The organism is Aporhodopirellula aestuarii (genome assembly GCF_023701485.1).
Classification (GTDB): domain Bacteria; phylum Planctomycetota; class Planctomycetia; order Pirellulales; family Pirellulaceae; genus Rhodopirellula; species Rhodopirellula aestuarii.
The window spans coordinates 57,672-115,342 of record NZ_JAMQBK010000046.1 but is presented as its reverse complement, the minus strand read 5'-3'; the positions used below and the strand labels follow the sequence as shown (position 1 = coordinate 115,342).

Annotated in this window: 45 protein-coding genes (2 of these 45 cut by a window edge); 29 read left to right on the top strand and 16 right to left on the bottom strand. The window is 57.6% G+C overall.

All coding sequences use genetic code 11. The annotated features are described in order from the left end of the window. Positions 1-253 carry the end of a tetratricopeptide repeat protein gene (locus tag NB063_RS17780; protein ID WP_250930096.1) on the top strand. Its footprint begins 416 nt before the window's first position, so 253 of the gene's 669 nt are visible here — the last part of the coding sequence; the start codon falls outside the window, past its left edge; it ends in the stop codon at positions 251-253. Between the two features lie 89 nt (positions 254-342). Next, positions 343-558, top strand: a complete 216-nt coding sequence (locus tag NB063_RS17775; protein WP_250930095.1) for a hypothetical protein — start codon at positions 343-345, stop codon at positions 556-558. A 234-nt stretch (positions 559-792) separates the two neighbouring features. On the opposite strand, the gene NB063_RS17770 is transcribed toward NB063_RS17775, so the two are convergent. The 3 genes from NB063_RS17770 to NB063_RS17760 all read right to left on the bottom strand — a co-directional run bounded on the left by NB063_RS17770 (position 793) and on the right by NB063_RS17760 (position 5,849). Then, complete coding sequence (locus NB063_RS17770; RefSeq protein ID WP_250930094.1) at positions 793-3,312, bottom strand: glycogen/starch/alpha-glucan phosphorylase; 2,520 nt, start codon at positions 3,310-3,312, stop codon at positions 793-795. A gap of 385 nt (positions 3,313-3,697) precedes the next feature. Then, positions 3,698-4,744, bottom strand: a complete 1,047-nt coding sequence (locus NB063_RS17765; protein WP_250930093.1) for an exonuclease domain-containing protein — start codon at positions 4,742-4,744, stop codon at positions 3,698-3,700. Next, the gene (locus NB063_RS17760; RefSeq protein WP_407652653.1) at positions 4,725-5,849 is read right to left on the bottom strand and encodes a TIGR01212 family radical SAM protein; all 1,125 of its coding nucleotides are present in this window, start codon (positions 5,847-5,849) and stop codon (positions 4,725-4,727) included. The genes NB063_RS17765 and NB063_RS17760 overlap by 20 nt, the downstream gene beginning before the upstream one ends. A gap of 218 nt (positions 5,850-6,067) precedes the next feature. Between NB063_RS17760 and NB063_RS17755 the strand changes: the two genes are divergently transcribed. Together NB063_RS17755 and NB063_RS17750 are read left to right on the top strand one after the other, a co-directional pair. After that, positions 6,068-6,799 carry a phosphatase PAP2 family protein gene (locus NB063_RS17755; protein ID WP_250930091.1) on the top strand — a complete coding sequence of 244 codons (732 nt, stop codon included), beginning with the start codon at positions 6,068-6,070 and terminating at the stop codon, positions 6,797-6,799. 2 nt (positions 6,800-6,801) lie between these two features. After that, positions 6,802-7,701 (top strand): diacylglycerol/lipid kinase family protein, encoded by a 900-nt coding sequence (locus tag NB063_RS17750; RefSeq protein ID WP_261367429.1) that lies wholly within the window; start codon positions 6,802-6,804, stop codon positions 7,699-7,701. On the opposite strand, the gene NB063_RS17745 is transcribed toward NB063_RS17750, so the two are convergent. From NB063_RS17745 to metG, 3 genes are all read right to left on the bottom strand, one after another. Then, positions 7,691-8,728 (bottom strand): galactitol-1-phosphate 5-dehydrogenase, encoded by a 1,038-nt coding sequence (locus tag NB063_RS17745; RefSeq protein ID WP_250930089.1) that lies wholly within the window; start codon positions 8,726-8,728, stop codon positions 7,691-7,693. The two genes, NB063_RS17750 and NB063_RS17745, sit on opposite strands and share 11 nt — an antisense overlap. A gap of 26 nt (positions 8,729-8,754) precedes the next feature. Then, positions 8,755-10,458: a glycosyltransferase family protein gene (locus NB063_RS17740; RefSeq protein ID WP_250930088.1), complete on the bottom strand. Its 1,704-nt coding sequence runs from the start codon at positions 10,456-10,458 to the stop codon at positions 8,755-8,757. Between the two features lie 218 nt (positions 10,459-10,676). Then, the gene (gene metG, locus NB063_RS17735; protein ID WP_250930087.1) at positions 10,677-12,722 is read right to left on the bottom strand and encodes a methionine--tRNA ligase; all 2,046 of its coding nucleotides are present in this window, start codon (positions 12,720-12,722) and stop codon (positions 10,677-10,679) included. 41 nt (positions 12,723-12,763) lie between these two features. Between metG and NB063_RS17730 the strand changes: the two genes are divergently transcribed. The 7 genes from NB063_RS17730 to NB063_RS17700 all read left to right on the top strand — a co-directional run bounded on the left by NB063_RS17730 (position 12,764) and on the right by NB063_RS17700 (position 21,776). After that, complete coding sequence (locus tag NB063_RS17730) at positions 12,764-12,922, top strand: hypothetical protein (protein ID WP_250930086.1); 159 nt, start codon at positions 12,764-12,766, stop codon at positions 12,920-12,922. An 87-nt stretch (positions 12,923-13,009) separates the two neighbouring features. Next, positions 13,010-14,515, top strand: coding sequence for a hypothetical protein (locus tag NB063_RS17725; RefSeq protein ID WP_250930085.1), 1,506 nt, complete (start codon positions 13,010-13,012; stop codon positions 14,513-14,515). A 79-nt stretch (positions 14,516-14,594) separates the two neighbouring features. After that, complete coding sequence (locus tag NB063_RS17720) at positions 14,595-16,058, top strand: tyrosine-protein kinase family protein (protein ID WP_250930084.1); 1,464 nt, start codon at positions 14,595-14,597, stop codon at positions 16,056-16,058. Positions 16,059-16,113: 55 nt separating this feature from the next. After that, complete coding sequence (locus NB063_RS17715) at positions 16,114-18,501, top strand: ribonuclease R family protein (protein ID WP_250930083.1); 2,388 nt, start codon at positions 16,114-16,116, stop codon at positions 18,499-18,501. Positions 18,502-18,678: 177 nt separating this feature from the next. Continuing rightward, positions 18,679-19,836 (top strand): SpoIIE family protein phosphatase, encoded by a 1,158-nt coding sequence (locus NB063_RS17710; RefSeq protein ID WP_250930082.1) that lies wholly within the window; start codon positions 18,679-18,681, stop codon positions 19,834-19,836. Positions 19,837-19,965: 129 nt separating this feature from the next. Then, on the top strand, positions 19,966-20,295 hold the full coding sequence (locus NB063_RS17705; RefSeq protein WP_250930081.1) for a hypothetical protein: 330 nt from the start codon (positions 19,966-19,968) through the stop codon (positions 20,293-20,295). Between the two features lie 122 nt (positions 20,296-20,417). Continuing rightward, complete coding sequence (locus NB063_RS17700; protein WP_250930080.1) at positions 20,418-21,776, top strand: acyltransferase family protein; 1,359 nt, start codon at positions 20,418-20,420, stop codon at positions 21,774-21,776. 574 nt (positions 21,777-22,350) lie between these two features. Here NB063_RS17700 and NB063_RS17695 read toward each other — a convergent pair. Both NB063_RS17695 and pepT read right to left on the bottom strand, forming a co-directional pair. After that, positions 22,351-23,130 (bottom strand): DUF4332 domain-containing protein, encoded by a 780-nt coding sequence (locus tag NB063_RS17695; protein WP_250930079.1) that lies wholly within the window; start codon positions 23,128-23,130, stop codon positions 22,351-22,353. Positions 23,131-23,208: 78 nt separating this feature from the next. After that, positions 23,209-24,474, bottom strand: coding sequence for a peptidase T (gene pepT, locus NB063_RS17690; RefSeq protein WP_250930078.1), 1,266 nt, complete (start codon positions 24,472-24,474; stop codon positions 23,209-23,211). 271 nt (positions 24,475-24,745) lie between these two features. Here pepT and NB063_RS17685 point away from each other — a divergent pair, with 271 nt between their 5' ends. The 8 genes from NB063_RS17685 (at position 24,746) to NB063_RS17650 (ending at position 34,198) form a co-directional block, all read left to right on the top strand. Continuing rightward, on the top strand, positions 24,746-25,846 hold the full coding sequence (locus NB063_RS17685) for an ROK family protein (RefSeq protein WP_250930077.1): 1,101 nt from the start codon (positions 24,746-24,748) through the stop codon (positions 25,844-25,846). After that, positions 25,846-26,307 (top strand): RidA family protein, encoded by a 462-nt coding sequence (locus NB063_RS17680; protein ID WP_250930076.1) that lies wholly within the window; start codon positions 25,846-25,848, stop codon positions 26,305-26,307. The genes NB063_RS17685 and NB063_RS17680 overlap by 1 nt, the downstream gene beginning before the upstream one ends. 133 nt (positions 26,308-26,440) lie before the next feature. After that, on the top strand, positions 26,441-27,238 hold the full coding sequence (locus tag NB063_RS17675) for a 3-keto-disaccharide hydrolase (RefSeq protein WP_250930075.1): 798 nt from the start codon (positions 26,441-26,443) through the stop codon (positions 27,236-27,238). Between the two features lie 87 nt (positions 27,239-27,325). Further along, a complete protein-coding gene (locus NB063_RS17670) occupies positions 27,326-28,336 on the top strand; it encodes a stage II sporulation protein M (RefSeq protein ID WP_250930074.1) in 1,011 nt (336 codons plus the stop codon). A 6-nt stretch (positions 28,337-28,342) separates the two neighbouring features. Continuing rightward, positions 28,343-30,361 carry a hypothetical protein gene (locus tag NB063_RS17665; protein ID WP_250930073.1) on the top strand — a complete coding sequence of 673 codons (2,019 nt, stop codon included), beginning with the start codon at positions 28,343-28,345 and terminating at the stop codon, positions 30,359-30,361. Further along, a complete protein-coding gene (locus NB063_RS17660; protein ID WP_250930072.1) occupies positions 30,358-31,914 on the top strand; it encodes a hypothetical protein in 1,557 nt (518 codons plus the stop codon). Before NB063_RS17665 ends, NB063_RS17660 begins: the two co-directional genes overlap by 4 nt. Before the next feature lie 76 nt (positions 31,915-31,990). Then, positions 31,991-33,076 (top strand): SAM-dependent methyltransferase, encoded by a 1,086-nt coding sequence (locus NB063_RS17655; protein WP_250930071.1) that lies wholly within the window; start codon positions 31,991-31,993, stop codon positions 33,074-33,076. Between the two features lie 75 nt (positions 33,077-33,151). Beyond that, a complete protein-coding gene (locus NB063_RS17650; RefSeq protein WP_250930070.1) occupies positions 33,152-34,198 on the top strand; it encodes an AAA family ATPase in 1,047 nt (348 codons plus the stop codon). A gap of 31 nt (positions 34,199-34,229) precedes the next feature. Here NB063_RS17650 and NB063_RS17645 read toward each other — a convergent pair whose 3' ends face one another. Continuing rightward, on the bottom strand, positions 34,230-35,105 hold the full coding sequence (locus NB063_RS17645) for a formyltransferase family protein (RefSeq protein ID WP_250930069.1): 876 nt from the start codon (positions 35,103-35,105) through the stop codon (positions 34,230-34,232). A gap of 165 nt (positions 35,106-35,270) precedes the next feature. Between NB063_RS17645 and NB063_RS17640 the strand changes: the two genes are divergently transcribed. Further along, a complete protein-coding gene (locus NB063_RS17640) occupies positions 35,271-35,780 on the top strand; it encodes a YkgJ family cysteine cluster protein (RefSeq protein ID WP_250930068.1) in 510 nt (169 codons plus the stop codon). 190 nt (positions 35,781-35,970) lie between these two features. On the opposite strand, the gene NB063_RS17635 is transcribed toward NB063_RS17640, so the two are convergent. Both NB063_RS17635 and NB063_RS17630 read right to left on the bottom strand, forming a co-directional pair. After that, entirely contained in the window at positions 35,971-39,252 is a 3,282-nt protein-coding gene (locus NB063_RS17635) for a hybrid sensor histidine kinase/response regulator (RefSeq protein WP_250930067.1), read from the bottom strand. Positions 39,253-39,452: 200 nt separating this feature from the next. Next, the gene (locus NB063_RS17630; protein ID WP_250930066.1) at positions 39,453-42,650 is read right to left on the bottom strand and encodes a RecQ family ATP-dependent DNA helicase; all 3,198 of its coding nucleotides are present in this window, start codon (positions 42,648-42,650) and stop codon (positions 39,453-39,455) included. Positions 42,651-42,991: 341 nt separating this feature from the next. Here NB063_RS17630 and NB063_RS17625 point away from each other — a divergent pair, with 341 nt between their 5' ends. From NB063_RS17625 to NB063_RS17610, 4 genes are all read left to right on the top strand, one after another. Further along, on the top strand, positions 42,992-43,720 hold the full coding sequence (locus tag NB063_RS17625; protein WP_250930065.1) for a methyltransferase: 729 nt from the start codon (positions 42,992-42,994) through the stop codon (positions 43,718-43,720). Further along, positions 43,717-43,872, top strand: coding sequence for a hypothetical protein (locus tag NB063_RS17620; protein ID WP_250930064.1), 156 nt, complete (start codon positions 43,717-43,719; stop codon positions 43,870-43,872). The genes NB063_RS17625 and NB063_RS17620 overlap by 4 nt, the downstream gene beginning before the upstream one ends. Before the next feature lie 78 nt (positions 43,873-43,950). Then, on the top strand, positions 43,951-44,343 hold the full coding sequence (locus NB063_RS17615; RefSeq protein WP_250930063.1) for a hypothetical protein: 393 nt from the start codon (positions 43,951-43,953) through the stop codon (positions 44,341-44,343). 93 nt (positions 44,344-44,436) lie between these two features. Next, positions 44,437-45,600 carry an ATP-grasp domain-containing protein gene (locus NB063_RS17610; protein ID WP_250930062.1) on the top strand — a complete coding sequence of 388 codons (1,164 nt, stop codon included), beginning with the start codon at positions 44,437-44,439 and terminating at the stop codon, positions 45,598-45,600. Between the two features lie 51 nt (positions 45,601-45,651). On the opposite strand, the gene NB063_RS17605 is transcribed toward NB063_RS17610, so the two are convergent. From NB063_RS17605 to NB063_RS17585, 5 genes are all read right to left on the bottom strand, one after another. Beyond that, positions 45,652-46,212: a hypothetical protein gene (locus NB063_RS17605; RefSeq protein WP_250930061.1), complete on the bottom strand. Its 561-nt coding sequence runs from the start codon at positions 46,210-46,212 to the stop codon at positions 45,652-45,654. A 57-nt stretch (positions 46,213-46,269) separates the two neighbouring features. Next, entirely contained in the window at positions 46,270-47,577 is a 1,308-nt protein-coding gene (locus NB063_RS17600; RefSeq protein WP_250930060.1) for a vWA domain-containing protein, read from the bottom strand. A gap of 100 nt (positions 47,578-47,677) precedes the next feature. Beyond that, complete coding sequence (locus tag NB063_RS17595; protein ID WP_250930059.1) at positions 47,678-48,151, bottom strand: TadE/TadG family type IV pilus assembly protein; 474 nt, start codon at positions 48,149-48,151, stop codon at positions 47,678-47,680. A 7-nt stretch (positions 48,152-48,158) separates the two neighbouring features. After that, positions 48,159-48,677, bottom strand: coding sequence for a TadE family protein (locus NB063_RS17590; protein ID WP_250930058.1), 519 nt, complete (start codon positions 48,675-48,677; stop codon positions 48,159-48,161). 326 nt (positions 48,678-49,003) lie between these two features. Further along, the gene (locus NB063_RS17585; protein WP_250930057.1) at positions 49,004-50,257 is read right to left on the bottom strand and encodes a cell surface protein; all 1,254 of its coding nucleotides are present in this window, start codon (positions 50,255-50,257) and stop codon (positions 49,004-49,006) included. Positions 50,258-50,421: 164 nt separating this feature from the next. On the opposite strand from NB063_RS17585, the gene NB063_RS17580 reads away from it, so the two are divergent. The 5 genes from NB063_RS17580 to NB063_RS17560 all read left to right on the top strand — a co-directional run. Further along, the gene (locus NB063_RS17580; protein ID WP_250930056.1) at positions 50,422-51,615 is read left to right on the top strand and encodes a glycosyltransferase family 2 protein; all 1,194 of its coding nucleotides are present in this window, start codon (positions 50,422-50,424) and stop codon (positions 51,613-51,615) included. 390 nt (positions 51,616-52,005) lie between these two features. Continuing rightward, positions 52,006-53,547 (top strand): SMI1/KNR4 family protein, encoded by a 1,542-nt coding sequence (locus NB063_RS17575; RefSeq protein WP_250930055.1) that lies wholly within the window; start codon positions 52,006-52,008, stop codon positions 53,545-53,547. Between the two features lie 38 nt (positions 53,548-53,585). Beyond that, entirely contained in the window at positions 53,586-54,326 is a 741-nt protein-coding gene (gene cysC / locus NB063_RS17570) for an adenylyl-sulfate kinase (protein WP_250930054.1), read from the top strand. Between the two features lie 347 nt (positions 54,327-54,673). Further along, positions 54,674-54,943, top strand: a complete 270-nt coding sequence (gene rpsO, locus NB063_RS17565; RefSeq protein ID WP_250930053.1) for a 30S ribosomal protein S15 — start codon at positions 54,674-54,676, stop codon at positions 54,941-54,943. A gap of 528 nt (positions 54,944-55,471) precedes the next feature. Next, a protein-coding gene (locus tag NB063_RS17560) for a polyribonucleotide nucleotidyltransferase (protein ID WP_250930052.1) crosses the window boundary here: on the top strand, positions 55,472-57,671 show its 5' portion. The gene runs 50 nt beyond the window's last position; the window shows 2,200 of its 2,250 coding nt (coding positions 1-2,200); its start codon is at positions 55,472-55,474; its stop codon lies beyond the right edge, outside the window.

The following is a 57,671-nucleotide window of genomic DNA, read 5'->3' as shown; positions in this document are numbered from 1 at the left end:
TCACCAACTGGCGATCTGCTGGCACGGATTAGAAGATTTCGTTCGTGCTGAGCGGGCATATCAAAACTGCCTTTGGCATTGTCGTTTCCATTACCTCGCTTGGCAAAGTTTGGCCAAGATCCGGTATCTCAATGGGAACTTGGAAAAGGCACTTCAGGCGCTCGATTATTGCTTGGACATCAATCCGGATCTTGAGACGGCTAGGATGCAACGTCGGCAGATACGTCGTCGGATGCGTCAAAGCGACGTCTGAATTCGAATGCGTCTGCCCCAGAACACCGAGATTGCGTTTTGACTACGGATGAGTTCTTCGTTAGCTGTTTAGCTCTCACCCTTTCTGTCGTGGCCACTGCCATCGCTCTCGGGCCCTGGGACGCTCCCTACAAAATCCGTTCGTTTGCCAATATTGAAAATCGGTTTGGCAAACCTGCTGCGAGGGTGGTGTGGATCATGATCGCGATCGTATCCGGCTCCTGCGCCGCGGCGATCATGACGGGCTTGCGACCCGCATACGCGGCGCCCGTGGTGAGAGATCAGGAAGTAACAGGCAACAGGTGAGATTGTCCTGTCACCAGTGTCCCGTGCGGCGTCGATTGTATTACTGAAGGATTTCAAATGTAGCGGAACGGCGCGAACCGTCCGGTGACTTGGGACCGGACGGCTTGCGCCGTTCCGCTAAAACAATCAACGTCCCGTGGCCGCCTGATATTCGGCCTGAGAGATATCGAGCCCGAGGATATGGGGCCTGCTGACAGTGTCTTCAGGCCCGTCAAACTCTGACGATGCCCTTGCTCAGTTGGTCGGCGGTAATGCCCGTACGTCCCAGATGTCTTGGGCGTACTGCTGGATCGTGCGATCGCTGCTAAACCAACCGCTGCCGGCGGTGTTGAGGATGCTCATTTTGTTCCAATGCGCCGGGTCTTGGTACGCCTTCGCCACTTCGTTTTGGGCGTCGATGTAGCTTCGCAAGTCGGCGATCGTGACCCATGGATCATGAGAGCTTCGCAGGCCACCGGTCAGCAAGTCGAACAGGCCAGGATTGGTCGGGTTAAATCGACCGCTTTCGAGCAAGTTCATCAGGCTGGCAATCTCGGCGTCCGCTGAGATGATCTCGTTGGGCCGGTAGTCCTTCTTGGTTTCAACCACTTCAGCTGCGTCCAACCCGAACAGGAAGAAGTTTTCTTCTCCGGCGTTGTCGCGGATCTCAATGTTGGCTCCGTCGAGTGTTCCGATGGTGAGGGCACCGTTCATCATGAACTTCATGTTCCCGGTTCCCGATGCTTCTTTACCCGCCGTCGAAATTTGCTCGGACAACTCGGTTGCCGGGCAGATCACTTCCATCGACGAAACGCGATAGTTGGGGAAGAACACCAGACGCAGAAGGTCCTTGCATTTCGGATCGGCGTTGACCACCGACGCGACGTCGTTGATCAATTTGACGATCAATTTGGCGACGTGATATCCCGGTGCCGCCTTCCCGCCGATCAGGACACAGCGTGGTACCATGCCTGCGGTTTCGCCTCGTTGGATGCGATCGTAGAGATGGATCACGTTCAGGACGTTGAGCAGTTGGCGTTTGTATTCGTGGATCCGTTTGACTTGCACGTCAAACATGAACGACGTGTCGAACTGAACGTCGGTGTTTTTGGCGACCAGATCGGTCAAGCGTTTCTTGTTTTCGAGTTTGATATCGATCCAGCGTTCTTGGAACGAGGCGTCCGTGGCGTATGGGGCCAGTTCGCTGATCTTGCTGAGGTCGGTTTGCCATCCTTCGCCGATGGTTTCGTTGAGCAAGCCACGCAGGCCTGGGTTGCAGTGCGAGAGCCAACGACGCTGAGTCACACCATTGGTTTTGTTGTTGAACTTGCGCGGCCACATTTCGCTGAAGTTCTTGAACAAACCGCTTTCGAGCAACTGCGTGTGCAATCCGGCCACGCCGTTGACAGAAAAACTGCCGACGATGGCGAGATAGGCCATGCGGATGTGTGGGTTGTCCCCTTCTTCGATGAGCGACATCTCGCGACGCATTTCGATGTTGCCAGGCCATTGTTGGTCGACGAGTTTCAGGAATCTCGCGTTGATTTCGTAGATGATTTCGAGCAAGCGTGGCAATAACCGGCTGAACAGTCCCACGGACCATCGCTCGAGAGCTTCGGGCAGGAGCGTGTGGTTGGTATACGCCATGCATCGCGTTGTCACTTTCCAGGCAGCGTCCCAGTCCATGCCGTGTTCGTCCATCAGCAGCCGCATCAACTCGGGGACCGCACACGCGGGGTGCGTATCGTTGAGTTGGAAGCAGTTCTTTTGCCCAAAGTCGGAGAAGTCTTCTCCGTACTTTTCGACCCATCGATGGATCACATCCTGCAGTGATGCCGAGACCAGGAAGTACTGTTGTTTGAGGCGGAGTTCTTTTCCGTTTTCGCTGGCGTCGTTCGGGTACAACACCATCGAAATTTGTTCGGCGTCGGTCTTGGCTGCGACGGCTTCGGGATAACTACCCGCGTTGAACTCAGCGAGATCGAACACGTCAGTCGTCGATGCTTTCCAAAGACGCAGGGTGTTGACGGTGTCGTTTTGGTATCCCGGGATTGGCATGTCAAACGGAACCGCGAGCACGTCGCGTGTTTCGACCAATCGTTTCTTGAGTGTACCGTCCGCATCGTGATACGTTTCCGGGCGGCCGTAGAAGCGAATTCGTCGAGTGTGTTCGTCGCGTTTGATTTCCCAAGGGTTGCCGTCGGCGAGCCAGTGATCGGGATCTTCGACTTGACGGCCGTCCTCGATGTGTTGGTGGAACATCCCGTATTCGTACCGAATCCCATATCCGATGACCGGGAGTTGCAGGTTGGCGCAACTGTCGAGGAAACATGCCGCGAGTCGTCCCAAGCCGCCGTTGCCCAACCCGGCGTCGAGTTCACGATCCGCGATCGTTTCGAGTTGCATTCCGTAGTTGTGCAACGCTTCACGAACTTCGTCGTCCAAATTGAGGTTTTGGATCGCGTTGGTCAATGATCGGCCGATCAGAAACTCCAGGGACAGGTAGTAAACCTTGCGATCGTCACTCGCATTCATCCGCTTCCAGGTTTTCTGCCATGTCGGTACCAAGCGATCTCGCACCGTGATCGCCAAGGCACGATACAGGTATTGCTGGTCAGACTCGCTCTCCGCTGGCGTCTCAACATCGGCGAGCCCGAGGGTGATGTTCAGGTGACGCTGGAGGTCCGCAGGAAGGTCGAGCAATCCGAGTGACCGCATTGCATTTTTCGACGATTGCTGCTTCGAGGAAGGGGAGTCAGTAAGGGTGTTGGACATGAACTTGGTTCTTTCAATGAGAAAGTGGCGGGGCCATCGTTGACGAGTTTGGACCTCTTGCTCGATACCGAAAGTCCATACCAAGACTTAGCGGTTTCGATGGCGAAGTATAAAGGTTCAGCTTTGTTAGGCCAATCTTGATTGGGCATCACTAACGTGGCTTGTCGCAAACGATACTGAAGTACTGCCAGACGAATTTGCCGTGTTTTGCTCGATGTAAATTGAGAAAACCGCACGTTTCGCAAGGATTGGTGCATCCACCCGGCCTGATGGTTGTGGCCGAATGTTTGCTTCGGATCAAGCAATTGCGAGCAAAAAATAGACGCCCCGTCCCCGTTTTGCCCTCAAAAGGTGCTGAAGGCAGGTTTCGTACCATTGAGGTTCGCTAAGTCATGTCCGTGATCATGCGCAAAAACTCTTCTTCAGACACGATTCGTACATCGACCCCGTCCGCAATGAGACCGCGGGCTTTCTCCTCTTTGGTGCTCTGCGAGCGGCCCGAACGCAACGTTCTCGGGTCGACCTCGCCCACCACTAGCAGATTTGTTCGGCGAGAAACGCTGCTGACACACCTGCCTCCGCTGCATATTGTCAGCTTTTCAGCGTCTTCGCGAGCGATGCGTGTCAGCGTTCCCGTGAACACGACGCTTTGCCCGGCAAGCGGTCGGATGAACTCGGCGCGGACAAAAAGGCGTTGGAGGTCAACGCCTCCTGCGGACACCAAGACTTCCACCCCAGAAGTCCCTTGATCAGCACGCATTGCACCAGACGACATGGCGGAGGAGGACACGGCCGCGGAAGACATTGCGGCAGAGGACGCTGCGGTCGACCTCCTCCGGGACGGTCGTCGAGAGGTGGTGGGGCCCGATTTCCCCCACTCGCCGGCGATCCCTCTGGTCAGTTTGAGTTTTTCTTCGAGTTGCTCGAGTGACGTCGCTCCCACCTCTTCGGCGGCCGCGAGGGCGATCTTGGCGCAGGCGATCGAATCTTCGAGCGCGTCATGGTGCTTGAATCGAACGCCCAACCAATCGGATAACGGTTTGAGTCCGAAACGCGGTTGTCGTGGCCACGTTCGCCGCGCGATGGCCCGCGTGCAGCTGTACTGCATCTCAGGGATCGGGTGGCCGTGCGTATGCAAGCACGCCATCAGCACGCCGAGATCGAAACTCGCGTTGTGGGCGATCAAGCAATCGTCGGCGAGTGTGTCCGAAATCACTGGCCACAATTCGCCGAACTCGGGTTCATCATGCACCATCTCCGGTGTGATGCCATGAATCTGGATGTTCTGGGGGCTGATGTAAAAAGGTCGGGGGCGGATCAGCCAGCAGGCTTGGTTGACAATTTCCCCGCCCCGTACGCGAACGGCAGCCAGCTGACACGCACTGTCGCTTCGCCGCGTTGCGGTTTCAAAATCAATCGCGGTGAAGTCCACCTGCCACCCCTCTCTGCAATTTCAAAACCGGCAGACGTCCGCGAACCTCGATTCGATCTCGGATCGAAGTCGGCGTCTGGTCGGTGGGACGTTCACGCCGCTCCGGTGCGATCTCCGGTGCAACATAGTGTACTCCTTGACGGGTGCCTCGCCGTTCGAACTCGCTGTTGATTTCGTCTCGGATCGCGGATTTCTGGAGGCACCATTTCGGCTCGATCAGGTATTTGGGGGGTGCGTCGCCGCTGACGCGTTCGACGACCGTCGTCGGGGGGATTCGTTCGAGGAAATCCACGACGGTTTGAATGTACTCTTGACGCTCCATCATCTTCAACTTGCCCGCCAGGACCTCATCGCCCAAAGGGGTGCCGTGGACGCAGTAGAGGTTGTGCAATTTGATCGAGTCCAGACCGAGAACACCGACTTCGCGGGCGGTTTGCATCATCATTTCGCGATCTTCGCCGGGAATACCGAGAATCACGTGGCCGCTGCATTCGAAACCACGTCCGCGAGCCCGGTCCATCGCGTTGACCATGTCGGCGTGAGTGTGGGCACGATTCATCCACCGCAACGACTCGTCGTGGATCGTTTGCATTCCAAACTCGAGCGACACCGATCGCTGTTTCGAGATCCTTTCGAGCAATTCCAAGACGGGTTCGGGCGCACAGTCGGGACGAGTCCCGATCGCCAGCCCCAGGACACGGGGATCGGCGTTCATCGCGAGATCATAGATCTCTTCGAGTTGGTCGATGGGGGCGTACGTGTTCGTCGCCGGTTGAAAATAGGCGATGAAACCATGGACGCGGTCGTAGCGACGAATGACGCTCTCGATCCCGGTCCGCAATTGTTCGCTGACCCGTTCCAGCCGCACGCGACGCGAGGGGCTGAACGAGCGGTTGTCGCAGAAGTTGCATCCGCCGGTGGTCACGGCGCCGTCGACGTTGGGGCACGTGAATCCCGCGTCGATACTGACCCGCTGGACGCGGCCGCCGAATTTTCGTCGCAACGCTCGTCCGAAAGCGTTGAGATGCAAACCCTCACGCTGCCAATCCAGCGATCCGTCGTCAAGATCGGGTTGCTGGGTGGGGTCGAGATCGGACTTCGGCATGAAAAACTCGGGCGGAGGCGAAACGCTCAGTGAATCGTACACGATATCATGCCGCGTCCGATCGGCAAGGCGATGCGGTCGGGTGGGCGGGATGTTGATCGGAGGGGGCGATTGCATCCTCGCGGGACCTCCTACGCAGCTTGACAGATCGCGGGCGGTTGACGATCCGCAATGAGTGTGTCGGCGACCGGCACACGGATTGCAGATTCTACCGCGACATGGAATCAATCAATCAAGATCATTCGCCGTCGATGCTCGTTCGCGCCATTTGGTTTGTCCGTGGACGCGAGCCGATCGTGCTGTTGGGTTTGCTAACGGTCGTGCTGGTGAGTTGGGGTTTTGTCGAGCTAGCAGGAGAAGTACTCGAAGGGGATACGGACACGTTTGATCGTTGGGCGGTCAAAAACCTGCGTCAGAGCGAAAATCTTGGAAGTCCGATCGGTCCGGCTTGGCTCGCCGAGGCTGGGCGTGATCTGACAGGACTCGGTGGAATCCCGGTGTTATTGATCGCTATCGTGGCGTCGGCTGGTTTCTTGGCGATCAATCATTCGTACAGATTGCTCGGCGTGTTGTTGGTTTCTACTCTCGGTGGTATCGGGGTGAGTTTGGTGCTCAAGGGATGGTTCTCGCGTCCACGTCCCGACATCGTTCCCCATCTTTCGCATGTTTACACGAGCAGTTTTCCGAGCGGACACTCGATGATGTCCGCGGTCGTTTATTTGACGTTGGCGGCGTTGATCGCGCCGGTGCTCAGGCATTTTTGGATTCGTGTCTATGTGATCTCCGTCGCCGTCTTGTTGACGTTCTTAGTCGGAGTCAGTCGCGTCTACATGGGCGTGCATTACCCAACGGATGTGTTCGCGGGGTGGGCCGCCGGTTTGGTTTGGGCGTTGCTGTGTTGGTTGATCGCGCGTGCGATCCCGGTTCGGAAAATTGAAACGCAGAAGTGATCATGGCAATGTTCGTGATTTGGAACGGGGGTTCGGGGAAGGCTGCGCAAATGGACGCATTGCGTTCGCAACTGCGAGGGCATCACGCGACCTATTTGGAACTGACTCGCGATGTGGATGTGACCGCGGCGCTGCGTGATTTTGTTGATCGCGGTGGCGACCACGTGATCGCGGCAGGGGGCGACGGGACCGTGCACACCGTCGTCAATGAACTGATGCAATTTGATCCGGGCGAACGCCCGCAGATGTCGATCGTGCCTTTGGGGACAGCCAACGATTTCGCGGGAACGCTCACGATTCCCGAGGAAATTGAAGAAGCCGCTCGCTTGTTTCTCGATGGCGAAGCGGTTCCGGTGGACGTGGTCCAGATTCGCGGTGAAGGTATCGAGCGATTCTATTCCAACGTGGCCGCCGGCGGGAATTGTGTTCGCGTGTCGGAAGAATTAACCGATGAGGTTAAGGCGAGGTGGGGTGCGTTTTGTTACGTGCGCGGTGCCGTCGGTGTGCTCGCCGATATGGAGAGTTATCGCTTGGATGCCGAAATCGACGGCGAGTCGTTCGAGCAGCTCGATTCTTGGGCGGTGTTGATCGCCAACGGCAAAACCAACGCGGGACGCATCGAGGTCGCCCCGCTAGCCTCTCCCTCGGACGGCATGTTTGATGTCGTAATCATTCGCGACGGTGGATTGATGGACATGGTCGAAATTGTCTCCGGGAACCTGCTCGGCAAGTTCCTCGAGTGCGATCAGGTCATCTTTCGCAAAGCAAAACGGATCCGGTTGCAGTCCGATCCGCCGATGCGATTCACGCTCGACGGGGAAGTGATTGACAAGGAACCGATCGAATTCGAGGTCGTCCCGGCAGCGATCAAGATGTTTGTCGGCCCCGACTTCACGCGTTAGGGCAGATCACCACTTTCATTTGCTCGGCATCGCCGGCGTACAGGCGTTCGAACCATTGGGGGCCGTCAGCGAGGGCGATCTTTGCCGTGATCAACGGCTCGACGTTGATGATGCCACGGTTCATCAGATCGATGCATTGTGGGTATTCGCCGTTGCAACCGCAGGTTCCCTGTAGCCGAATCTCGCGGGTCACGACCGACTGCAGCGGCAGTTCGATCTTTGGCGAGATGTTTCCAACAAGAGTGACGGCACCGCCTTTGCGAACCGATTCGATCGCCGTGGTCACCGTCGGGGTGGCGCCCACGACTTCGAAAGCGACATCCGCACCGCGACCGCCAGTCAATTCGCGGATCGTTTTGGGAACATCGACTTGATCACCGCGGAGCGTGTCGGTGGCTCCGAGTTTCTTCGCGGTTTCGAGGCGTTTGTCGTTTAAGTCAACCGCGATCACGCGAGTAGCACCCGCGGCCTTGGCCGCCTGCAAGGTCAGCAGTCCGATCATGCCGGCGCCCACAACGACCGCCGTATCGCCCAATCGGATCGGTGTGACTGCGGCGGCATGAACGGCGACACTGACCGCTTCCACCAACGCGGCGTGTTCGAATGGCAGCGAATCAGGCAATTGATACACGATCCGGCGTGGCACCGAGATCCGTTCTGCAAACGCGCCGTGGCGACGATAGTCGCCGCACGAAACGCCCAAGACGAGTCGATTGTCGCACAGGTTTTGGTGGCCATCGTTGCAGAAGTGGCAATGGCCGCACGACACCATCGAATCAAACGTGACGCGGCTGCCGTTGGGCAAGTCGGTGACGTTCTCGCCGGTGGCGACCACGATCCCGGCGGCTTCATGTCCCATCACGAGCGGTGGAATCCGGCGGCCGGTACTGCCGTCGTATCCATGAATGTCGCTGCCGCAAATGCCACACGCTTCAACCTGTACCAAGACGTCGTCAGGGCCGACGGCGGGCTCATCGACGTCCGTGCATTGCATCTTTTTGTATTCGGTCAGCAACAAAGCTTTCATGGTGGGTCTCGATGGGGGGAGGCGATTTATTCGGATACCAGCGTTGCGACGGGATGCCCTTCAACGCGGCAGGGATAAAACGGGTGCGAGCTAGCTACTAAATCGATCATCCTGGCGTCGGTGGTCGGATTTAGATTGTCTGGGGAATCACTCGTTTGATTGGCCTGCTGAGAAGTCAACGATTGATACGCGTTGGTGAGTATCGAGCACTGGACGTCAGGTCGATACCGGGACGCAATCGTTTCGCGGTTGGATTCTATCAAGTCCGCAGGAGCTTCCGCGACAATCGATTCGATCAATCGGGCGTTCAGCTTTTTAACCTGCTCGCCAAAAGCGGCGTCCTCTGCGATGCGGCGGATGGTGTTGATTTGCTCGGACGGTAGCAGACGTGCGAAATCCACCGCGTCGACGCATCCCCCGGTCTGTTTGACGAGGCGTTCCTGAGGCCGAAATGGTTCGGGCAGTAACGCCCAGGCTTCCCCGTACGCTTGTTTCCATTGGCGGTCTACTTTAGCGATCCAGTCGGCGTCACCGGGAATCCACACGCCGTCGTACAAGTCCGGTTGGTGCACTCCTTCGGCCGAAAAATCGGAGGTCACCGACGGCAGGTTTCTCGCGACCACTTTCCGCGATGCCAGCCAAGGTTCCAAAAACGCCATGCCGAATCCTTCGGCGACGCTAGTCGATAAAACGCAGTGGCAGGCCGAAAGATTGTCCGCGTAAGTGATCCGTTCGTCGTGAGCGGCATCAAAGATGATGTCGGGAACGTAAGTCTTCGCGAGCGTGTGCCATCTTTCGTAAGATTCGGATTCCAGCTCCGTGTCCGGTTTGAGCGTCAGCGCGCCGACGTATCCTTTCGGCAATAGCTGGCAGAGCAGCACGAACTCGCCGACATTCTTTCTGCGGATGCCACGGACGGGGTACAAGACCCAGCGGCTTGACGCATCGACGGAGAACACCTCTGCAACTTTAGCCATCGCCGTTTCACGGTCGGACATCTCACCGGGCGGCAACCGTACGCTGTTGGGGATCGTCGTGACTCGCGAAGCGTCGATGCCCCGCGCCTGCAGCACTTCTGCGTCACCCTTGGTCAAGCAAGCGTAGGCGATGTTCGGATGCGTCGGGTACAAGATCGCATCCAGTGTTGACGAACGGGTGGCTCCGGTTTGCTGAATCAAGTGATGGACGTTCTCGGGGCGTTGGTCTTCGGCAAAGTCGTGAATTTGCAAAAGCAGCCGCCAGCCCGCGTTCGCCAGATGCGTGATCGCAAACGGCGCGGCGGCATTCTTACCGAGGCTGTGATTGTGCCAATGGATGACCGAGTCTTCTGGTTTCAGTCCCGCGCTGCGCAGCGTCGCGTCGACTAGTTCAAAGAGACGCTGTCCAGCGACCGAACCGTGGGTTGCCTGCGTTCTTTGAAACCCCTTGATTCGCTCAAAAGAGGACGCGTTTAATTGTGTGTCCCCATTTTGCGATTGTGAGGGTTCTCGCAAGGCGTCCGTCCCGACTGCGTCGTAGTCGAGTTCAGGGATTTGGATCGCGTCGGCGTGAGCGAGAGTGGATTTGCGGATTCCGGAGACCCGTTTGCCCGACAGCAGCACGATCTTGCCGATCGATTCGCGTTCTTTGCCCGAACGTAAGCACTCGACATGATTCTGGACCACGCCGGTCACGCCACCGGTTTCAAAATGACAGTGGACGATTGCAATGTTGGTGGGAGTTTCGCTCACGTGCTTCAAACCCAAGGTTGAAAGATGCCGAACAGCCGACGGCAGGCCGTGCACGCCGCACGTGTCTGCCTTCGGCTCGCTTCATTCCGAACTCGCAGACGGAAACGAGTCGGATTCTTGAGATGCAGGCGGCGTCACTCCTTGGACTGCCGAGAAATCGCTTGTCCACGCGGGTTGCACCGTGGCGTCCCGATCGCATGGAGACTGCCGGCGCGGGACTAGTGGACCCGTTGTCCGGGGACTGCACCTTCATCGATGCCCAGCACGAAGACTTCTGCGCCGCCAGGTCCGGCGGCGGTGACCATGCCTTCGCTAAGGCCGAAACGCATTTTGCGTGGTTGCAGGTTGGCGACCATCACGACCAAACGTCCGACCAGTTTTTCGGGCTCGTAGGCGGCTTTGATTCCCGCGAAGACTTGGCGGGTTTCATCGCCACCAAGGCTAAGCGTTAGCTTGAGCAGTTTGTTGGCTTCGGGCACGTGTTCGGCGGTGATCACACGCGCGACCCGCAAGTCGACTTTCATGAAATCATCGATCGTAATTTCGTCAGCGATCGGCTCATCTTTGAGAGGCTGGTCGCTGTCGTTGTAGGTCGTCGCGGGCGAGTCGACGACGTCCGCATCGGCGGCGGCTTCGGCTTTGCTTTCTTCAATCATCTTTTCGAGGTTCTCTAGTTGGACTCGGTCCATCATTCGTTTGAATTTGTTAACGCCGCGACCGACCAACGGCGTCTGACTTTGTTCCCATGACACAATGGGATCATCTAAAAGTTCACCGCAGGCGGCCGCCAAGGAGGGCAGTACCGGCGCGAGGTAAACAGCGAGCTGACGGAACAGGTTTAGCGCCACCGTGCAGACGTCACGCAGTTCGTCGGTTCGCTCGGCGTCCTTCTTCATCTCCCAAGGACGGGCGTGTTCGACAAACGGGTTGGCCGCGTCGGCGAGTTCCATGATCAATCGCATCGCTTTGGCGTATTCGCATTGCTCATACGCTTCCGCGATCGCATCGCCCGTCGCGGCGGCCTTCTCAAACAAGCCACCGTCGTCAGGGTAGGTTTCCGAAAGTCCGGTTTGCCCGGCGAACTTACCCACACGGCTGGCGAGGTTGACGACTTTGCCCACTAGGTCCGAGTTGACTTTGTCAACGAACTCCGTCAGTGACAGGTCGAGATCCTCGACGCGCGAGGAGAGCTTGGATGCGTAGAAGTAACGCAGCGCCGCCGGGTCGATGTGTTTGAGGAACGTTTCCGCTTTGACCAGCGTTCCGTCACGCTTGGACATCTTCATGCCGTTGACGTTCAGGAATCCGTGAATGTGCACCTTCGTTGGCAGCGAGTAGCCGGCCGTCTTGAGCATTCCCGGCCAAAACAGCGTGTGAAAGTAAGTGATGTCTTTGCCGATGAAGTGGTGGACTTCGCAATCATCGCTCTTCCACCAATCTTCGAGTTTTTCGCCGTGCTTGTCGCACCATTGCTGTGTGCTGGCGATGTATCCGATCGGCGCATCGAACCAGACGTACCAATAGTTGCCCGGTGAATCTGGGATCTCGAAGCCGAAGTACGGTGCCGGTCGGCTGATGTCCCAATCACGCAAGTCGTCGGCGAGGAAGTGACCTTTGAGGTAGTTTGCCGTTTCGCTCTGGAGAGCACCTGAGTTGGCGACCCACTCGTTGAGGAACCCGTGCAGTTTTTCGAGTTCCACGAACAGGTGAGCCGACTCACGCAGGACCGGAGTCGCTCCGCTGAGTGTGCTGACGGGATTGATCAGATCGGTCGGGTTGTAGGTGTGACCGCACGTGCAGTTGTCGCCCGCCTGATCGGTACGGCCGCATTTCGGGCAAGTACCACGGACGAAACGGTCGGCGAGAAACGTTTCGGCTTCAGGGTCGTAAAGCTGCTCGACGGTCCGTTCGACGACAAGATCGGCCGAACGCAGTGATTGCCAGAACTGACCGCAGATCTTGCGGTTCTCGTCGCTGTGCGTGCTGCCGTAGTTATCGAACTCGATTCCGAAACCGGCGAAATCTCGCTGGTGCGATTCGCTCATTTCGGCGATTAGTTCCAGTTCGCTGCGGCACTCTTTGCGAGCCCGGATCATGATCGCCGTGCCGTGAGTGTCGTCAGCACAAATATAGAGGCAGCGGTTCCCGCGGAGCTTTTGAAAGCGGACCCAGATGTCCGTTTGCAAGTATTCGACGAGGTGCCCGATGTGGATGGGACCGTTGGCGTAGGGCAACGCGGCGGTGACGAGTAGGCGACGCGGCATGGGCGGTGACGAACTCTGTGCAAAATGGGGGGATTGAGGCCATGACGAAATACAGTCGAAGCGAACGCTGCGGCAGCATTCTTGCAAAGTCGATCCGAATCGACCACCACGGGCAAAGCACGCCAAAAAAACGTGTCATCGTCATCGCGGCGCCCGTTTTCATCTTGCAAGCGGCGTCAAAGTTTCACTATCCCGAATAATCCTCAAGCTCGTGCCGCCGATAGGTCGATGCTGACGATGGGGGGGAAGATCGTAATCGATCCATTTCAAAATGCAGGGATGCAACGATGACGCTCGCGTCTGAAACCAAACGCAAGACACCGGATCGACCCGGTGCTACCAAAAACAAATCAAACCGAAGCTCCTTTTCGGATGCGTTGCCGCCGACCTTGCTGCGCCTGCCGGATTTGGATCCGACGGACGTCGAACGCGATCCGTGCGACGCAGAAGATGAGGCCGCGGGCGAGGTCGCGACGACACCATCATCAGCAGTCACGTCGGACGATGATTTTGATTCGAAGTCATCGGGAGAGTCTCGCGAATCGATCACGCTGGCGTCGATCAACACTGCGGCCAACGAAACGCTGCCTGTATCAGGATCGTTTCCCGCCGTTACGGGTTCACCGAAAACCGCCGCGACACCGAAGTCGTTCGCGGAATCGCTCCCCAACGTACCGGATGAGCCCGCCGTCGCCGACGAGCCCATGATGACCGTTGAGCCCATGGTGACCGTTGAGCCGAAAATCGAACCAACGACGAACAAGCTCGAACGGGGAGACGAGTCATCGGACTCCTCGCTGCTGGAACATGTCGCATCGCGAAAGGCCCTCTTGGTGGTCCTCGTTCTGATTGCGGGATTTGCGGTGTTCATGCCTCGCAATGAAGAGACAGCCAGCGATCCTGGTGCCGACTTGATCGCTGATGCGGATGTGACTTGGAGTGACGATGAAGTGCTCTCGGGGATTGCCGAATCGGACGTCGTGTCCGAACCGTTCATGAGTTTGGCGGACCGTCCACGTGCTGCCGAACACCACCGCGGCCCCGGTTCCTCAGCCATCGCGACCGGTCGCATTGGTGACCCGTTGGCGAATAGCCAGATGATTCAGCAGCCTGCATCCGATAACAGCCCGGCGATTTCGCAACCGCCGATTGACCATCGGTTGGCGTCGATGGCGAACGTTTCTCAGCCCGGAATGCCGGATTTTCCTGGTGACGACGTGAGCAATCCCTACGGGGCGGACATGAACGCGCCGGTTGATCAAACGCCGCAGTTCAGCAGCCACCGTTCGACGAACACACCGGATTTCGATCCCTCTCGTTTGGATGCCGTGAGTGCGAGTCTCGCGGCGGCAGCCAACGAAGAGATTCGCCGCATGGATGCCGCACGTGCCGGTCTCGCTCAAGGAGCACCGGTTGTATCGCAACCTGAGACGTCGTTGGGGTACCCGAACGAACCGGTTGCTGCGGCGAAACCTGAAATTTTGAAAAGCCGCACGCCGGACGCGATCACGAACTGGACTCAGTACCTACCGCCGCTCGATGCGGAATCATTCGCCGCGCCAGTTTCACCGGCTCAGCCGACTGAGGCGGGAGTCTCCACGGGGACGCGAATGACAAACTTGCCCGATGAACCGGATTTCGGTTTCGCGTTGCCCGGCGATACCGCGTCGGGGAATCCGGTAGGGCAGGAAGCACGTGCCACCCCGGCTCGTCCCGAGGATTCCACCGTCAGTCCTGAAGCTCGCGTCGCCATGCCGACTTATGGATATCCCCGCGTGGACGGCCTGCGTTAAGACCTATCGAATCATTCCGAATCCGAGCACGGACGCCTCTCCGCTGACTCATTCAAGTTAATTTCGTTTGAGACCCATCATGCCCCACGCCAATGAACCCACCCGTGCCACGGGCGCCGCGTCCGTGTCCCAACCGACGATTGCGACGGCCGTTCACCCACAATCGTTGCGTGACCGGATCGGTCAGGAAAATATGACCCAGTCCAGTGTGCTGGCCTCGCGGCGGTTGGACGAAGCATTGCTGAGGCTCGATCGCGCAGCGGGGCGCAGTCGCGGATCCGAACCAGCGGCTCCCACTAACACATCACCCACCGAAGCGGTCGCGGTTGCCAACCGCATCGCATTGTCGAGCGAACGTGATCTCTACGAGGAAGACCTTCCGCCGCGATACCGGGCGCAGCGTTCAGGGCTCGAGCTCGATCAGTCTGTGACGCAGAACAGTTCGATGTGGTTGGAAAACGAAGAAACCTCCCAACAGATACGTATCGATGCTGGGCACGCCGATGCCACGTCGGCACCGTCTTGGAAGCCACGGCTCAGACCCGAGCCGATCTCCGAAGCTCCCGGCGGAGATCCAGAGCCGATCGAAACACCACATAGCACACCCGAGTCAGCCAGGGCCGCGGTGGAGCACGCTCGTATCTCCGCAAGCGATCTCGAAGCGATGTTCACGCAGTCCATTGACGTGATGATTTTGTCGACAACGGCGCGCATCGTCGACGAGGAGGGGACGCATCCAGAAACTGCGCCGGAGCAAGCCGCTGCTCCTGCGAGCACGCGGGTACCCGCACAAACGGCCGCTCCGAAGGAAGCAGACAGCCCGGTCGCTGAAAAGACCGTTGTGACGGCCAAGGTTGAGGAATCGGTCGAAACACAGCCTCAAGCCGAGCCCGCTCCAGAACCCGCGCCGCAACTGGATGCGTTCACTGCCGCGTGGCAGGTTGACGAGTTTGTCGTTCCCGCCACGATCGATGAACTGTTCCTGTCTGGATCGATCGCCGAACAACTCGCATCGCGTTTAGCCAACGCTCGATCGCAGGGGCTCCGCACCATTGCCATCACGAGCGCGAAATCAGGCGAAGGCCGTTCGACCGTTGCGGTCGGCTTGGCTCTGAGCGTCGCGTTTTCGGGATTGCGGGTGGCACTTGTCGATGCTGATCGGACGGGAGTCAAGATCGCGACCGACCTGCACCTCGATCTCGATCACAGTTGGCCGGATGCTGTTCGTGGGAACACGCCGCTTGAAGAGATTGCGGTTGCGTCCGAAGCCGACGCGCTAACGTTGCTACCGCTACTCGAGCGAAACGGGGAAGCACCGTTTCAGTCCGAAGAACTGCGTCAAACCCTCGCTCGACTGCAAAAATCATTTGACCTCGTGGTCGTTGATTGCGGTGCCGCTTCGATCTCCGACGTCGTCTTGTGTGATACCGCTTTGATCGTGCGTGACATGCAGCGGACCAAAGCACCCGAGGTGGAAACGCTTGCTTTGTCGCTTCGTCGCAAAGGGATGCACGGAGTCGGCGTGATCGAGAATTTCTGTTAATCGAGAAAATTTTCGACGGAATCCATATTCGACCGATGTCCTCTCATGAGAGTGGTTGACTTGGTCGTTGGCCGGTTTGCGAAAACCGGCTTTCCCGCGTCTCGCTTCCGATTGGCCGCGCAGCTATCCTGGCGGCATGGAAGTCTCTCAACAATTGACCGATCGCCTGCTTCGATGGGTCCACGCGGCGGAATACCGTCCCAGCAAACCGAAACAAATTGCCACTCATTTGAAGCTCGACGGCGATGGATATCGCGAACTTCGTCGGGTGATCAAGCAGCTCGTCTTGGAAGGACGGCTGGTTTACGGTGGGAATCATTTGGTGATGGCGGCTGCTGCCGTTGGCGGCAGCGCCGACCATGTTCGCGGTAAATTCAGACGCGCCATGGGCGGCGGCTTCGGATTTGTTCGTCCGTCCAGCGGCGGGACCGACGCTGACGGCGACGTCCCCGAAGACATTTTCGTGCCCCCCGGTGCCACGGGCGGTGCGATGGAGGGCGACCTCGTCGAAGTCGAAATCAGCCCCGGACGCCGTGGTGGCGTGGAGGGTATTGTTGTCGCCGTGGTGCAACGCGAGCGGCGTCAATTCACCGGCACGTTCCGAACCAAACCGATACCGCCCGAAGACGAAGATCGTGAACGCGCGCCCGCCATTGATGGCCCCGTCGTTTATCTCGATGGTGTGCACTTCAACGCGCCCGTGGGTGTTGGGGATGTCCGCGGCTTGCCGCTCGTCGATGACGATAAAGTCTTCGTTGAGATCGTTGAGTTTCCCGACGACGATGGTGGCGGAGGCGAAGCCGTCATTTTGGAACGGCTCGGCAGCAGCAAGAATCCTGCGATCGACACACTGACGGTGATGCGTCAGTACGGACTGCCCGATGAGTTTCCGGCGGCCGTGTTAGACGAAGCACGCAAGCGTGCCGACGAGTTTGATGAAGACGATCTGCCCGCGGATCGAACCGACCTCAGCGATCTATTGACGATCACGATTGATCCGTTCGATGCCCGCGATTTCGACGACGCGATCTCGCTGGCTCGCGAAGACGGGCGTTGGAGATTGTGGGTTCACATCGCCGATGTCAGTCACTTTGTGCACGTCGGCGGCGCGATCGACGTCGAAGCCAGAAAAAGGGGCACCAGTGTTTATTTGCCCGATCGCGTGATTCCGATGATTCCCGAAATCATCAGCAATCACCTCGCGTCGCTACAGCCCGAACGCCGCCGCCTCGTCAAATCGGTCGAGATCGAATTTACCGATGATCTCACGATCACGCACACCGAGGTCCATAACGCAGTCATCCACAGCGACAAGCGATTCAATTACGAACAGATCGATCAGTATCTCGCCTCGCCGCAATCGTTCAAAGAAGAATGGGGTGCCGCGATCTGCGAATTGCTCGATCAAATGCACACGCTCGCCATGAAGATGCGCAAAAAGCGTTTCCGCGAAGGCTCGCTGTCGATGGACATGCCCGACATCAAGCTCGAGCTCGACCGGCTGGGCAAAGTCAAAGGCGCCTACCTTGTCGAACATACCGAGAGCCATCAGATCATCGAGGAGTTCATGTTGGCCGGCAATCAAGCCGTCGCCTACTGGCTCGACAACCTCGAACTGAACTTTTTGCATCGCATCCACGAACCACCCGAACGGCGAAAGTTGCGGAGTCTGACGTCGTTTGTCAAAGACCTCGGAATCGGAATCGACAATGTCGAAAGCCGTTTCGAGATCCAGGCGGTGTTAGACAAAGTTGCCGGCACGCCGATGGAGAACGCGGTCAACTTTGCCGTGCTCAAGAGCATGAACAAAGCGGTTTACGGACCGCATCGTGAAGGTCACTACGCGCTCGACATGGAGCACTATTGCCACTTCACCAGTCCGATCCGGCGCTACCCCGACCTCAGCGTGCATCGGCTGGTTCAGAAGCTGATCGATAAGAAATCGACTCCTGATGAATCCTTCGCCGAACTCGTCAAACTCGGCCACGAATGCAGTGACGCCGAACGCAACGCCGCGTCAGCGGAGCGAGAATTGATCCAACTCAAGCTGTTGCACTTTCTCAAGAAAAAGGTCGGCGAAACGCTCGAAGCCGTTATCAGCCGGGTGTTTGCCGACGGTTTGCACGCACGCTGCGTGAAATTACCCGTCGACGGATTCATCCCTGTCACCACCTTGCCAGGCGATCAATATCGGTTCGAGCGGCGAGGACACCTGCTCGTCGGTTTTAAAGAAGGAAACCAGTTTCGGCTTGGTGACTTGTTACTGGTACGGATCGATAAAGTCGATTTGCAGGATCGGCAACTCTACCTGAAGGTCGTGAAAAACCTCTCAGGCGGAAAGGGAGCCGCACGTGGTCCCAAACCGGCCGCAAAAGCGAAGTCGACCTACAAAACGAAGCGAAAAACGGAACGTCGCGAGAAAAAGAAAAAGCGGCGCAGGTGACAAAGAGTCTCAAATTGAAGGGTTGTGAACGCATTCCTCGCGATAATATAATAGCGGATTGAAGACACCCCCCCGATAGGGCGCCCCGCTGATGCGGCGTCCCTGGTCCGGTTCGTTACTCTTTCGCCCCCGCGTGTCGAAAGTCGGATCGGCGAGAGTTGCTACCTTGAGTCCCCATTGAACACCGTTCTTCCCATCGCGATCTTGCTCGTCGAAGATAGCCCGACGGCTCGCTTTCACGCGCAGGTGTGTTTGAAGAAAGGGCTCAGCGGAGAGTACACGTTACACGTGGCTGACTCGTTGATGTCCGCCTTGGATGTGCTCGCTGCAACACCCGTGGATGTCGTTCTACTCGATCTGAATCTCCCCGACAGTCATGGACTCGATACGTTCCGCAAACTCGCGCGGGCCAGCGGTGATGCGGCGATCGTCATCATCAGTGGTGATACCGATGAGCGAACCGCCGTCAGTGCGGTAAGGCTCGGGGCCCAAGATTACATCGTCAAAGGCAACGACTTCACGCCCGAGTTGCTCGGTCGTACTGTTCACTTTGCCGTCGAACGAAACGCCCGGCATCTGCTCGAAAAGGAGCTCGCCAGCGTTCGTCATGATCTCGAACTTGCCGACGCGATCCAACAACGTCTTTATCCCCACAACGAATCAACGTTCCCCAACGTGAGCATCGCGGGTCGGTGTTCTTCCGCGACGCAAAACGGTGGTGACTTTTACGACTACGTTACTCGCTCGGACGGTTCGCTGATGGTCGTCATCGGCGATGTCAGCGGTCATGGGATCGGGCCCGCCATGATGATGGTGGAAACGCGTGCTTTCGTGCGGGCACTCGCTTCGACGGAAATGTCACTCAGCGAGGTCATCACGCAAGTCAATCGTTTGCTCGCCGATGACATGCAACAGCAGCTCTTCGTCACCCTCTTTGTCGCGAGTTTCGACGCAACCGGCTGCAGAATGACCTACTGTAGCGCCGGGCATCCCGGCTACCTCGTCAAGACAGACGGGGCGGTGATCAGGTTGCAAACCGATAACCCGCCGCTTGGGATCAACCCGAGAGAGCATTACGAGTCCATGGACGTGGAGCAGTTCGAACCGGGCGATCTGCTCGCGCTGTTCACCGATGGCATCTCCGAAGCAACTTGTGATCACCAGGATTTCCTGGGTGATCGGCGAGTCGTCGAAGAAGTCGTCTCGGGTCGGGAACTGCCGGCGTTGAGCATCTTGGATTCCGTCTTCCTGTTGGCCGAAGATTTCAATGGCGATGCGATTCAACAAGATGATCGGACCGCCGTGATCGTCAAAACGCAAGGCTGCGGCTGCTGAATCTCGCGTCGTTTTGAGGGTGCCGTGTCGTCTGGGTTCGCGGTTGCCTGTCCGGCTCGTGGCACGTGAAATGGGACGCGAAAGAGCCGTTCCGATTGACCAACTTCGTCCGACTGGAATGCACGGAAGATGGGTAGTTCTGAGAATCCGTACACACCGCCGCAACCTCGTCCCACATTGTCTCGGCGTCTGCCAGCGGGTGGTCACATGCTCGCGTCGTCCTGCTTGGTTTTGACCGCGATCATTCTGGCCGGGCCGGGGATCGTCTGGCAAATGCATGACATGTTAAGGCCAGCTAGCGTGGGACGTCGATTTGCAACCTATGATCCCGAAGTCATGCTGTTCGGGCTGTCGATTTCACACGAGACCGCGTCCTGGTTGGCCTTTGGGGCGGCGCCGGTGCTTTTGATCGCGGCGATCGTCATTTTCTATCGTGGTGCGGTTGCCCGCCGCGGTTGAGGTCGAAGTCCCCAAAGGCATAAGGGCAAATCGGCGAATATTCCGGTCTGGTTCCGAAACCACCCGGTTTTGTAGAACCGGGGCTAACTCTCGTCTTGCATCACCGCAAGGCCAACTCCCCCGTGCGAACGCGAGCACTGGCAATGGACATGCCCAAGATTCTTCCGATGACCACGGCGGCGAATCGCCCATCGAGCGTGTCATCAGAACCACATCGCAATCATTTTGCCGGCATTGACGCACTACGAGCCGTTGCGGCGGTCGCCGTGGTCGTTTTGCACGCGTGCGTCCCGTACGCCCAGCCGTCGATGGCAGGATTGAGCTGGAGCGTTCACGACACGCCGAGCGAGCCCGTGACTGCGGTGTTTTGGGCGATCGAAATTGTGATCATGCCGATCTTTTTGGTGATCGCCGGATTCTTCGCCGCCCGTAGTATCGCATACAAGGGAGCCTGGTCGACTGCCGCCAATCGTCTCCGACGCCTCGGTTGGCCTTTGCTTCTGACCACTCTGTTTCTGCTGCCGATCGAGTTCTACACCTGGATGCTAGGGTGGGTGGCCGAAGGGCAGGTCGCCGTCGGCAACGTCCGGCGGATGAAATTTGAGGGCGGCATCGACCGCAATCTGTGGGGGCTAAGCCATTTGTGGTTCCTGCAGTACCTGATGACCTACATGATCTTGTTGGCCGCGTCCTGGTCGACGCTTGTCCGTTGCACCGCTGGGCAGATCGGCCGCATCGCTCTACCTGGCTGCTTTCTTGCCGCTGTGGTTGCGTTAACGCTGCGTCCCGAAGTCGTCTGGGGATTCCAGCATTCGTTCCTCCCCGTCGTGTCCAAGTGGGTGTACAGCGGCGCGTTCTTCGCAGCCGGTGTGTTCTGGTATCGCTTGGACCCGGAGCTCGACGAGCTTGCCGAACGTGGTTCGCGGCTGCTTGGTCCCGGCGTGCTATTGACCACCGCGGCCGTTTGCATCGGTACCTGGTGGCTTGGCGTGATCGGCGATCCTGCGATGTGGATCGGCGGAGGATGGGCGGGGATTGATCCAGAGGTGACGACTGAAAAATTTGCGGGGCAATTACCCGCCAGTTCGCTCGTCATGCGTTCAGCGTTAGCGATCCTCAGTGTTGGCGCTGCATCGCTGATCACGTTCGCCCTGATGGGGATCTCGCTAGCCAGCGTCAATCGGCTCAGTCCGATCATGAAATCGCTCGCAAACGCTTCGTTCCTGATTTATTTGCTGCATCATCCCGTTGTCGGTCTGGCGCACATCGCCGCAAAGTTTGCACTGCCAACGGTATCCCCGATCGCGAAGGTGGCCCTGGTCTCGAGTCTCGGGGTCGCGGCCGGTTGGTCAGTGAGCTGGCTAGCCACCCGTCGTCGCCAACGTATCCGTGAGCAAAGCCAAGCTTCCCAAGAGCGACCGCAATCGATCGCGTTCCCACAAAGAAGCGAAACCGAAGTGGCCAAAACACGGGCCGCCTGATCCAAGATGTTGGGCGTTGAGGCAATGCACGTCGTTAAGGCGAGAGCATTTTTGAAATTGATATGGGATGTAGGGCCGGTTTCTACCGGCCAAATCGAGGTCGTCCGGTGACGCGGGACTTGCGTCCCTGCGTTAAAGATCGCGTTAGAACAATCAATGTCCCCTGCGACTCGCAGTACAAACTGATGCCATCGTCCGCCGGCTGGCTCGCAGGCAGAAGCATCTTTACTTCTTGGCTGTAGGCGCCGTTGCCAGAGTGTGGATCACGTGCTCGCGAACGTGGACACCTGTTGAGAGCCTGCGGCATTCTCCAAAATACTCTAACCGGACTTCGCCACGTTCTGGCAGTCGTATTGGAGTTTTCGCCACGCACGTAGCAGAGTGTTTCCGGGGCTCTGAAAGCGGATAACACCCGCGATTCTCGGTCTCCGAGAGACCGAGCTACGTAAAAAGTGGCGCTACGTGAAAAGTGACGCTGTTCAAAAAGTAGCGTTGTTCAGACAATCGCTACCCTGACGCCCGGCACGCGGAGTTTACTTCCGTGACTCGCGACAAACGCCTCAGCTGATACGGTTCAGGCGACTTGCCTGGCGAGTTCGGGCGGAGCTGCTGCTGCGGCGGCCATTTCGCGACACGTGGCGACCCAAGCCTTCACGCGACGCAAACTGGGCACGCCACGGCGGCCGATCATCTTGCTGCCGCGGCTGCTCATCGAGAATCGCTCGAGGTCTCGATGAAGTTGTGCTGCCGATTCACGTGACAAACTCGCCACGCTGCGGCGATGGATGGCCACCAGCAATAACGCGTCACGGGGCATCATCGATTCGACCGACAATGCCAGTTTAATGGCCGCACGGTACCGCCGGATCGCACGCTCGGCTCGCGCCGGATTGCGAAACGTTTCGGCGATTCGTTTGGGATCGCCGTAGATCAGATCGCCCGCGGTTTGGATTCCGATTGCGGCGAGTTGTTCGCACCGTTCGGACGGGCAGAGCTTGAGGTGCTCAATTCGCATTGCCAACAATCGTTCACGATGGAACGCGATCGGGGATTTTTCGCCACGGCGATTCGCCATGGCGGCCGGGTGCTTGCGCCGAGGGGATAAGCGGGGCTTGCGAGACGATTGACCGGTCGGGGGCTGACCGACGATCCCGGGGATCGACATCGCACTGACGGCCGAATCGGCAACCGAGCGCGTGCTAGCGGTCGATTCCGGTTCATTGGCGACGCGACACTGTACCGCCCGGCGATCGGGATGGGGAGGATTTGGGATCTCGGGTAAATCGACCCAAAAAACGACATCGTTCTTTTTGGCTTTGGCGGGGGACACCAAGCGTTTAAAAAACTCGAACATGTGACAAGACTCCTGATTGAAAGAAGCATTCGAGGAGTTTTTGCGATATCAGGCCCGCGGCGTTCGTGACCAGGGCAATCAGGAGAGTTTTTCGCCCCAGAGTCTCAGCAATTCGATCAGATGTCGCGCAGAATCTCGCATTTCGTTTAGGTTTGCGAATTCCAGCACGCTGTGAATATTGTGCTGGCCACTCGATAAATTCGGCGTTGGCAAGCCTTTTTCGGTCAATTGGCTGCCATCGGTGCCGCCCCGCACGATCTCGCGAGAGCACTCCATCGAGAGGTTGGCAAACGCCTCTTCAGCGAGCGTGACGGCCTCCGGCAACGCCGCCAATCCCTCGCCGAGATTGCGGTATTGGCGTCGCAAATCGCACCGGACTTTCACCCCCGGCACGCTGGCTGCCGCCTTCTCAGCGAGCGCACGAACGCGGGCCGCGTAATGTTCGAGTGCGTCACTGTCGAAACTGCGTAACAGCAAATCCACTCGCGTTTTGCCAACACCGCCATGTACGTCGTGCATGTGGATGAAACCGTCGCGGCCTTCGGTGGTCTCGGGTGTTTCTTCGTCGATCGGCAGGGAATCGATGAACCGGGCGGCCGCCCTGATTGAGTTGACCATCCGGCCTTTGGCGATCGCGGGGTGGATATTGTGACCAGTGAACGTGATCGTCATTGCATCGGCCGAAAAGGTTTCGACATCGATTTCGCCGTGCCCGCCGCCGTCGATCGTGTAGCCGACCTTGGCGCCGATCTGACGCAAATCGATTTTGTCGGTGCCGTGACCGATTTCCTCGTCGCACGTCATGACGACCCGCATGGGCCCGTGCGGGATTTCGGGATGTTCCATCAACGTGTGAGCGACCTCCATGATGATCGCCACACCCGCCTTGTCGTCGCCACCGAGCAAGGTTGTGCCGTCGGTGGTAACAAGGGTGTGGCCAACCATTTGCTCCAGTTTCGGGTAATCCGCAACGGTGATCGCTGAGCCATTACACAGTGTGATGTCTCCACCGGCGTAGTCGCGTACGACTTGCGGGGTGACGTTCTCGCTGGGGGCTTCGGGCGACGTGTCGACGTGGGCGACCACGGCGACGACAGGCAGGTCGCCGGGGATCGACGACGGTACGGTTGCGATAACCAGCCCATCACTGGTGAAATTGACGTCGTCGATGCCCATCTCGGTCAATTCCGCGGCCAGTATTTTCCCGAGTTCGAGTTGCTTAGCGGTGCTCGGATAGGTTTTCGAGTGGGGGTCAGCGGCGGTATCGATTCGGACATACCGCAGGAAACGCTCGAGCAGACGCTCGGTATTGAGTTGGAGATCAGCGACAGGTGTTTTCGACATGGTGCGATTCTTAGGTCGGAAAGTGGGCGGCGGCAGATGGTGGCATCATTTTTGTGGCGTGACCGAAATTTGCTTGGTCTATTTATACTGCGTCGCCAAATGATCGCGATGGGGGCGGGGCGTCAGGAAGCAGTCGCGCGGGGCTTGAAGAATCCCGCTCGTCAGATTCTTCTTTAACCCCAGCACCGCATCACACCGGTGTTGGCCGAGGCGATGGCGTCCGTTTGGCTCGCTCGCCCATCAGCATCCACTCATTCACTCGAGGATTGTTTTGAAAGATATCTGGATCGGGTTCGATCTCGGCGGTACCAAAATGCTCGCCGTCGCCTACGACAACGACATGAAACCCCTCGCTCGTCGACGTCGCAAAACGCGTGGCCGCGAGGGCTCCGACAATGGAATCGCCCGCATCATTTCGACGATCACGCGGTTGTTGGACGAAAACGATATCGATCCCAAACGCATCGCGGCCATCGGCATCGGATGCCCTGGCCCGATCGACCTCAACGCCGGACGCTTGCTCTCGACACCGAATTTGGGGTGGGACAACGTCGATATTCAGAAAGTGCTCACCAAACAATTCGACTGTCGCGTCGCGGTGCTCAACGACGTCGATGCCGGCGTTTATGGCGAGTATCGTTTTGGCGCCGCCGAAAACAGTCGCTGTGCTGTGGGACTTTTCCCGGGCACCGGTATCGGTGGCGGATGCGTCTACGAAGGCAAGATCCTTCACGGCGCGGGCATTTCCTGTATGGAAATTGGACACACCCGCATCAGCGCCGGGGTCCGGTGCAGCGGTGGCGAAATCCCGGGAACGCTCGAGACCGAAGCCAGTCGCCTGTCGATTGCGGCGGAAGCGGCCAAGCTCGCGTACCGCGGTGAAGCACCGGCGTTGCTAAAAATAGCGGGCACCGACATCTCGGAAATCCGCAGCGGTGCCCTCGCGGAGTCGATCAAGAACGGTGACAAAGAGGTCAAACGATTGATCGAGGAAGCCGCCACGGTCATCGGCTATGCCGTCGTCAACATCGTCCACATCCTCTGCCCGGACAAGATCATTTTGGGTGGCGGGCTGGTCGAAGCCTTGGAAGACATCCTGCTGAGCAACGTCCGCAAAGTCGCAAACGAATGTGTGATGCCGGTTTACAAGAATCGCTTCAAAGTCGTTGCCGCAAAACTCGGTGATGACGCCGGCGTGATGGGATCGGCCGCCTGGGCCAAAATGGAATTCGGAAGCCAAATCGAAGAAGAGAACACCCAAAAAGCCGCTGCCGAAGCCGCTAAAAAGGAGAAGTCTTCCAAAGAAGAAAAGGAAAAAGAAGACGCCAAAAAAGAAGCCCCAAAAAGCGATGACGCTAAGAAAGCAGACTGATGAGCCACGACGCAAAAATTGAAAAACTCGGCCTCGAACTCCCGCCACCACCGCAAGCCCTCGGGTTGTACAAACCCGTGATCCAAGTTGGGAACTTGCTCTATCTTTCGGGGCATGGTCCCGTGCAGAGCGACGGTTATCTGCGGACCGGACGACTCGGGACCGACATGGACGTTGAACAGGGCTACGAAGCCGCTCGCTTGGTTGGTCTGGCAATGCTGTCGACGCTTCGCGGGCATCTCGGTTCATTGGACCGGGTCACTCGGTTGGTTAAACTGACGGGGTTCGTCCGCTGTACCGAACGCTTTGACGCTCAACCGGCGGTGGTGAACGGATGTAGCGAGTTGATGCGGGATGTGTTTGGCGCCGATGCCGGTGTCGGTGCACGCAGTGCCGTCGGTACCAATGCTTTGCCCGGAAACATGGCGGTCGAGATCGAAGCTATTTTCGAGATCGAATAGCGATTCAGTTTTGTGCTTCGCTCGTCGATCCGTTTCGTTTTCAGAAACTCGAAACGGATCGTGGTGTTCGCGTTAAACTGATCACTTCCAATCCCACCTACCCACCTTCCTTCCTCCCCACCGAATCCAATCCATGAAAAAACATGTCTTTGCGATCCTTTCGCTGTCGTTGTTGATCTGCCCGGCCTCGCCGATCCTCGCCGAAGAATATTTGTCCGGCATCCAATGGCTCGAACCCAAAATCGTCACCCCCGGTGAAACTGACAACGACCCGCCGTCGGATGCAACGGTTCTCTTTGGCAGTGCCGAAGATATTTCGAATTGGGAGAACGGAGAAAGATGGAGCACCGACGGTGATATCTTGATCGCCGGCAAAGGCATGATCCGCAGTAAGGCCAGTTTTGGTGATTGCCAGATTCACATCGAGTGGTCAGCTCCGACGCCGCCCAAAGGGAAATCACAAGGTCGCGGTAACAGCGGCATCTTCTTGATGGGCCGCTACGAGATGCAAATTCTCGATTCGTACGAGAATAAGACTTACTTTGACGGCCAAGCGGCGGCGATCTACAAACAAACACCACCCGCCGTCAACGCCATGCGTCCGCCAGGCCAATGGAACAGCTACGACATCTTCTGGACAGCGCCGCGGTTTGATGAAAACGGCGAGCTGACGTCGCCGGCCTACATCACCGCGACTCACAACGGCGTCTTAGTCTTGAACCACTTCGAGCTGCTCGGCGATACGCCATTCAATCGTGCTCCGCAGTACAAGGCGCACGGCCCCACTGGTCCGATCTCCATCCAAGACCACGGGAACCCCGTCCGATTCCGAAACATTTGGGTGCGGGAATACCAGCCTGCCCAAGCCGCCCAAGGCACGGATGACGAGACCGAAGCGAACGCGAAAACTGAGTCAGAATCGGCTGAGTAAATCATCTCGGTCGACCCGCGATCATGGCTCGTCCGCTATACTCATTGTCGATCAATCGGTCCAATCGGCCAGTGAAGGTAATGGCGAATGAACATCGCGAAGCTACTCGAGAAACGACGCAGCAATTGGGATGAACTCGAGCGGCTTTGCGAAGCGATGGAAGTCCGTGGCAAAACCGTCAAGGCGGGCGAGCAGTATCGCGGAGCGAAGGGAATCGTGCGTTTTGCAACCCTGTATCGAGGCGTGTGCGCCGACCTCGCCCTCGCCGACGCGTACCACCTGCCACCCGCCACCGTCACCTATCTACATCGTCTCGTCGCCAGGGCACACAATCAGCTCTATCGTTCGGGAAAGTTTTCCCCTGTCGGATTTTTCGATCTGATCTTTCGCGACGCGCCCCAACAAATCTTTGCGGATCCCTGTGTCCGGGTGGCCACGATCGTGTTCTTCGGCCTGTTCGCGTTGTCGATGTATCTCGGTTACCAACAAAGTCTCTTTCCAGACTTCGCCGATAACGTCGTTGGCTCGGAACAACTTTCCGCACTCGAGCAAATGTACGACCAGCGAATCGATGGTTCGCTCGATCACTACGTCTCGATGTCCGGTTATTACATCATGCATAACACGGGGATCGGCCTGCAGTGTTTTGCTTACGGGATTCTGCTGATCCCCTGCCTATACATCTTGGCCTACAACGGGGTCGCGTTGGGAACGATGTTTGGATACATGGCGCGAGAGGATGTCGGCGGTAGCGACAATTTCTTTCACTTCGTGACCGCACACGGTCCGTTCGAGCTGACCGCAATCGCGTTGTCTGCCGCCGCGGGGCTGCGGTTGGGCGTGGGGTTGTTCCATACCGCCGGACTCACACGCATGGATTCGATGCGACGCTCGGCGCACCGTAGCGTTCCGATCATGGCCGCGGCAGCGACCCTGTTTGTGTTGGCAGCGTTCACGGAAGGATTCCTGTCGCCGAGTCCCGCACCCTATTTGCTCAAAGCCGGCTGGGCGATCATGTCGTCGGCGTTAATCAGTTTTTATTTCGTCGTCTTGGGGTTCCCGCGTGGTCCACGACGTTCTCCCGTTCGAGGCACATAGCCAGCCGTGCAACTCGACCGAACTCATGTCGCGATTCGCGTACGGACGCTTTCAGAAATCGGCGATCTCTCGCTGCTGATGATCCGGCGATACCCGCAAGCCTTCTTTCACGCGTTCTTTTTGGGAGCTGCGTTTTGGATCGTTGCGGATCTGCTGCTGCTCGGGTGGTTGCCGTTGACGTTTGCCGATCCGACGCTGCTGGACAGTGAGTCCGACGAAGAGCTTGTCCGATATGTCTTCTGGATGACGACGTTGGTGTTTTTGCAAGCGCCGATCGCCGGCGTGCTGACAACGTACACGCTTGGACAATCGATCTTTGAGCATCAACCTACGGTGAGGAAAGCGGTCCGCGAGGTCAGGTCGCTGTTATGGCCGCTGGTGTGGACGCTCGGTATCAAGCGACTCGCGATTCCCGCGATGGTCGTGGTTGCCCTGCGTTGGCAACAGGAAGTGGAGCCGATTACTGATTTTTTGGTTCCGATCTCGTTCATGCTCGTTGCGGCATTGATCCGCAGCAATCGGCCGTTTCTTCCCGAAATGATTCTGCTCGAGCGATGCCCGCTCCGCAGCAAGGATGAATCAGCAATCACGCTGAAACGCCGGTCCAAAGCGTTGCATTCGCCGATGGCGAGCGAATTGGGAGGACGATTCCTGACCGTCTCGATGACGCTGACCGCCTTGCTCACGTGTGTCTTCTTTGCGTTGGTGTGGACACGCGGAATCACGTTCGGGAATTGGGCGGCGGACAGGTTCGCGATGCTGGTGTTCTTTCCGCTTTCGCTTTGGCTGATTGCCTCCCTCAGCGTCGTCGTTCGATTGCTCGGCTACCTCGACGCCCGAATCCGATTGGAAGGCTGGGAAGTCGAATTGGCCATACGCGCCGAAGCGATTCGCCAATTCGGCGAAGACTTCATGAGTGCACCTCCACGTCCGGTTCAGCGTCATGCAACACCAACATCACCACGATCAAACGTTGGTGTGAACGTGGATGCGAGCGTCACGCCACCGCCGATCGAAGCACCGGTGGTCGCGTCGTCGACGCCGCCCACTGAGTCGACGCCGCCCACTGAGTCAGAGGCCTTGCCCCCGGACTCGATGTCAAACACTCCGTCGCCAACCGCCCCTGGATCCAAAACAACGCTGGGCTTGGCGTGGTTCCTGGCCTCGCTCAGCATCACGGGACTGGCCGGATCCCATTCGGCTTCGGCCTCGTCTCAATTTGGCGTCTCATCTCAGACGGCTGAGTTTTCTCAATCTGTTGGGACATCCCAGTTCGCTGTGTCGCAGCGGCTCGCAATCGCCGAACCCCCGATCGTGGCTGATTCGGTTTGGTTTGACGCCGACCAAGGCACCATCCGCCCGATCGAATTAGAGGACACCCACGACGATACGCTCAACCGCGAAAGTCGTTGGTTGCCAAAGCCTGCCAAACCGGCCGTGACGCCAGCAAACCAACCGACCACGACCACGACCGGGACTAACTCGTGGTGGGGGAGCATTAGTGTCTGGAACATCATCGGATGGTTGCTGCTGATGGTTCTCATCGGCGGACTTGTTGCGTTATTGATGTATCTGTTCGCAAACGGCTCGTTCGACTTCCGTCCCGATACTCTCGCCCAATCCGTTGTCCACTCCAAAACGCTCGACGAACAGACGGAGCAGCGGATTGCGGAACTGCCCGCTGAGCTTCGAGACACCAATACCAATCCGCGATCGGAATTGGAACGGCTGATGAACTCGGGCGACTTTGACCGAGCGATCATCTTTCTCTATGGGCATCAGTTGCTCATGCTCGATCGTGCCGGCTATCTGCGATTGTCGCGTTGGAAAACGAACAGCCAATACGTCCGCGAGACCGCACAATCCAATGGCGACATTGGCGGACACCTCAAATTAACCGTTGGCGCGTTCGAGCGATCCTATTTTGGAAAGCATCGATTGAGCCGAGAGGAATTCGGAAGGTTGTGGCAGGATAACTTGCAAATCGAACGGTCACTCGCGGCGAACGTGGGGGCCAAGTCATGATTGCGTTAGCCTCCAAGGATTGCTGTTCGGCACTTCGGTTGACGAGTTCACGCACCGAGTCTGCCGTTGATTCACGAAAATCTTTGTGGGTTTTGGCGATCGCGTTCGCCTCGATGTCGATCAGCGGTTGTGGCGGTTTCGATACCAAATACGGTGCCAGCGTCGGGGCCTCGGGACAGCGGAGCGTTAACGGCTTTGGCGCCTTTCGAACCGCACTTCAGCAAGGTCAGGACGCTTCACGTCCGGATGATGCGTCGCAGGAGACCGTGCGCGAGATCCGTACACGCGATCTCACGCGATTATCGACTCGTGAACAACAAAACGATGCGATCGTGTGGATCCCGAGCGATTGGCCGCCTCTCAACCTCACCGCGGTCGAAGATTGGATGAAGGAATGGCTCAAACAGGGAAACCGCACTCTGGTCTACATCGTTCCCGATGACGGCAGCACCGAGGCATACTTCCGGGAGGCGGCTGAGATTGCGCCTCCGGAGCAACGACTGGTATACCGCCGGAAATTGGCAAAGCAGATCAACGAGCGACTACTGACCGAAGTGGACCGTGACGATATTAAGGTGGCCGATTGGTTTGTCGCTGACGCGCTGCCGTATCGAACCCATTTGCCGCATCGCCGGGGATGCGATTTCACGCTCAAGCCCAGTGCAAAGTCGGTGACAAAAGCCGGTTCGGCGAGTGGGGCCGGTGCTTCGGATCAATTCTCCGAAGAAGATTGGGAGGAGGACGACGACGTTCTGCATCAATCCATGTCGCCCGTTCATCAATACCTTAAAAAGCCGACGTTTCAACCGCTCGTGCAGGAGTCGGTGTCACAGGCGACAGGGGAAACCAAGCTCACGACGCTGGGCCGGATCACCGACAAACGTTGGGGCAATTCTGAAATCTTGGTTGTTGCCAGTGGTGGGTTGGTGACGAATTTCGCCATGACGGCAGAACCCGCCCAAGAGATGACAAAGACGATCCAACTCGAGATTCGATCGACGAGTGCGTCCGTCGATGACGAACCGATCCTCATCGCGTTTTTGGCCACCGACAAATTTCCCGTTACGATTTCGACGGTCAAACCCGGGATCCCTCAATCAAAGGGATGGGAATTGATGACGGAAATGCCGCTGAGTCTGATCAACATGCACGTCGCGTTCTTGGGAGTCGTGCTGTGTTTGATGTTACTCCCGGTGTTCGGTCGACCGCGATCGGTCCGATATAACCGCGTCACGCATTTCGGCAACCACTTGTCGGCCATGGCGACATTGATGCGGCGCGGCGGTGGTGTGGACTATGCACATCAACGGATCAGCCAATATCTCAAACACGTCCGTGGCGAAACGGCCGGACCATGGGTGCTGCCCGATCCGCCGCCCCCAGTCGATCCGGCTCCGCTCCCCAAAAACACAGCCACGAAAGATCAGCCTGAACAAGTTCCCGCAGTTCAAACGTCCGTTACCAGTTCAGCCGAGTCGATACATTCCGAGTCAAAACATTCCGAGTTGAAGCCAACCGAGTCGAAACCCAGCGACCCCGAAAAAGTGGAATAGCCGCCAGATCGATCCGTCTGCTTGATTGTCCTATCCCACTTTTCCGAACCAGAATCGACACCGTCAGTTAAACATCATGAGCACCGCTCCCCAATCTTTCCCACAAACCGACTCATCCTCTGGCGCCGGTCCGACATTCGCGATGCTCTCATGTGCCCACGGCGCCGAGGATGTCGTCAAAGAGTCAATCGCGGAGACGGGATGGCGACTCGCGTTCTCGCGTCCGGGATTCGTTACCGCAAAACACGATGACCCTGTTCCGTTACCGACGGGAATCTTTATTCGGACGACGTCTCGGTCGTTGGGCAGTGCAAAATCGAGTGACGGCGACGAACTGATCGACCGGTTGGTTGAGGCGATCTCACCCCTTTCACTCCCGTTCGACCATTTACATGTTTGGCCCCGCGACCGCGTGCCGGTCGGCCGATTTGATTTCGAGCCGGGTGGTGATGAAGTTTCCAATGCCGTCGCGGAAAGAATCTTGAAACGTCTCGGCCCGGAACGTCTCCGCTGCAGTACCGCAAACGAGATCGCGCAGCCCTCCCAAAGCGTGCTTGATGTCATCTTGGTTACCCCGTCGCACTGGTTTTTCGGGACCCACACCGCAACAACTCTGCCAACGCGATGGCCGGGTGGTGTACAACCTGTTGCACCCGAGTACGAACCGATCTCACGGGCGTACTACAAAGCGGCGGAAGCGATCGCGTGGAGTGGTTTCGATCTACGGCCCGGCGACCTTGCCGTTGAAGTCGGCAGTGCCCCCGGCGGTGCGTGTGGTCGGTTGCTCGAGATGGGGCTCGACGTGATCGGTATCGATCCCGCAGACATGGATCCCCGGATTGCCGATCATCCCCGGTTTGTTCACTACCCGGCTCGCGCCGGCGACCTCCCCCGGCGTGTCTTCCGCGGTGCCAAGTGGATGTTGGTTGATTCCGCGGTCAAGCCCGACGCGACGTTGAGCACGGTTCGCAACATCGTTGAGAGTCGCGAGTCCAGTATCCGGGGCTGCTTGATCACGATGAAACTCGGGGATTTCGAGCGGGCCAGTCAAATCCCACGTTGGCGTCGCGAAGTCGAGCGATGGCGCCCCGAACGAATCGAAATCCGGCATCTCGCCCGGAACCGGTGTGAAGTCTGTTTTGCCGTCACAATGCCCACCTGAGCAAAACCGAGCAGGTATACTCAAGTTCCTGCCGCTTGCCCGCCAAAGTCCCTCCTCGAAACTTCGAATGCCACGATGATCACGCCACCCCCGCGAGAAATCGGCTCTGACCAAATGCCCACCGGTGACAACGAAGCCGCCGCGGCGCTGATTGCGAGCATCCAAGAGGTCAAGGACCAAGTCAGCCGAATCGTCGTCGGTCAGGATGAAGTCGCCGAACAATTGCTGATCGCGATTCTCGCCCGCGGCCACTGTCTACTCGAAGGCGTTCCGGGGCTTGCGAAAACGTTGATGGTGCGAACACTCGCGTCGTCGATGAGTCTCGAGTTTCGTCGAATTCAATTCACTCCTGATCTGATGCCCGGCGATATCACCGGCACGGACATCATCCAAGAAGATCATGAGACGGGTCGGCGTGAGATGATCTTTCGCAAAGGACCGATCTTCACGCAGATGCTGTTGGCCGACGAAATCAACCGCACACCGCCGAAGACCCAGGCCGCATTGCTCGAGGCGATGCAAGAGCACGAAGTCACAGCGGGCGGAAAGACCTATCCCCTGGCGGACCCATTTTTTGTCCTGGCGACGCAGAACCCGATCGAACAGGAAGGCACGTATCCGCTACCCGAGGCGCAGCGCGACCGCTTTCTCTTTCACGTCGTCGTTGCGTACCCCAGCCGTGAAGAGGAGGCCGAGATCGTCGACCGGACCACGTCGGGTGAGCTGCCGGAAGTAAAACATGTGATTAGCGGCGAAGACATCGTGCGATTCCAAACGCTGGTTCGTCGTGTGCCTCTGCCCTCACACGTGAAGGACTGGGTGATCGATTTAGTCCGCGACGCACGACCGACTGAGCCTGAAGCCAAAGATTGGGTGCGAGAATGGATCCAGTGGGGCCCCGGTCCTCGCGCGAGCCAACAGTTGGTGCTCGCCTCAAAAGCTCGAGCGTTGTTGCATGGTCGCACGCATGTCACGATTGACGACGTGCAAACGCTCGCATTACCGGTGCTACGACACCGCATCGTGCCCACGTTTGCGGCCGAGGCGGACGGTGTCTCGGTCGCTGACTTGGTGCAGCGGTTGGTGAAAGAGCATCGTGTCGCCCCGGCGAGTCTACTTTAACGCGCCTGCGAGGTGAGCCGGTTTACGCGAGTTACTTCCGCGGTACGACGCGATGGAAGTGAAGCTGGATTTCTTGATCGACTACGCGGCGGACGCCTTCCACCAAACACTTTGGCTCATTGTCACGTTCGCCCTCGGCGATGATCTTTTCAATCGGGGTGCCCGGGGCCACCGAAAATGTCCGTTGGTTGATTGTTTGATTGCCGGCGTCGAGTTCCGGAATGATGAAGTGGCAGGTCGCACCAAAGGTCAACATGCGTGCGTTGTGTGCGTCATGGTAAGGCCGAAAACCTGGGAATCCCGGCAACAATCCGTGATGCAAATTGATGATCCGACCGCCCGCGAATTGCCAACAGACCTCGGCCGGTAATACCCGCATGTAGCGGGCGAGGACGAGGTAGTCGATTTCAAACTCATCCAGAATTTCGACCAACTTCGCGTTGTCGGCGGAGCCTTGCTCGTCTCCGATCATTCGAAACTCGGCACCAAATTCAGCGGCCAGCGGAGCGAGTTTTTTGCGGTTTGAGATCACCACGGGCACGTCCGCACCGATCACTCCGTCGACGACCGCCTGTAGCACCGCGCGAGGAGTGTCTTCGACGTACGTGCAGGCTACGCCGATTCGTGGACGTCCCGCCCGGGCGTTGGGGCTCCAAACACGGATCGACAATCCCGTGTGTTCTCCGATTTGACGCATCTCCTCTTTCAGCTGGCTCAGCGAAACCTGACCGCTTTTGGTGGGCAGGTCATCAAATTCGATTCGGCACAACATCGAGAACAAAGACCGCTCGTCATGGTCATACATTTGGATTTCCGCGATCCGTGCCCCACGACCGGTGAGATGGTGAATGATCGGATCGGCCAACCCGGTGTGGTCGGGACCGAGGGCGGTAATGACGACTTCCATGGCGGCAGATTAAACGTTAAGAGTTGAGACGAGCGGGTGGACGTTGCAGGTCGTGACAGTCAGAATGCACGTTTTCAGAGCGTACTCTACCACCGCATCAATTCACACTGCCACCCCGTCATTCTCGGCGGCATTCTCCTGGCGACCGGCCCAACACCAGCTTCCATGACGACCAAACCCAAACCCAAATCGAAACGTCTACCGGATCCGACCCCTGAAGCCGTCCGTAGTCGCGTTCGACGTCGCGCCGATTTACCCAAAGGCGAAAATCTCTGCGACCACTGTACGGCCAAGTGCTGTCAATACTTCGCCCTGCCGATCGACGAACCTGTGGCACGCAAAGACTTCGATTTTATCCGCTGGTATCTGTTGCATGACCGCGCGACAGTTTTCGTCGATGAAGACACGTGGTACCTGCTCGTCCACACCACCTGCAAGCACTTGCAAGAGGATTACCGCTGCGGGATCTATGAAACCCGTCCCGAGATTTGTCGCGAATACACGACCGACAATTGCGAGTTCGACGACGATTGGTGTTACGAGCGATATTTTGAAACGCCCGAACAGATTGATGAGTATGCCGACGCACTTTTCGGCCCCCAATTCGAACAAGCCGGGCGTCGCAAACAAGACTCCATCCGCAGTCGACGTCCTACCGGGTTACCGGTCGTCTAAACCCGCGGTGGGCTACTTGGATTGAGTTCGCCGCCTTCGCCCGAACCGGCGCAAAGTTCGAGCGTGAGGATTCGTTTGACCTGAACGTTGGCGTTGGGGAAACTAGAGAACTCGCGCCCTGCCTCTAAAGCGCCATTACGAAATGACGCAGGTTGTCGGGGGCCGTCCCGAGAGTGAGTGCAGCAAAGCCTCAGGCATTGCCACAAAATTCTTGGAGCTGCCTAATCATCTCGTCAGTCAACTCTTGGATCTGTGGCAACAGCTCAGTGGCTCGTGGCAGGTTCTGCTCGCGAGCAGCGGCTTCCACTTCTTGCAATTGTTCGACGAGAGTCGACGCTTCGAACAATGCGGCTGCGCCTTTGAGCGTATGAGCGGCACGACCTGCCCGCTCGGTATCCTGTTGTTCGATCGCATCGCCGATTTCTTTTTGCTTCGACTCAGCTTCTGTGATCAAGGCTTTGGCGAGTTCCATCAACATCGAATCGTTACAACCGCCCATTTGGGCGCGGGCGGCTTCGATGCTGATCGCACCCCGATCGGTGGATCCTTCATTCTCATGGTTCACAGTGCTCTCCTTGGTTTGATTTGGCATGTATCCGTCATCGGACATGCTCGCTTGCGATTTTGGCTGATGGGGGGCATCCGATCGAGATGGAACGAGACGCGACAATGTCTCAGATAGCAATTCCGGGTCGATTGGCTTGCTCAAATAGTCGTCCATGCCCGCCTCCAAACACATCTCGCGGTCACCTTTCATTGCCGCTGCGGTCATGGCGATGATTGGGATGTGCTGACCCGTATTCTGTTCTTCGGAACGGATAAGCGAGGTGGCTTCCGTGCCGTCCATCACGGGCATTTGCCAATCCATCAGGATCACGTCAAAATCGCCGTCTCGCCAGGCGTCCACGCCGAGCTGTCCGTTTTCAGCAGTCTGCACACGATGCCCGAATCGCTCGAGCAATCCGATCGCCACTCTTTGGTTAATGTAGCTGTCCTCGACTAGCAAAACATTCAGCGAGGACGCCGCGGTGGCGAGGGTTGAGGGAGCCACCTCGGCGGGCGGCCGTCGGTGTTGATGCTTGATCTGCAAGACCGTTTCGAGCAGTTCCGATTGTACCACCGGTTTGGTCATGTAACGCGCGATCCCGAGTTCCCTGCATCGCCGAGAGTCGTCACCGCCGCCTGCCGATGAGATCATGATCACATCGATATCGGCTAAATCGGGGTCATCTCGCATCTCTTGAGTAACCATGAACCCATCCATGTTTGGCATCATGCAGTCCAATAAAACCAGCTCATAGGGTGACGACGAAGGGGAGGTGCAGGGCAGTTTATTGTGTTCGTTTGGGGCCGCTCCGGCGACACGGCGGAGTTCGGCAAGCGCGCTTTGTCCATCGGAGACACAGGTCGGACACAGCTTCCAGGATTTCAATATCTCGCGAAAGATTTGTTGATTCGTCTCATTGTCGTCGACTACCAAAACCGACATGCCGACCAGGGCTTCGAGTTCGGTGGGAGTGGGAGGCGGTGCGGCGCTCGATATACCCAGCGGCACCGTGAAATGAAACGTCGTTCCGACGCCGAGATCGCTCTCCGCCCAAATCCGCCCGCCCATCAGGCCAACGAGTTGCGACGAAATCGTGAGCCCCAGTCCCGTGCCGCCGTATTTTCGCGTCGTCGACGAATCGACTTGCGCAAACGAATCGAACACTTTCGCCAAACTCTCGGGCGGAATCCCGATGCCGGTATCACGAACCTTGAAATGGAGCTCCACGCTTTCTTGCGTCTCCGCATCCTTTTCGACCGAAATGACAACTTCGCCGTGTTCGGTAAATTTCATCGCGTTGCCGGCGAGGTTGATAATGATTTGTCGGAGTCGTCCAGGATCGCCCTGCACCCATTGCGGGATTTCAGGGTCGATGCGACACGCCATTTCCAGCCCCTTGTCGGTCGCCCTTAGGCTCAGCGATCGGGCGGTCGTTTCGACGCATTCACGCAAGTCGAACGGGATGACTTCCAGCTCCATCTTGCCCGCTTCGATCTTCGAAAAATCCAAGATGTCGTTGATCAACCGCAACAGCGAATCGGCCGAACTGCGTACCATCCCGAGATACTCGCGCTGCTCGTGGGCCAACGCTGTGTCGCTGAGCAATTCGCTCATGCCGATGATGCCGTTCATCGGCGTGCGAATCTCATGACTCATGTTCGCCAGGAACGCGCTCTTGGCTTGGTTGGCTTCAAAGGCGTCATCGCGGGCGGCGACTAATTGAGTCTGGGTTTCCTGCAACTGCTCGCTCATTCGATTGAAATGATTGGCGAGTTTGGTGATTTCGTCGTGGCCGCCGTCGAGAACGCGGGTGTCGAGATCGCCACTTGCGATGGCAACGGTCGCTTCGGTCAGCCGGCCGATCCGTCGTGAAAGCGACCACGCGATCAGCCCTCCGGCGAGAGCCGCCATGATCGTGGCTGTCAAGGAAAACCAACGCAGCCTCCGTCTCAGATCAATGACGGGCGCGAACGCCAACGATTCTTGTGTTTCGCTGACGATTACCCAGCCGAGCCCTTCTAAGTCGCCGTATCCTTGAGACATCGCTAACGCAACCAGGTACTTCTCACCGGTCTCCTGATCCACCCGGTATGTGGTGGCAAAGGGTAGTTCGTCGTTGAGATCCACGTTGGCGAGGTACTCCGAGGCGTCACTCATCGGGATAGGCGATTGGTGTCCGATGTGAAGGACGTGACCTTGGCTGTCGAGTAGCAGTAATCGTTCGCCTTCGCCGAATTTGTCCGCCCGGCGATCGACCACACTGAAGACTTCGCGGATGTTCATCACCGCTTTTAAGACGCCCAGTAACTCGCCCTCGCTGTTATCGATGCGAATGGCCAGATCGATCGAATAGATGTCTGCGCTGTCATCAAAATTCACGTCGCTGATCGAAGTACCATCGCGAACCGCGTCTTGCCACCATGCTTCATCGTTCTGGCGATAGTCGGACGTTCGGTTGGACGCCGCGACGTTCGCCCCAAACCGATTCGTGATGAACACTTCGCCAAAGATCGTGTAGCCGCTACCTTCGCTGAGTTTGTTCACCAGCGAGCGTAAATCCCTCGCGACCCGATTGTGTGTCATCGACCTCATGAACGATGTGAGTACATCGGGAGGAGTTTCCAGCCATTTGCTTTCACGCTGGTCAATGATCGCTTCGATATCATCAAACTCCAGAAACTCGGCGTTGGAGTCAGCGAGCGTTTGCTGGACTAGATCGCTGCGGGTGTAAGCCTTCCACTGGATAAAACGCGATTGGACGATTCGGTCGATCTCGTCCATCACGGCGACCGCGCGCGTCCGCGATGTTTTTTCAATCGCGGTTTGCAGGCTTTGTTGACCCACACTGGCCGCGTAGTTGCCAACGGTCCAGATCAGTGCCGCAGGTAAAAGTGTAGCTAGTAGCAGTTTGTAGATAATTCGCACTGCTACCCGCCTTTCTTTGTACTGCGTATGGTTGATTCAACTTCGCGTTGCACGCTGCCTGTGAGATTGATTGTAACTGAATGGGGGTGTCCATCGTAGGTCGGTGGACGCGGCGATCGGCACGGCGGCTTACGATCCCCGAAAAAACCGAAGTCGAATTCTAGGAAACACGCCAGCGTGATGCGGCAACGAGTTGGAAATCAGGCCAGAATTCGTCGCAGTTTTGCTTCGCGATCTGGCGTGCCGCCCCAAGCCGGATCGACGGTGTGACCGGCGCGAGCGGCGGCCACGAGGTGCGCCATCAACCCCTCCACGCTAACGCCGCGAATCTCCGCGATCTGTTCGAGGGTGTAACCATCGCGACACAATCGCCATGTCCAATAATCCGTTCGCCACGCTTGTTGATCGGCGCGGATCGAGGCATCGTCGACGGAGGACTCTTCGCCGGTGGGTTCCGGTTCAACGTTGCGTACATGTTGTTCGACACCGGCCGAGCCGTCCGCGTCGAGCACGAGTTCCACTTCGCCGGGATCGGGTAATATGGAAGCCGTGGGCAAGTCCGGTTGAGAAGGCGCAGGAGGTAAATGCGGATAGTCAATTTCGTGTTGCGACATCGTGGTCGCGATCAGCTCCAACAGATCGCTCCCGTACGCTTCCATGAACTCATCACTGATTCCAGACACGCTTTCAAGCTGCGTCGCGTTGGCGGGACGACTTTGTGCGAGTCGTTCGATCGTCGAACCGCTCAAAATTTGATGCGGCGAGACCCCGAGGGCCGCAGAACGTTTCCGCCGGAAACGCTTGATCCGATCGGTCAGCTCGCGAATCAAAATCTGTTCCGGATCCTCGGCAATGATGCTCTTGAGATCGATTCCGCCGAGGGAACTGGGTTTATCTGGAGACGCGTCCGGAGAGGCGTTCGTTGCTGGGGAAACGGCGGACGCGACCGGTTGAACTGGTTCCTCGAATGATTGGTGCGTCGCGGAATTTGGCGGTGCGGGCGTCGAGGGAGTGGCGTTGCGTTGGGGTTCCCGCGTCCGCGATGGATCAGCAACCGGCGCAGACGTTTGAGCGGAGGTTGACGCATCTGGTGTCGGCGATGTTGTCGCGGGCGCGTAGTCAACGGAGTCGTCATCGGCGACATCTCCCGATTCGATTTTCGATGCCGCCTTTGCGAGCTTCTTCGCCAATCGGTGCTTCAGTTGAAAGGCGGCCGGCAGCGGGTCGAGGCGGTTCATCACTCGGCGACCGGGTTCGGTCATGTGAACGGTTGGTCGACGCTCGCTGATCTCTTTCTGTTCGAGCAGACCGGCGGAAAGTAACGAATCCATGACGTCCGCTAATTCGGTTTGCGTCATTCCGGTCAACATGCCGTATGTGCTGAGCCGGTCGAGGCGCAACTGCGTCACGCGTTTGTTCTTGGAACCAGCGAGCATCTGGGCGATCAAGTTTTTGCCCAGCCGGCCGTGTGTTCGAACGACTCCCGACAGCACCACGCGAACGCCGGTGAGCAAAACACGTTCATCGATGTCGGGATGAGCGATCGAGGTGGAAGGCGTCGGCACGTGCGCGGTACCCGTGTTCCCACCCGTCCAGTTCCCATCGCGTATTAGTTTTCCGCCGACCGGATCGCAGCGGTCGCAGCGTGTGCAGTCGGCCGCGTTAGGGTCGCCAAAGTAATCCAAGATGACGCGTTGTCGACATGCCGGAGCTCGGGCGAACTGAATCACCGCTTCGAGTTTTTCGTACTCCGCGGCTTTGCGACGGGCGAGTTCTTCAAAGTCGATGGACAATTGTTCGAAGCGGAGATCGCGACGCGTGATATGAACGGCCCGCCCACGAAACGGAGGCACGTAATCGAACGCGCGCAGTTTGGTCAGTTCGCGGAGCTGCGTCGTTACTTTTGCTCGATCCATGTCGGCGAGCTTCGCAAGCGTGTCGGGGCGCACGTAAACGTCTTCGCCTCTTCGATCACCGACGACTTTTTCAACGGCCGACATCACCCGCCGTTTGATCTTGGCTTCGCGAGGCAGAAAATCCAACATGGTCGGAGCGTCGCTGTCGATCCTGACGATGGCTTGGTTCGATCCGGCGTCGAGCCGTTTTAATACTCCGGCGCGCGCGAGCAGTGTTTCTGATGTGCTAATCGCCTCAGTGCCGTCACGCAGTTCGATAGCGGTGCGCAGTTGGTCGAGCGTTAACTCGATCGGATCCTCCTCGCGCGACAGCAAGAACTCATAAACCTTCTTGACGGTCTCCTTGGAAGGATACCGGTTCTCTATGAAGAACTCCTGAATCTGGCGATCGAAATACGCAAACAGTAACAGGCAATCGCTCATCTCGCCGTCACGTCCCGCGCGGCCGGCCTCTTGGTAATAGGCTTCCAACGAGCCGGGGATGTTGAAGTGGACGACGAAACGGATGTCCGATTTATCGATCCCCATCCCGAACGCGTTCGTCGCCACGATCGCCGATAACTCGCCCTTCATGAACGATTCTTGAATGCGACGCCTTTCATCAGGATGCAGCCCGGCGTGATACGCACCGACTTTGCGCCCCGTCTTTTCGGGCAACCACTCGGCGATCTCTTCACAACGCTTACGCGTCGCGGCATAGATGATTCCGGTGCCGTCGCGACCGCGCAAGTATTTTTGCAGCGTGTCGCGTTTGGCAGCGTCGTTGTTGCACGACTCGACGCCGAATTTCAGGTTGGTCCTGGCGAACCCCGTCACGAACACGCGAGGTTCTTTGAGATTGAGCAGTTCGCAAATGTCATCGCGAACCGTGGGGGTCGCTGTCGCCGTCAGCGCGATCGTCTGCACGCCGCCCAAATAGCGATCGCGGAATTTACCCAGACGCGCGTAGTCGGGACGAAAATCATGCCCCCATTCGCTGACGCAGTGGGCTTCATCGACGGCGAGCAAGGTGATGTCGGCCTTCCCGACGGCATCGAGAAAGAGTCCGTTTCGAAGCCGTTCGGGGGCGACGTACACGAGATCGAGTTCGCCCCGCGCCATCGCGTCCATCACGGACTCTTGCTGGGCTTGAGAGAGCGAACTGTTGATCAATTTCGCGCGGATGCCCCGAGACACCAACGTGTCGACTTGGTCCTTCATCAACGCGATTAGCGGTGAAACCACGATCGTGGTGCCTTCTCGCGCCAGCGCAGGCAATTGGTAACACAGGCTTTTGCCGCCACCGGTCGGCATCACGCACAAGCAATCTTCGCCCGACGCGAGTGCATCGACAACTCCGCGTTGTCCCGGACGGAACGATGTCAGACCGAAACGTGGCAACAGGGATTCGGGATCATTCGTTTTCAGCCGGACGACGCGAGACTGCGCCGTTGCCGAAGGGGCGGCCGAGGATGCGGTCGATGTGGTCGCGGGCGGTGTCATCCGAAACGCCTGGGCGGGAGGTGAGAGGGGAAATGAGAAGAGAATTGACCGAATGTCGCCGAAACGCACGAACGATTTTGAGCGTCCGGTTGCGAGGTCCGAGTCGATACGTCCGTCCACCGGACATCGTGTCGCAGGTGAGTGATAACCGTTATATCAAATTCACGACTTTGACGTAGCTCGTCGCCAGATAGACCTTAGGCGGTGATTTGATACACTACGGGTGTGCAGTGTTTCCCCAATGAGCCGCTCGAGGAGTGTCTCTTTCGAGGCTGTGTGTTTTGTCGACTCGGACGGACGGCGAGCGAAGAGCATGGTCGCATCCGAATCGCAGCTTATACATGCGACTGAGTCATCTGGTCTATCCGATCGTCCAACCGATTCTTCGGATGCTGCGCCGCAACCCGATTCTTATTCGAGCCGTCTTTGGCGTCCGTTTGCCTTCCGGTGTCGCTGTTCAATACGACCCGACGACCGTGCTGCTGTCGCGAACGATGAAGGATTTGGTCGGTGAATTACTTCAACAAGTCGATCGCGAGGCTCCCGTCCGCCTATTGGAGATGGGAATCGGCCAAGGGGCGCTGGTGAGCCTTTCGGTAGCGGCGAGTTACCCCCCCGAACGAATCAAGGTAGACGGAGTTGACTGTTCCGCGAGTCGCGTAAATAGTTCTCAAGAGGTTGCCAGGTTTAACGACAGTGACGCCCATTTCTGGGTCAGCGACCTGTTTTCCGACATCCCAGCGGAGTCGGCCTACGATTTCATCTATTTCAACCCACCCTACGTACCGACCCGCACCGGACAGGAATTACAGCTCACCCGCCGGCTCGAAGTTGACGGGGATCAAATGTGGGACGGTGGGGATGACGGAGCCGATGTGCTGAGGGAGTTTTTGGACCAATCGCGAGCATACTTGGCTCCGGGCGGTTGCGTGGTGTTTGGTGTTCAAGAGATCTTCTTGCCGGACTCACTGGTTCGCGTCGTGATGAAGCCGTATGGTTTTCGAAACGTCCTTAAGAAGAAGCCTCGATGGCTGCCCAGTACCGTTTATGTCGGATACGCTGCAAAATGAAGCTGGACAATGAGACGCCCTGTCGCAAACTCAACGACCTGTCACAAACTCAACACAGTGGAGAGGTCCGTCCGAAGTCGCTCCCGCCCTATTCGCTGCGAATGCAGACGCAGACGATTGCCAACGATCCTACCAACGATGTCGCGATCTGACCGCCGACGCCGTAATCGACCCTGTTCACGCCCAAATCTGTCTTACATTTCCTACCCGACCTTCACGGAAACTTAGCCATGCGTCTGACGAAATTAATCTTTACGGCACTGACCATTGGTGTCGCTTCGCTGGGATTCGGATTGACCGGATGCGACAATGGCGGCGGTTCAGAGTCGAAGGCGAAAACTGATGGCTTTGAATTAAATTGGGGCAGCGGCAGCGTGAAGATTGACGGCGATGGCGGCGTGGATGTTCAGGCACCTGGCGTCGATGTCAAGCGAAAGGCTGGCGAGGGCGTCATCGTCCGTACGGACAATGTTGATGTGGACGTGGCTCCTGGCAACGGCGTTCAAGTGAAGACTCCGGATACCGCTGTCGACGCCTCACTCCAACGCGGCGTGAACGTGAACTCACCGGGCGTCCAAGTCGAAACCCGATGGAATGAACCGGCCCCTGAATCCAACCGATAGTCTGTTCGCAATCGCGGCGTCGCCGAGTTTTTCGAGTCGTCGTCGCAGCGAAGGACTGCATCCCTTTTTTCCATCTCGGACGGACCGTCTGTCATGAATGACAACGCCCCTGGACTCTCCCCCAATTCTCCCCGAGTTTTCATCGCTGAGTATCTCAGTGGTGGCGGTATGTTTGACACTCCGCCGCACGCCATCCCTGATTCGTTGCTCGGCGAAGGCAGTTCAATGTGGCGGGCGATGGTCGAAGATTTCTCTCGGTGGGCACACGTGCGAACGCCGGTTGATCCGCGATTGAAGTTCCCTAAATTCGACACACCGAACATCGAGGTTGTCGCCATGGAAACTTGTCCGGCACCGTGGAGTCAATGGATTTCGGTGGCTTCGGGTTGTGACTTTGCTGTCGTCATCATTCCCGAGAACGATGGCTTGTTGACGAAAGGGATTTCGTTGATGCGGGCGGCTGGGATCGAAGTTCTTGCCCCCAACGGTAACGCGATCGGTTTGACGGGTGACAAGTGGGCGACCGCGAAATGGCTACACAAGGAGGACATCGCTCATCCGGTGACCTGGTGTATCGAACGACGCACCAAGAGCACGCAGGAGCGACCCTACGTGTGCTCGCGGCCTCTGTCGGCTGGCAAAACAAGTCCGCTGTTTAGCGATTTTCCCGAAGGGGGCTACATCGTCAAACCACGTGATGGTTGCGGCGCGATGGACGTCAGACGCTACAACGAGCTCGAACCGGCGCTCGCTTCGATGCAGGAACGCGAAATCACGCAGCAGCGCCTGGTGGGGCGTTCGGCATCCGTCGTGTTGACCGGCCATCGTACGAGCGGAAAGGTCAACATGCTACCCGCGGTCTGGCAGACGATAGAGGACGTCCCACGAGAGATCGGCGACGACGGACACGCAACGAGCCAATTGGTATATCGAGGCGGATGTGGGCCGGTGCCTGCTGAGATGCAGTTGCGTGCGCAGGCACTCGTTTCACGCGTTATCCAAGCGTTACCAGGGAAGTTCAGCGGATTTGTTGGGATCGATTTGATCTTGGGGAAAAACGCGAACCATGACGCCGTTATCGAAATCAACTCGCGTCTGACGACGTCCTACATCGGGCTTCGCCGAATGACGGATCAGAATCTAACCCGGTTGGTATTCGACGTAAGCGAAAAGGTCCCGACGATCAGTGTTCCCACTGAATCGGTTCAGTGGTGTGTGGGAGAATGTGCCACCGCATTGCCAGGCTGTCGTTCCTGACCCTTTTTTCGAGGGCCGAACCGCACCACGATCGGTCTTCCGGTGGGCCGACTAGTGCCGCGGTGCGTCCGCTTTGAGTTCCATCAAACGCTGCTTGCGATGCCACAGCACCGTCCCCTCAGCGAGCGGTCCATGATTGGCGTCTTCGGGACGAAGTGTCGCTTGGATTTCTTCAGCGACTTTAAGCTGTTGTTCGATTTCCTCGACTTCGCGATACCAAATTTGATAGGCGGCGGTTTTGTCGGGGCGGTCGACACATTGTTCGCGCCACAGGCGTTCTCGCCGGCGATCCAGTAGTTCGCGATCTTTTCTACGCGCTTCTTCGCGAATCCGTTCGTTCTCGAGCTGTCGCTCGGTCAGTCTCTCGGCTTTTGATCGTGACACCGGGCTCGCGGTCACATCGGTCGAAACGCGGCTCTGCTCACTGATCATTCCAACGCTGATCCGAAGTCCCAAACCGCAGAGCAGGATGACGCTGAGCATCGCGCCTACAGACAGCAACGCCTTCGACAACGAGTTGTTCTTTGGCGTCGGGGTATGTGGCGATCCGTCTTTGCCGAGATGGGCAGAGACGGATTGGTTGCTTTCATTTTGGAATACGCTGTTGCTCATATACTACGAGTGTAGGTGACTCATGTGCAGATGAAGGTAAAAGCTGCGTCATTTTGACTACTTTGTCAAAATCGTCGGCAAGTTGTTGGCAATCTCTTCGAATGCACTGACCAGTTCACTCCCCGACGATGCGTGGTAGTGCTTGCCGGCACCGATCCGGGCGACTTCCTGCATGTCGGCTTGATTTGCACCGTCGCTGAAGGTCACCGTTTGGATGTTGACGTTGTCGTTGCTCATCATCGTCCGAGCAACATCATCAGGATCGATACCGGAGTTGTGGTTTCCGTCGGTCATCACAACCATCGTCTTGGACGCGAATGGCCGAGCGTTGGCGTGTTCAAAGGCAAGTTCGCCTTGTTGCATCCCGCGGCCGATACCCGTCCCGCCGCCCGTGCTCAGGGAGTCCACGATGTTCCGGACGTCGTCATAGTCGTGGGTTAGGTAGATGTCGAGTGTTCCATAATTGGAGTAGCTGGCGATCGAGACCTGTTCGTTTTGCGGAGTCTCGTCGAGCACGTCAAGGAATGCGTTCACGGCGACAACCAAGTTTTCCCATGGGGTTGGTGGCCGAGGTCCGAGATCGAGGTATTCCTCCCACATAAACTCTTTGTAAGTGTTTTCGTCCTGTCCGCTGGAGTAGTAGGCATAGCCGCGTCGGTCGTAATAGATGATGTCGGCGTCTGCCGCGGCATTCATCGCCGATCGGCTCCACATGTTGAATCCAGACGGCCAGTCGTAATCGGGCCATTCCATCGATCCGCTTCGGTCGAGTACCAAGGAAATATCGCGGTCGACCTGCATCGCAACGCTGGTCGTGGTGGGCGAAAAGTCTTTGCGTGACATCAGGCTCGGGAAGATCAATTCGACCTTACCGCCTTGCGAAGAACCGTCGCGTTTGGCATTGATCCGCACCGAACTCACTGTCAACTCGTTCCCGTCCACTTGGCTGGTCGGAATTTTGTTGAACACGAATCGCCCCGCGGATCCCTCCTGCTCGGAGTACCCGAATTCGATCTCGTTGAAGCCGTCAGAAGTGCTTAATTGCAGAGGTTCGTTGTTAACGTCATTCAGCGCCGCGGTGATCATAGCCGCTTGTTTTGCCGCGTCGACAGTTTGCTCTTCGCTGAACGTTCGTCCGGCCGAACGTGCGGCGGCATCCGAAGCAATCATCAGCTCGGTTTTGGTGAGCTGCATGTGTGCCGAGTTGATCGCGAATGCGGCGAGAATCGCGAGGACAGGCAACACGACGGCGAGCAACACCGTGACACCACCATGACGCGGGCGCGATTGGATTTCCAAAAAGTTGATACGCGATCTGGCGTCAACACAATGATCTCGGTGACGAGCGAGGGGGGAATGGTGCATGGTGATAGACTCGTTCAAATTGAGTGAGGCAAAGGCGTGAGAGAGTTTGACAACAGGGCCCCCCCGGGCCGCGTTCAATCGAGTGGATTTTGGCTGTGCGTCATTGTTCGTAGTAACCGCTGTATCGTTCGGTTTGCATGTTGGCCGTCGACTCGAGCTGGATTCCGCCCAAGAACATCGGCAAGAAGAATGCGACATCATCAAGCTCGACCGCGACACGAACCGAAACCTCTTCGGTTTCGTCGGAGATCGGGCTACAGGTGACTGTGTATCCGCTGCTAAAGATCGCACTCATGATGCGTTCACCTTCGGCTTCGGCTTCGGCTGCCGTGGCACCAGGCACGATCGCCGCACGGGCCGCAAAGTACGCGGCATCTTGCGCGAGGTTGCGTGCCATGTTCATTCTCGCAAACTCCATGCACGTGAAGATCGTCACGATCAATACGTTGCACACGAGTGCGAATTCAACCAACGTCGCCGCGACGCGTTTTGGGCCGCGTTTGGCGGGCCTTCCGCGTTGAGAGCGACGCCCCTTGGGAGCGAGCGTCGTTCGTTTTCGATTGAGCGATTTCATGATACGACTACTCTTGGTTCTGGAATTCTTTGCGCATGGTGACACGAGAGGTCAGCACGAGGTCCCCATACAATCCTGCCGGTGCGGCGAGATTGCCTGCTGCAGGAACCGTGACGACGAGTGTCACGTGTTCGAGTGTTTCGGCGTTGTCGAAAGTCGCCCCTTCAAACGTGATGCTGCCACCGCCGTAGTCGATTCCCCGTTCGTTGAGCACTTGCTGCACCCGGGAAATCGCTGCCGCGTTGGTACCGCCACGGTTGACTCCGCGTCGAGCACCCTCGTAGGCGGCGATCGAGATGGTCTCTTTCAAAAAGAACACCGAGCACAAATCAATCGTCGCGAGTGTGAGGGTCATCAGAACAGGCAAGCAGATCGCCACTTCAGCGGTCGCTGTTGCGGCGCGTTTGATGCCGAGAAATCCACCGCCATGACGTGTCGAGCGGACACGGCGAGGAGCACGTCCGAAGCGAAACCGACGGTTCGATCGGTCGTTGTCGGCTGGCGTGATGCGTTTAGGAGCGTTCATGATGCAAAAAATCTCGGTTCCCGAATTCTCCGGTGCGTGGCATGGCACGCGGATGTGACAACCAAGAGAAAAGTTGGGTTGGTGAACAATTGGCGATAGATCGGTGAATATCCATCGAGAAGAAAGCCTTCCAACGAAAGTCCGGGAGGTTCCTCTAGTAGCAACCCTAGGTCAGGAATCCCAAGGATGTCGCAAAATTCAGTGATTTTTGCTTGCGTATCCGCTGTCGTCGGACTCGCTCGCAAAACGACCGGCGGCGCGACGAAAAACCCCACGACTCGCAACGCGGGTCGTGGGGTTTGAGGAATTTCGATTGAGTTGAGGGACTAATCGGTTAGCGACTCGCCGCGAGCGTAACGTCCCAAGGTGGCCTGATACTTCCGTTTGCCTTCTTCGACACTCTTGCGAATCGCCTTCGTGCTCTCTTCACTCTCCTTGCGGAGGTCGGCGATCATTTGCAGCGATTCGATCTGGAACCCGCTGATCGCGTCGACGAGTTTCTGCACCGATTCCGGATCGATTGTGCTGCCGTAGCCGGCCTTCAAAGCCGCCCGTTCGAGCTCACGTCCGAGGCTGGCGACATCCTCGAGGCCGCGGTTGACACCGTCTTTCATCGCCTCGGTCGCTTGCGTGACTTCGTGCAACCCGTGCTGGCTGGTGTACACCGTGCCCAGGATCGTGAAAACGTGTTCATTGGTGGTGAAAAATGTCACGGCCCGGCGGAACACGCGTTCTTTTACGTCGTGCGTCTGTTTCAGCTTGGTGATCAGCGTTTCGCCGACGTCGTAACCTATTTCGAGGTTTTCGGCGATGTCCTTGAGCAATTGATAGGTTTTGTCTTCTTTTTCGAAGCGGTGTCGGGCTTCGTCACGCCGGAGTTCGAGTTGGCTCTTGCCGCCTTCGTCGGTGCCCGCATAGTTATCGAGGGCGGTCTGGGCTTCGGCGAGACCGTTTTTTGCGGCTTCCAGAATCGGCAGGTGTTGGTCGAGCAGTTCGCGAGCGAGTACTTCGGATTCTTTCAACGCAAACCGGAAATCGATGTACGCGTCCATGATTTGCTCTTCCGATTTCAGAGCTGCTTTCGTGTCTTTGGCGACGGCCCCGTACACTTCGACGATCTGTTCAAAGCGGTCACTCGGCGTGCCACGCCGCATTTTCATCCACCAATTCGAAACCTTTTCGGTGCCGCTGATTTTGCCGTCATCGAGCTGCGCGATCAGCCGCTTGCTATCGTCGCGAATCGAATCAAACATCTGTGCAATGTCCATGTAGCGGTTGCCGATCTCGACACTCTCGACGTTCTCACGAACCAACGCGTTGAACGAACTCATGTGTTTGATGACTTCGGCGATCGCGAGCACTTTGGCTTCGTCGAGGTACTTCACATCCTCGAGCAGCGTGATTAATTCCTGAGGAGCTTCGTTTTTGGCCCCTCCAAATTTTTTGAGAGTTTCCAAGGCCCGGTCGAGATAGTCCCGCATCGACGTCGAACGGGTATCCAAACCGGTTTGCGAAGGCTGTGTTTGCGATTGCGACCGGGGTGCATCATCCGGAGCGTTGGCTTGTGCTTGCTGGCTCATGGCCCAAAACTCGTAATAGCGGAAATAGGGGGGAGGGAATGTGTCACCTACAAGGTAAGCGTCGGTGAATCAGGCCGCAATCAGCCGTCATCACCACTCGCGTGCACAAGAGGCATCACGTTGGGACGCGGCAAATGATCGCCTTAACTGCATCTCGTTTCCCAATGCTCAAACTACGCTGTTGGACCGGACGCTCATCAGAACACTTGACCAGCACAATCGTTGCGATCGGAGTTGTCGGTACACCCTACCGAACTGTTCGCCGCAGAATCATCTGGATTTTGGGGGAACTCGCGACCGGCATAAGGATCGTTCCCCATAGTTCCGTTGGCGAGCATCTGCTCGACACCGTTGAACTCACTCACTGGTGCGAGCGATCGTCTTTCTCAGCAACACAGAGTAATGGGCATATGGCAACTTCAACGATTCAATCACCGAGCAAAAGCGGTTCAGTCACCGGCGCACTGAGTCCGACCCAACACACACCCAGACTCGACGACATCTCGACACTGGACTATGTCCCAACGTTGGAAGCCGTCGTCGATGACAATTTGCTCGCGGAGTCAGAATCGTGTTCGTATGCCGATGATGTGTTGCAGCGGATTGATGACACGCTCGATCTGATCGCCGAGGCACAGCACGTCGCGGCCGGTAATGCACCCATCACGTCGTTCGATATTTCGATCATCGTCCCGGTCTACAACGCACGTGAGAGTTTGCCTGAAGTGCTCGCACGTATCGACGAAGTCATGCCGATGTCGTGCGAAGTGATCGTGGTTGATGATGGCAGTACCGACGGCAGTTGGCATTTTGCGCGAGGGCTGATGCCTAAATCGAATCTCAAAGTGCTGCATCGTCGCAAACATCATGGACGCGGTTCGGCAATCCGCATGGCCCTGCGACATACGACCGGACGCGTTGTTGCGATCCAAGACGCCGACATGGCGTACGATCCTGCCGATTTGCTCGGTGCGATTTGGCCGATTCTCGAGGAGAAAGCGGACGCGGTTTATGGATCGCGTCGGCTCCGACGTGACACTCGCCGCGGCATCTCGCTCGCGTCGCGATTGTCGGGTCGGATCACGACTCTGATTGCCAACCTGGCAACGGGTATGAAGATTTCCGACATGGAAAGTTCGCACAAGGTTTTCAATGGCGATCTGATTCGATCACTCGAACTGCGAGAATGCGATCGCGGGTTCGACGCCGAAGTGACCGCCAAGGTCGCTAGAAGGGCGAAGGTTGTGATGGAGGTCCCGACCAGCTTCGAAGGGGAATTCCTCGACGAACAATTTCGCCCGAGTTTTTCGACGCTGATGCAGACCGTTCGCGGTTTGATTCGATACCGCGCCGCCTGATGCGACGCGGAGGTTTGATTCGAAGCACCGGCATAGGAGTCATCGCTGGCTGATCAGCGGTTGGATGTGATTTTTTCGCTCGCGCATTTTGCAGCGCCGGCAATTCACGGTTGACTGTGAATCGCAAACGCTTGCGGCAAACGGGTGCCGACTTGGGAGCGTTTCGCACCGCTGCGAGACGGCGGAGTCCGCCCCCCGGTATGAAACGGAAGTTTTCGGTACAATCAGATTTCGTGTCGCGAGGCATTCTCCATCGAAAACCGTTTGTCTTGCGTTTGGTAGGATCAGACCGCTACTCTGGCGAGCGTGAGATGGCCTTTGCCGTCACTCGCCATTCTTTTCTTCGCATCAGTCTGACCGGACGGCCGATCTGGCCTCTCATAATAGAACGTGACCATTCCGCATTCGACTACCGACGACGACTCTGCGGCTGAAAATGGAAATGCTGCGAGTCTGAACGCGCCCCAGAGGCGTCAGGGCGACGGTTCGGTAAGTTGGTCACAGCAGTTGACCAATCGATTCGGGATCGAATTCAACGATGACCTCTGTCACTGGTGGGATGAACTGTGCATGCTCGGTCCTGGCTCGAACCAGCCGGGAGCTCAGGATTTGCATTGGGGCGAGTTTCGTTACGCGGCCACGCCGCAAACGTTGCTGTCGATGGTCCCTGATCCGATTTGGCCGCCCTTAATGCCGCCGAATTTCCTGCCGCTGGTGGGCAATGGAGCCGGTGATTGGTTGTGTCTTCGCTTGATCGACCCCGACGTCGCGGCACAAACCGGCATCACGACCGATATCTGTCAGTGGTATCACGGTGGCGGCGATTGGCTGCCTTGGGGCACTCGATTGGCTGAGGCGTTTCTTTTTGATTGGTCGCTCGCCAAACTTCCACAGTCGGATCGGCGTCATGCCGAACCGGCCCAGGATGACTCGTCCGAAACTGTCTTGGGCGTGGCACCGACGCCCCAACCATTGGACTGGGAGAGCCACGCGTGGAGCCGCTGGGTCGCGGAATGCTTGCCCGCCGTCCACGCCATCGATTGGAAATCAGCGGACGATCCGCAGCGTCTTGCCAGCGAAATGCTGCAGCATCGGTTGTGCGAAACGCCTGTTCGCTGCCAACTGGTGATCGATGCACTTTCGAGCGAACTCGCCGGGCATTTGGCCCCCAAGATTGCTCACGATCTGGGAATGGCCTGGAATGATTTGATGCGTTGGTCGTTCGATCTACGCACCATGCCACCTGAGATCGCCGAACGCCTGCAGCAGGCGTTGCAAATGCCGGCGCACGCTTATGATCCAGCTCAGCAACGTTGGGACGAAGTCGCTAATCACGCCACCAAGATTTGCCAGTCCAACGTTGATTTGTCGTGGGGGCACGACTTGCTGGGATACGTTCGATGGTCCGCGGGTGACATGCAGGCTGCCGAGGCGGCGTTTTCTCGAGCACTGCGTTGTAGCGTTTTCACCGACCAGAGTGTCCGGCTGCGAACCCACTGGGCCACGTCGTCCGACGGCGTCGCCAAGTTTTCGGCTCGCTTTCTGGAGCAGATCACTTCATCAGCCGACTCGAATTCGGCGTCCGGCAACGGCCACGAAGACCGGCTCCCCGATCAAATCGGACGCCTGCCTAACGCGATCGAACGCGACCGGTTGCTGTCGTACTTCGGCCGGTGCACCGCCGACGGAGCCTCCTCGGTCCGCAAAGAGTACTCTCAGATGCTGATCGACGAGGCCGCGCAATCCTCGTCGCCAGCCACGTCCGCCCGCCTGCTGTACGCCGCCGGATGGGATCTCGGAGCCGAACCGCTGAGACGGTATGGTGAGCTGCTCGATCGATACATCCAGGCGTGCCAGGATGCCGGATGGAGCGGTCATGAACGTCTCGCGGGCGTGCACCGAGACGGCCTGAAGGCTCGATACAATTTGTAAATTGCTGCTTCCTGAACAAGACTCCATCGATCCGCAACATGAACGACAACATCGGGCCTTCCGCCGGCACTTCTGATCCCTCCGCAAACAGTGACGCGACCGAAAAGAACATCTCGCAGAACATCGTGTGGCACGAAACGACGGTCGATCGAGCCGCGCGGGAAGCCAACCTGACGCAGCGCGGAACCGTCGTGTGGTTCACCGGACTGAGTGGATGCGGGAAATCGACGATCGCCAATGAACTCGACGGGCTGCTGATTGCGAGAGGCGCCGCGGCGACGCTACTCGACGGAGACAACGTTCGACATGGACTGTGTGCGCCACCGTCTGGGCTTTCCGGCGAGCATGGTGAGGCATTCGCTGAGCGATTCGGACTCGGGTTTTCACCGGTCGATCGCGAAGAGAACATCCGCCGGATCGGGGCGGTCGCGGCGTTGATGGCCAATGCTGGGCTGATCACGCTGGCGGCTTTCGTCAGCCCTTACCGACGAGACCGCGACCGAGTGCGGCGGATGGTCGAGTCGGATGGGAAGCCGGGCGATTTTCTGGAGGTTTTCGTCGATACTCCGTTGGAAATCTGCAAACAGCGGGACCCCAAAGGCCTGTACAAAAAAGCAATCGCTGGCGAAATCGCTCACTTCACGGGTATCAGCGACCCGTACGAGGCCCCAGAAGCCCCCGAAATCCACCTCAAGTTCCGGGAGGGGATGACTCCAGCGGACGCGGCAGCTGAGATTTTGCAAGCGATGGTCGATCTCGGCAGATTCACCGCACGTTGAGCCTTCCGCGACCCGATACAAGACAGGCTGTCGTCCGTCCGGCTTGGGGGCTCATTTGGCACCCCATCTGACGGACTCAGCTTGAGGTTTTTGGGCACGCGATTGAGCCCGTTTCGGCAGGCGAACGTGATTGGGGTGAGCGGCGGGCACCCCTACGTAGCGGAGCGGCAATAACGTTAGTACCCCCGCAGCAAAATCCAAAATTACGCCCGTGAGGGTCGATTTGACGTTGCGTTCACAGGGGGGCACGTTAGACTTCGCGGGCAAATCATTTAATTTAAACTTGGGTCTGACGCGGATGGCATGTGACCTCCGTATTGGATTCATCTAGGAAACAGTTTCTCCGCATGACGATCTCGAAAGAACGTAAGAAAGAAGTGGTCACCGAGCACGGCGCGACCGCAAATGACACCGGTTCCCCTGAAGTTCAGATCGCGATTCTGACCGAACGGATCAACGGATTGACCGAACACATGCGAACGCACCGTAAGGATTATGCTTCGCGTCGCGGCCTGCTCGGCTTGGTTAGCCGTCGTCGGCGTTTGCTCGACTACGTTCGCGCTCACGATCCACAGCGATACCTGGACGTTATCGCCAAACTCGGTATCCGCAAGTAGTTCTTGTCAGATCGGTCGTCGGCGCGGTCCTTCGACCGTGTTTGGGTCGGCCATCGGGGCAGAACCCCGGATTGGTTGTTAACGAGTGCTTTCACTCTCTTTGCTGCTGCGATGGACTGCTGACGAAACCCCGGTTTCCGCGGCAGTCCGTTCGAATCCGAACGTTTCAATCTCGAGACGTTCGCTGCAGATCCAAGCGGACCGTTCACCCCAGGTGAACATCTCTTATATGTCCATTCACGCATGGTTTCGACGATCGACTGATCGAACCCACGCAGGTGAAAGCGGCATGGTCTTTCTCGAGCCATGCTGCGGTGATGTTCGAGTCGGTAGAGTGCGTCGAGACGACGCCACCGACATTCATTGCTTCCCATCGATCGCTGTTTTGCATCCGTCGGTTCCCGTGCCCGCAGATAGGGCTGGATTCGTTGGACGGTGTCTCGCGGTCGGTCGATTGTTTCGGGGTTGTTGGCGGTAGTAAGCCGCCGTTTTGTTGTTTGTAGGAAAAGAAAGAAAATAGAGGTTGCGGTGAGTATTCACAAAATTCGCGTCGAGCGAAAAATCGGCGATTCGGTCATGTCCTTTGAAACGGGGCACGTCGCTAAACAGGCCGCCGGCAGTGTGCTGGTGCAGTACGGTGACACGGTGGTCCTGGTGGCCGCCGCTTCGGGAGCCCCTCGTCCAGGCATCGACTTTTTTCCGCTGATGTGCGACTACCGCGAGCGGCTCGCCGCTGCTGGTAAATTCCCTGGCGGATTTCTGAAGCGGGAAGGTCGGCCGAGCACCAAGGAAATCCTGAGCTCGCGTCTGATGGACCGCCCGATTCGTCCCCTGTGGCCAAACGGCTTCATGGACGAAGTGCAAATCCAAGCGATGGTCGTCGCGAGCGATTTGCAAAACGATGGCGACGTGCTCGCCATGAACGGAGCCAGTGCGGCGCTGCACGTCAGCCCGCTGCCGTTCAAAGGCCCGATCTCAAGCGTTCGGGTTGGTAAAGTCGACGGCAAACTCGTCGCATTCCCGACCTTCGATCAACTTGAAGAGTCCGAGCTCGACATGATCGTCAGCGGCAGCCGAGACATGGTCGCCATGATCGAAGGCTTTGCCAATGAAATGCCTGAAGACGAAATGATGGAGGCGATTCAGTTCGCCCATAACGTCATTCGTGAAGTGATCGAGTTGCAAGAAGAACTCTACGCCAAGGTGAACCCAACCAAGGTTCCTTACGAAGAGCCTGCCGATGACGGCCTGTTCGGTCGTCTCAACGACGCATACTACGATGAATTCCGTGCCGCTCAGCAAACGTCGGGCAAGTTGGCTCGCGCCGAAGCTGTTCGTGTGCTGCGTGACCGTGCGATGGGCGAAGTGATTCCTGACCCCAACGCCGAAGGCGCCATCTGCATCAATCGATTCAAGAAAGTCTGGCACGACTTGGAAGAAAAGGTCGTCCGCGACTTGATCAGCGCCGGCACCCGGCCCGACGGTCGTGATCGCAACTCGCTGCGAGCGATCCACTGCGAAACCGACTTGTTGCCTTGCGTTCACGGTTCGGCGTTGTTCCAACGTGGCGAAACCCAAGCATTGGTGACCATTGCTCTGGGAACCAGCCGTGACGAACAGCGCGTTGACGGTCTGCAAGACGAGTACAGCAAGAAGTTCATGCTCGATTACAACTTCCCTTCCTACTCGGTCGGCGAATGCCGTCCGATCCGAGGACCGGGACGTCGCGAAATCGGTCACGGCTCTTTGGCTGAGCGAAGTGTTGCTCCCGTCTTGCCGCCCGCAGATGCGTTTCCTTACACCATCCGCGTGATCAGCGACATTACCGAGTCCAACGGTAGCTCGTCGATGGCTTCGGTTTGCGGTGCGACCCTCGGCCTGATGGCTTCTGGCGTTCCGATCAGCAACCCGGTCGCGGGTATCTCGGTGGGGATGGTCCAAAATTCGGCTGACGATTGGCACCTGCTTACCGACATCCTCGGAACCGAAGATCACTTCGGCGACATGGACTTCAAGATTGCAGGTACCCAAAACGGTATCACCGGTATCCAACTCGACCTCAAGATCACCGGTATTGGCGAAGACGTCATCCGTGCGACGCTCAAGCAATCGCGTGAAGCCCGTATTGAGATCTTGAAGAAGATGCTCACGACGATCCCACGTCCACGACGTGAAATCTCGTCGACCGCACCTCGTTTGCTCCGCACAAAGATCTCGCCCGATAAGATCGGTGCCCTGATCGGACCTGGCGGAAAGAACATCCGTGGTATCCAAGAATCGACCGGCGCCGTGATCGAAGTCGATGACGACGGCACCGTCCTCGTCGCTAGCAGCAACAAAGAATCTGCTATGGAAGCGATGAAGCAAGTCGAAGCCTGCACCGCGACCGTTCAGATCGGCAAGATCTACGACGGGATTGTCAGCAGCATCAAGGAATTCGGTGCGTTCGTCGAAATCCTTCCTGGCCGTGACGGACTCGTTCACATCAGCGAAATGAGCGGTGGCTACATCAGCAGCCTCGACCGCGTCGTTGCCGTTGGTGACGAAATGAAGGTCCTCGTGATCGACGTCGATGAGCATGACCGCGTCAAGCTCAGCCGCCGTCGTGCACTCGAAGAACTCGGTCTAGACGATCCTTTGGCTGCTGAACTCGAAGAGAACGCTGGTGGCGAAGGTGGTGAGGGTGAAGAACGCCCACGCCGTCGCCGTGGCGGCGGAGGCGGTGGTC

Bases quoted from the DNA above. Each gene is read 5' to 3' on its own strand.
- NB063_RS17730 (WP_250930086.1), top strand. From the start codon at position 12,764: ATGACGAAATACAGTCGAAGCGAACGCTGCGGCAGCATTCTTGCAAAG.
- rpsO (WP_250930053.1), top strand. From the start codon at position 54,674: ATGACGATCTCGAAAGAACGTAAGAAAGAAGTGGTCACCGAGCACGGC.
- NB063_RS17595 (WP_250930059.1), bottom strand. From the start codon at position 48,151: ATGAAATCGCTCAATCGAAAACGAACGACGCTCGCTCCCAAGGGGCGT.
- NB063_RS17615 (WP_250930063.1), top strand. From the start codon at position 43,951: ATGCGTCTGACGAAATTAATCTTTACGGCACTGACCATTGGTGTCGCT.
- NB063_RS17680 (WP_250930076.1), top strand. From the start codon at position 25,846: ATGAGCCACGACGCAAAAATTGAAAAACTCGGCCTCGAACTCCCGCCA.
- NB063_RS17625 (WP_250930065.1), top strand. From the start codon at position 42,992: ATGCGACTGAGTCATCTGGTCTATCCGATCGTCCAACCGATTCTTCGG.
- NB063_RS17605 (WP_250930061.1), bottom strand. From the start codon at position 46,212: ATGAGCAACAGCGTATTCCAAAATGAAAGCAACCAATCCGTCTCTGCC.
- NB063_RS17675 (WP_250930075.1), top strand. From the start codon at position 26,441: ATGAAAAAACATGTCTTTGCGATCCTTTCGCTGTCGTTGTTGATCTGC.
- metG (WP_250930087.1), bottom strand. From the start codon at position 12,722: ATGCCGCGTCGCCTACTCGTCACCGCCGCGTTGCCCTACGCCAACGGT.
- NB063_RS17705 (WP_250930081.1), top strand. From the start codon at position 19,966: ATGGGTAGTTCTGAGAATCCGTACACACCGCCGCAACCTCGTCCCACA.
- NB063_RS17670 (WP_250930074.1), top strand. From the start codon at position 27,326: ATGAACATCGCGAAGCTACTCGAGAAACGACGCAGCAATTGGGATGAA.
- NB063_RS17750 (WP_261367429.1), top strand. From the start codon at position 6,802: ATGGCAATGTTCGTGATTTGGAACGGGGGTTCGGGGAAGGCTGCGCAA.
- NB063_RS17755 (WP_250930091.1), top strand. From the start codon at position 6,068: ATGGAATCAATCAATCAAGATCATTCGCCGTCGATGCTCGTTCGCGCC.
- NB063_RS17660 (WP_250930072.1), top strand. From the start codon at position 30,358: ATGATTGCGTTAGCCTCCAAGGATTGCTGTTCGGCACTTCGGTTGACG.
- NB063_RS17645 (WP_250930069.1), bottom strand. From the start codon at position 35,105: ATGGAAGTCGTCATTACCGCCCTCGGTCCCGACCACACCGGGTTGGCC.
- pepT (WP_250930078.1), bottom strand. From the start codon at position 24,474: ATGTCGAAAACACCTGTCGCTGATCTCCAACTCAATACCGAGCGTCTG.
- NB063_RS17650 (WP_250930070.1), top strand. From the start codon at position 33,152: ATGATCACGCCACCCCCGCGAGAAATCGGCTCTGACCAAATGCCCACC.
- NB063_RS17620 (WP_250930064.1), top strand. From the start codon at position 43,717: ATGAAGCTGGACAATGAGACGCCCTGTCGCAAACTCAACGACCTGTCA.
- NB063_RS17580 (WP_250930056.1), top strand. From the start codon at position 50,422: ATGCTCAAACTACGCTGTTGGACCGGACGCTCATCAGAACACTTGACC.
- cysC (WP_250930054.1), top strand. From the start codon at position 53,586: ATGAACGACAACATCGGGCCTTCCGCCGGCACTTCTGATCCCTCCGCA.
- NB063_RS17585 (WP_250930057.1), bottom strand. From the start codon at position 50,257: ATGAGCCAGCAAGCACAAGCCAACGCTCCGGATGATGCACCCCGGTCG.
- NB063_RS17760 (WP_407652653.1), bottom strand. From the start codon at position 5,849: ATGCCGAAGTCCGATCTCGACCCCACCCAGCAACCCGATCTTGACGAC.
- NB063_RS17640 (WP_250930068.1), top strand. From the start codon at position 35,271: ATGACGACCAAACCCAAACCCAAATCGAAACGTCTACCGGATCCGACC.
- NB063_RS17770 (WP_250930094.1), bottom strand. From the start codon at position 3,312: ATGTCCAACACCCTTACTGACTCCCCTTCCTCGAAGCAGCAATCGTCG.
- NB063_RS17630 (WP_250930066.1), bottom strand. From the start codon at position 42,650: ATGACACCGCCCGCGACCACATCGACCGCATCCTCGGCCGCCCCTTCG.
- NB063_RS17655 (WP_250930071.1), top strand. From the start codon at position 31,991: ATGAGCACCGCTCCCCAATCTTTCCCACAAACCGACTCATCCTCTGGC.
- NB063_RS17610 (WP_250930062.1), top strand. From the start codon at position 44,437: ATGAATGACAACGCCCCTGGACTCTCCCCCAATTCTCCCCGAGTTTTC.
- NB063_RS17590 (WP_250930058.1), bottom strand. From the start codon at position 48,677: ATGAACGCTCCTAAACGCATCACGCCAGCCGACAACGACCGATCGAAC.
- NB063_RS17745 (WP_250930089.1), bottom strand. From the start codon at position 8,728: ATGAAAGCTTTGTTGCTGACCGAATACAAAAAGATGCAATGCACGGAC.
- NB063_RS17720 (WP_250930084.1), top strand. From the start codon at position 14,595: ATGCCCCACGCCAATGAACCCACCCGTGCCACGGGCGCCGCGTCCGTG.
- NB063_RS17725 (WP_250930085.1), top strand. From the start codon at position 13,010: ATGACGCTCGCGTCTGAAACCAAACGCAAGACACCGGATCGACCCGGT.
- NB063_RS17695 (WP_250930079.1), bottom strand. From the start codon at position 23,130: ATGTTCGAGTTTTTTAAACGCTTGGTGTCCCCCGCCAAAGCCAAAAAG.
- NB063_RS17600 (WP_250930060.1), bottom strand. From the start codon at position 47,577: ATGCACCATTCCCCCCTCGCTCGTCACCGAGATCATTGTGTTGACGCC.